Genomic DNA, 46,038 nt, shown 5'->3' on the forward strand with positions numbered 1-46,038 from the left:
CCCGCTAGCGTCGAGCCTGCACGTTCTTTCCTGACCTGCTCGACCCAGCGGCGCAACGCAGTAGGGCCGATATCGAAGTTGGCGCAGACCTCAAGAATGGGCTGGTCTTCATCAAGCACCATGCTTGCAGCATTGAGCTTGAACTCGCTGGAATAGGACTTTCGCATCATCATGCACACCTTAGATTTGGGCGCCATCATAGCGCCCTATTGATGTGTCCAATTTCATTAGGCCAGATCAGCCTGCTCGCGAATGCGGAGTAACATTCGGCATCAATGTTGAATGTCAGGCCCCCATCGCGAGCAGGCTCGCTCCCACAGTGTTTTGTGTTTGGGTGAAGATGGGTGGTTGTTCAAATAATCACCAATTGCCTTGCACCTCTCCTGTCCCTTCTCTACAATTGCGCCCCTTGCTGTGACGGCAGGCACGCATGTGTCTATCGCAAGCAAGTCCATAAGTGTCATTCACTCCTTGTCTGACCGCTTTTGAGCGGCAGGCTACAACCCGTAAGGAGCATTCATGCGTCATTACGAAATCATCTTTTTGGTCCACCCGGATCAAAGCGAGCAAGTCGGCGGCATGGTTGAGCGTTACACCAAGCTGATCGAAGAAGACGGCGGCAAAATCCACCGTCTGGAAGATTGGGGCCGTCGTCAACTGGCCTACGCAATCAACAATGTTCACAAGGCTCACTACGTGATGCTGAACGTTGAGTGCACTGGCAAGGCCCTGGCCGAGCTGGAAGACAACTTCCGCTACAACGATGCAGTGATCCGTAACCTGGTCATCCGTCGCGAAGAAGCCGTTACCGGCCAATCCGAGATGCTCAAGGCTGAAGAAAACCGCAGTGAGCGCCGTGAGCGTCGCGACCGTCCTGAGCACGAAGGCGCTGAAAGCGCTGATAGTGATGACAGCGACAACAGCGATAACGCTGACGAGTAATCCACGGACCTTTTGAGGAGCCTATTACATGGCACGTTTCTTCCGTCGTCGTAAATTCTGCCGCTTCACCGCTGAAGACGTGAAAGAGATCGATTACAAAGATCTCAACACTCTGAAAGCTTATGTATCCGAGACCGGCAAAATCGTTCCAAGCCGCATCACCGGTACCAAAGCACGTTATCAGCGTCAGCTGGCCACCGCTATCAAGCGCGCCCGCTTCCTGGCCCTGCTGGCCTACACCGACAGCCACGGCCGCTGAGACCGGGCAGTCGACACGTAGCAAAGGATTGAATGCATGCGCGCCATAGCTGAGTTCATTATGCGCGGCCGCATGCAGGCCACTCTCGTAGTGGCTGGATGCGTAACATTGCCGTTGTTGTATTGGTTGGGTGCTGCCGCTGGATGCCTTGTGCTTCTGCGGCGCGGATTGAAGGACGCCCTTGGCGTTCTTGCCCTGGGAATGCTGCCAGCGTTGATCTGGTGGCTTTACTCGGATGACCCTCGGGCACTTCTGGTGCTGTTGGGTTCTTCGAGCCTTGCGTTGGTTTTGCGCGCAAGCGAATCCTGGGTCCGCGTGCTGCTGGTCAGCATAGCGATGGGAGTGGTGTTTTCAGTGGTGCTGGGGGCGACTTTTGCTCCTCAAATCGAGATGCTGGCGCAGGCTTTGATAAAAGTCATGCCGTCGCTACTTGGTGATGTCTACGAGAAGTTATCGGTAGACGAGCAAGCGCATTTTGCGTCCCTGATTGCACCGGTCCTGACCGGCCTGATTGCGGCCTTGTTGCAAATCGTCAGTGTGCTGAGCCTGCTTGTCGGGCGCTACTGGCAGGCGTTGTTGTACAACCCGGGCGGTTTTGGTCGCGAGTTTCGCGCCATCCGATTCCCGCTTTTGCCAGCGATGTTGCTGCTGGCGTGCATGCTTCTGGGGCCGAACTTCGGTCCACAGATGGCCATGTTAACGCCGTTGTGCAGCGTACCGCTGGTGTTCGCCGGGCTGGCCCTGATTCACGGGCTGGTGGCGCAAAAGCGATTGGCCAGGTTCTGGCTGGTGGGGTTGTACGTCACGCTGTTGCTGTTCATGCAGCTGATCTATCCGTTGCTGGTGGTCTTGGCCATCGTCGACAGCCTGATTGATTTTCGCGGTCGTTCGGCACCGAAAGATGCCGATAACGCGAACGGTGAAGGTTAAAAGTTAAGAGGATTTTCACATGCAACTGATCCTTCTGGAAAAAGTCACCAACCTGGGCAACCTGGGTGACAAAGTGAACGTTAAGGCTGGTTACGGTCGTAACTACCTGCTGCCTTACGGCAAAGCTACCGCTGCGACCGCTGCCAACCTGGCTGCGTTCGAAGAGCGTCGCGCTGAGCTGGAAAAAGCCGCAGCAGACCGTAAAACTTCGGCTGAAAGCCGTGCCGCCCAACTGGCTGAGCTGGAAGTGACTATCACTGCCACCGCCGGTGACGAAGGCAAGCTGTTCGGTTCGATCGGCACCCACGACATCGCTGATGCACTGACCGCCTCTGGCGTTGAAGTTGCAAAAAGCGAAGTTCGTCTGCCGAACGGCACCATCCGCAACGTAGGCGAATTCGACGTAGCCGTGCACCTGCACGCCGAAGTTGAAGCCACCGTACGCGTTGTCGTGGTAGCAGCTTAAGTAGTACTTGTCGGCTGGCACCCTCGGGTGCTTGCCGGTAACATCGGGCACGATCCTGTTTACAGGTCGTGCCCTTTGTCTTTCTGATTCCCCCTAATTCCAAGTGGCCATGAACGATATCTCCGCACCCGAGCAATACGATCTGCAAACCGCTTCCCTGAAGGTGCCGCCGCACTCCATCGAGGCCGAACAGGCCGTGCTCGGTGGTTTGATGCTGGACAACAACGCCTGGGAGCGCGTGCTCGATCAAGTGTCGGATGGCGATTTCTATCGACATGACCACCGCCTGATTTTCCGAGCGATCGCCAAGCTCGCCGACCAGAATTCGCCGATCGACGTCGTGACCCTTGCCGAGCAATTGGACAAGGAAGGTCAGACCTCGCAAGTGGGCGGTCTCGGTTACCTCGGCGAACTGGCGAAAAACACCCCGTCCGTCGCCAACATCAAGGCGTATGCGCAGATCGTTCGTGCGCGGGCGACGTTGCGACAGCTGATCGGCATCGCCACCGAGATTGCTGACAGCGCCTTCAACCCGGAAGGCCGCACGGCAGAAGAGATTCTCGATGAGGCGGAACGGCAGATCTTCCAGATCGCCGAGGCCCGGCCAAAAACCGGCGGCCCGGTGAGCGTGAATGACCTGCTGACCAAGGCCATCGACCGCATCGATACCTTGTTCAACACCGACAACGCCATCACCGGCCTGTCCACCGGTTACACCGACCTCGACGGGATGACCAGCGGCCTGCAGCCGTCCGACCTGATCATCGTCGCCGGCCGTCCGTCCATGGGTAAAACCACGTTCGCGATGAACCTGGTGGAAAACGCCGTGTTGCGCAGCGACAAATGCGTCCTGGTTTACTCGCTGGAGATGCCAGGTGAATCGCTGATCATGCGTATGTTGTCGTCCCTGGGTCGTATCGACCAGACCAAGGTCCGGGCCGGTCGCCTGGATGACGACGATTGGCCGCGCCTGACCTCGGCGGTCAACCTGCTCAACGACCGCAAGTTGTTCATCGACGATACGGCCGGTATCAGCCCCTCGGAAATGCGCGCGCGAACCCGTCGGTTGGTGCGTGAACACGGCGATGTCGCCCTGATCATGATCGACTACCTGCAATTGATGCAGATTCCAGGTTCCGGCGGCGACAACCGGACCAACGAGATTTCCGAGATCTCCCGTTCCTTGAAGGCCCTGGCCAAGGAATTCAACTGCCCGGTGGTGGCGTTGTCCCAGCTCAACCGCTCCCTGGAGCAACGGCCGAACAAACGCCCGATCAACTCCGACCTCCGGGAATCCGGAGCGATCGAGCAGGATGCTGACGTGATCATGTTCGTTTACCGGGATGAGGTTTATCACCCGGAAACCGAGCATAAAGGCATCGCCGAAATCATCATCGGTAAACAGCGGAACGGCCCGATCGGCACGTCACGACTGGCGTTCATCGGCAAGTACACCCGCTTCGAAAACCTCGCGCCGGGTAGCTACAACTTCGACGACGAATAAAAAACCTGTGGGAGCGAGCCTGCTCGCGATAGCGGTGTGCCAGACAACATCAATGTCGACTGACACACCGCTATCGCGAGCAGGCTCGCTCCCACATGGGTTGTCCGCAATTTCCGACCATAGCCGTCGGAATTGGTTATTTTTTGTGCTATATTCCGCGCCCGCGATTTTTCATCTCAACACCGGTCATCGTCATGCAAACAGCCAAGCCGTTATTTGACTATCCCAAGTACTGGGCCGAATGCTTCGGTCCAGCGCCATTCCTGCCGATGAGCAGGGAGGAGATGGATCAGCTTGGCTGGGATTCCTGCGACATCATCATCGTCACCGGTGATGCGTACGTTGACCATCCGTCGTTCGGCATGGCGATCATCGGCCGGCTGCTGGAGTCGCAAGGCTTCCGCGTCGGGATCATTGCCCAACCGAACTGGCAGTCCAAAGACGACTTCATGAAGCTCGGCGAGCCGAACCTGTTCTTCGGTGTCGCGGCCGGCAACATGGACTCGATGATCAACCGTTACACCGCCGACAAGAAAATCCGTTCCGATGACGCCTACACCCCTGGTGGCATGGCGGGCAAACGTCCGGATCGCGCGAGCCTGGTTTACAGCCAGCGCTGCAAGGAAGCCTACAAGAACGTGCCAATCGTTCTCGGTGGTATCGAAGCCTCCCTGCGCCGCATCGCTCACTACGATTACTGGCAGGACCGGGTTCGCAATTCGATCCTGATCGACGCCTGCGCCGACATCCTGCTTTATGGCAACGCCGAGCGGGCAATCGTCGAAGTCGCCCAGCGTCTTTCTTATGGTCACAAGATCGAAGACATCACTGACGTGCGCGGCACCGCGTTTATCCGTCGTGATACGCCGAAAGACTGGTACGAAGTCGACTCCACGCGTATCGACCGTCCGGGCAAGGTCGACAAGATCATCAACCCGTACGTGAACACCCAAGACACCCAGGCCTGCGCAATCGAGCAGGAAAAAGGTCCGGTTGAAGATCCGACTGAAGCCAAGGTCGTGCAGATCCTCGCCAGCCCTAAGATGACTCGCGACAAGACCGTGATCCGTCTGCCGTCGGTCGAGAAAGTCCGTGGCGACGCGGTGCTCTATGCTCACGCCAACCGCGTACTTCACCTGGAAACCAACCCGGGTAACGCCCGCGCGCTGGTGCAGAAGCATGGCGAAGTCGATGTCTGGTTCAACCCGCCACCGATTCCGATGACCACCGAAGAAATGGACTACGTGTTCGGCATGCCTTATGCGCGCATTCCGCACCCGGCGTACGGCAAGGAAAAGATCCCGGCCTACGACATGATCCGTTTCTCGGTAAACATCATGCGTGGCTGCTTCGGTGGCTGCACCTTCTGCTCGATCACCGAGCACGAAGGCCGGATCATCCAGAACCGTTCCGAAGAGTCGATCATTCGCGAAATCGAAGAGATCCGCGACAAGGTTCCGGGTTTCACCGGCGTCATTTCCGACCTCGGCGGCCCGACCGCGAACATGTACCGTATCGCCTGCAAGAGCCCGGAAATCGAATCCGCGTGCCGCAAGCCATCGTGCGTGTTCCCAGGTATCTGTCCGAACCTGAACACCGACCACTCGTCGTTGATTCAACTGTACCGCAGCGCCCGTGCCTTGCCGGGTGTGAAGAAGATCCTGATTGCTTCCGGCCTGCGCTACGACCTCGCGGTCGAGTCGCCGGAATACGTCAAAGAGCTGGTGACCCACCACGTCGGTGGTTACCTGAAGATCGCCCCGGAACACACCGAGGAAGGTCCGCTCAACCAGATGATGAAACCGGGCATCGGCAGCTATGACAAGTTCAAGCGCATGTTCGAGAAGTACTCCAAGGAAGCCGGGAAAGAGCAGTACCTGATTCCGTACTTCATCGCCGCCCACCCGGGCACCACCGACGAAGACATGATGAACCTGGCCCTGTGGCTCAAGGGCAATGGCTTCCGTGCCGACCAGGTCCAGGCGTTCTACCCGTCGCCGATGGCCACCGCCACCGCGATGTATCACTCGGGCAAGAACCCGCTGCGTAAGGTCACTTACAAGAGCGACGCCGTGACCATCGTCAAGAGCGAAGAGCAGCGCCGTCTGCACAAAGCGTTCTTGCGTTATCACGACCCGAAAGGCTGGCCGATGCTGCGTGAAGCGCTGACCCGCATGGGCCGGGCTGACCTGATCGGGCCGGGCAAGAACCAGTTGATCCCGCTGCATCAGCCGGCGACCGACAGCTACCAGAGCGCCCGTCGCAAGAACTCGACACCGGCCGGCAGTCACAAGGTTGCAGGGGAAAAGACCACCAAGATCCTGACCCAGCACACCGGCTTGCCGCCGCGTGCCAGCGATGGCGCTAACCCGTGGGACAAGCGTGAACAGGCCAAGGCGGCGGCGTTCGCCCGCAACCAGCAGGCGGCCAAGGAACGTAAGGATGCGGCCAAAGGCAAAGGCCCTAAACCCGCCCGCAAGCCGGTTGTACCGCGCTAAGCTGCGCATGAGCTGAACAGAACGCCAACCTTAGGGTTGGCGTTTTGCGTTTCTGAGTCACAGAAAACGGGGCGCCGGGCCGGAAGATGTGTTGGGGCAACTGGCCTCTTCGCGAGATCGCGCGCGGATTCTGTGTTCACAGCAGATCCCTGTAGGAGCGGGCTTGCCCGCGAAGAGGCCAATTCAGCCGCTACAAAACCCGACTGGCAGCCCCCCGCTCGCAACATTTGCGTGCAACTGCCCCCAACCAATTTCTCGCATCGCCCGATTTTGGTGCTGTACTGCCTCAAGCAAACGAAGAAAGCGCCAGCGTTGCCGCGATGGCATAAGTCTTGCGCGCTTTCGATAACGCTTAGGGCTCGCAGGAGGCACGCCGTGTCGATTCATGTCGCATTGCACCACGTCACACATTATCGCTACGACCGCGCTGTCGAGCTCGGTCCGCAGATCGTTCGCCTGCGCCCGGCCGCCCACAGTCGCACGCGGATCTTGTCGTATGCGCTGAAAGTCTCGCCCGAGCAACACTTCATCAACTGGCAACAAGACCCCCAGGGCAATTATCTGGCGCGGTTGGTGTTTCCGGAAAAAACCGATGAGCTGCGGATCGAAGTCGATCTGCTGGCAGAGATGGCGGTCTTCAATCCCTTCGACTTCTTTCTTGAGCCTTACGCGGAAAAGATCCCGTTCGCCTACGCCGCGGACGAGCGCAAGGAGTTGGCGCCGTACCTGGAAACCTTGCCCCTGACGCCGACGTTCAAGGCCTATCTGGATGGCATCGACCGCACGCCGCTGCCGAGCGTGGATTTCCTCGTCGCGCTTAACCAGCGCTTGAGCGAAGACATCGGTTACCTGATCCGCATGGAACCAGGCGTGCAGACGCCAGAACACACCCTCGAACAGGCCTCCGGGTCCTGCCGCGACTCGGCGTGGTTGCTGGTGCAACTGCTGCGTAACCTCGGGCTGGCCGCGCGCTTCGTCTCCGGTTACCTGATCCAACTGACCGCTGACGTCAAAAGCCTCGACGGCCCTTCAGGCACTGATGTGGACTTCACCGACCTGCACGCCTGGTGCGAAGTCTATTTGCCCGGTGCCGGCTGGATCGGCCTGGACGCGACCTCAGGGCTGTTTGCCGGTGAAGGCCACATTCCGTTGGCGTGCAGCCCCGATCCGGGCTCTGCGGCGCCGATCAGTGGCTTGGTGGAACCTTGTGAGTGCGAATTCACTCACGAAATGTCCGTGGAGCGGATTTGGGAAGCCCCGCGCGTCACCAAGCCCTACACAGAAGACCAGTGGCAGGCGATTCAGGCGCTGGGCCGACAAATCGATGCCGACCTGCTGGAGGACGATGTGCGCCTGACCATGGGCGGCGAGCCGACCTTTGTTTCCATCGACGACCCGGACGGCGCCGAATGGAACACCGCCGCGCTCGGGCCGGACAAGCGTCGACTGTCCGCCGAACTTTTCCAGCGCATGCGTAAACACTACGCCCCCAAAGGCCTGGTGCATTTCGGTCAGGGCAAGTGGTACCCCGGCGAGCAATTGCCGCGTTGGTCACTGAACTGCTACTGGCGTCGCGACGGTGTGCCGATCTGGCACAACAGCGCCCTTATCGCCGATGAGCAGGAAGACTACGGCGCTGATGGCGCACTGGCCGGGCGTTTTCTGGCGAGTGTCGCCGAACGGCTGAAGATTCCCACGCGCTTCGTGTTCCCCGCCTACGAAGACAATTTCTATTACCTCTGGCGCGAAGGCACATTGCCGCAGAACGTCAGCGCCGAAGACTCACGTCTGGAAGAACCGCTGGAGCGTGCGCGATTGCGCAAAGTCTTCAGTCAGGGGCTGGATAAAGTCATCGGTCAGGTTCTGCCGCTGGCGCGCACCGCCAAGGGTGATCAATGGCAAAGCGGTCGCTGGTATCTGCGTGACGAGCACTGCCGGCTGGTGCCGGGGGATTCGCCGCTGGGTTATCGCTTGCCGCTCGGCTCGCAGCCTTGGGTGAAAGCGGCAGAGTACCCGTTCATTCATCCCAATGATCCGAATCAGGATTTTCCTGCGCTGCCCGACACCATTGCATTAAACAGTCCGGGCACGTCGGCCGAAGCGGTTGAGCGCGAGCCAAAAATCGACGAGTCTGCCGACTGGCTAACGCGCACTGCGTTCTGCGCCGAAGCCCGGGAAGGGCGGTTGTACCTGTTCATGCCGCCGCTGGAGCGGGCCGAGGACTATCTGGAACTGGTCACCGCTATCGAGGCCACGGCTCAGGAACTGCATTGCCCGGTGTTGCTGGAAGGCTATGAGCCACCGAGTGATCCGCGCCTGAGCAACTTCCGCATCACTCCGGATCCGGGCGTGATCGAGGTCAATGTGCAGCCGTCAGCGACCTGGGATGAATTGGTCGAGCGCACCGAGTTTCTGTACGAAGAAGCGCGCCAGACCCGACTGACCACCGAAAAATTCATGATCGACGGTCGGCACACCGGCACCGGCGGCGGTAATCATTTCGTGTTGGGTGGCGCGACTCCGGCCGACTCACCGTTTCTGCGCCGTCCCGACTTGCTGCGCAGCCTGATTAGCTACTGGCATAACCACCCAGCCTTGTCCTACCTGTTTTCCGGACTATTCATCGGCCCGACGTCCCAGGCCCCGCGCGTTGATGAAGCGCGCAACGATGCGCTGTATGAACTGGAAATCGCTTTCGCTCAGATGCCAGAACCCGGCGAGGAATGCGCGCCATGGGTGGTGGACCGGCTGCTGCGCAATCTGCTGATCGACGTGACCGGCAACACGCACCGCGCCGAGTTCTGCATCGACAAGCTTTACTCGCCGGACGGTGCGACCGGACGCCTTGGATTGCTGGAATTGCGTGCGTTCGAAATGCCACCGCACGCGCGCATGAGTCTGGCTCAACAGTTGTTGTTGCGGGCGCTGGTGGCGCGGTTCTGGCGTGAGCCTTACGCGCCGCCGAAACTGGCGCGCTGGGGCACTGAATTGCATGATCGCTTCTTGTTGCCGCACTTCATTGAGCAGGATTTCGCTGATGTGATCGTTGATCTCAATGCGGCCGGTTATCCGGTCCGGGCCGAGTGGTTCGCCGCGCATCTGGAATTCCGTTTTCCCAAGGTCGGTGATTACGCGGTCAGTGGCATTGAACTGCAATTACGTCAGGCGCTGGAGCCTTGGCATGTGCTGGGCGAGGAGGGCGCGGTCGGCGGCACAGTGCGGTATGTGGATTCGTCGCTGGAGCGCTTGCAGGTCAAGCTCACCGGCCTGCCACCCCAGCGCTACTTGCTGACCTGCAACGGCGTTCCGGTGCCGTTGCAACCCACCGGGCGGGTCGGCGAGTTTGTCGCCGGCGTGCGTTTTCGCGCCTGGCAACCGGCCAACTGCCTGCAACCGACCATCCCGGTCCATGCACCGCTGGTGTTCGACCTGCTCGACACCTGGATGCAACGCTCGCTGGGCGGCTGCCAATACCACGTGGCCCATCCGGGTGGGCGCAATTACGACAGCCTGCCGGTGAACGCCAATGAGGCCGAGAGCCGGCGAATGGCGCGGTTTTTCCGCATCGGACACACGCCGGGGAAGCTTCCTGTGCCGAAGATGGAAATTAACGACGAGCTACCGATGACACTCGATTTGCGACGTTTCTAAATCGTACGCGACGCGCGGACTTTTCGTATATCCGGGTGTCATGAGCGTGCGTTAGTCTGACCGTTCTTTGCAGTCTGCCGAGCTTTCCATGCCTGATCTGCTTGATCGCTACCCGCTGACGGCGGGCACATATCACGAATTGCTCGACGACAGTGGTGGCGTACGCCCGCACTGGCGTCGGTTGATAGACCAATTGCAACGCAGTACGCCATCGCAGTTGGTGCAGCGTCAGGCCTTGTTGACCCGGCAGATCCAGGAAAACGGCGTGACCTACAACGTCTATGCCGACCCCAAGGGCGCAGACCGGCCGTGGGAACTCGACCTGCTGCCGCATGTGATTGCCGCGGATGAGTGGGCGCAGTTATCCGCCGGGATCGCTCAACGGGCGCGTCTGTTGAACGCGGTATTGGCGGATCTGTATGGCCCGCAACGATTGATCGCCGAAGGTCTGCTGCCGGCAGAACTGGTATTCGGTCACAACAACTTCCTCTGGCCCTGTCAGGGCATCAAACCGCCCGACGGGGCGTTTCTGCATCTGTATGCCGTCGATCTGGCGCGCACGCCCGATGGTCGTTGGTGGGTCACGGCGGACCGGACTCAAGCACCGTCCGGCGCCGGTTACGCTTTGGAAAACCGCACCATCGTCTCCCGGGCCTTTCCCGAGCTCTATCGCGATTTAAAAGTGCAGCATCTGGCCGGGTTCTTCCGCACGCTTCAGGAAACACTGGCTCGTCAGGCACCCCGCGATGATGAAGCACCGCTAATCGTGTTGCTCACGCCGGGACGCTTCAACGAAAGCTATTTCGAACACCTGTATCTGGCGCGTCAGCTCGGTTACCCGCTGGTGGAAGGCGGCGACCTCACGGTGCGGGATGCTACGGTCTACCTCAAGACCCTCAGCGGATTGCGCCGGGTTCACGCGATCATGCGCCGGCTCGATGATGATTTCTGCGACCCGCTGGAATTGCGCACCGATTCCGCATTGGGCGTACCGGGGCTACTCGAAGCCGTGCGACAGGGCTGGGTGCTGGTGGCCAATGCCCTTGGCAGCGGCGTGCTAGAGTCGCCGGGGTTGCTGGGCTTTCTGCCGAAGATCAATCAGTTCCTGTTCGGCGAAGAACTGCTCCTGCCATCTATCGCTACTTGGTGGTGCGGTGAGGCGCCGGTGCTGGCGCAAGCACTGGAAAAATTGCCGGAGTTGTTGATCAAACCCGCCTTCCCTTCGCAAAGCTTTGCGCCAGTGTTTGGCCGTGACTTGAGTGAAAAACAGCGCCTGGCCCTTGCCGCGCGCATGCAGGCACGTCCTTATGCCTATGTTGCGCAAGAAATGGCCCAGTTGTCCCAGGCGCCGATCTGGCAGGCCGAGGACGGTCAGTTGCAACCGCGTGCCATCGGCATGCGCGTGTACGCAGTGGCCAGCCATGACGGCTACCGGGTTTTACCGGGCGGCTTGACCCGAGTGGCCGCCGAGGCAGACGCCGAAGTGGTGTCGATGCAGCGCGGCGGTGCGAGCAAGGACACGTGGGTGCTGGGCGATCGACCGCCCAGCGGCGAGCAATGGAAAACCCAGCGCACGATTGGTGTGCATGACCTGGTTCGGCGAGATCCTTATTTGCCCTCGCGGGTGGTGGAAAACCTGTTCTGGTTCGGCCGCTATTGCGAGCGCTGTGATGACAGCGCACGACTGTTGCGGATCATGCTGGCGCGCTACGTGGATGGTGACGATCCGCAAGCCTTGCAGGCGGCTGTCGACCTCGGTGAACGACTGAACCTGTTGCCTGATGAAGGCGAGTTGCCAGAGCGCCTGTTGGCCGCATTGCTCGGCGAAGACTGGCCATTCAGTCTGCGTTCCAATCTGCAGCGCTTGCAGTGGGCGGCCTCGCAAGTGCGCGGCAAGCTCTCGCGGGAAAACTGGCAGGCGTTGGTGGAGTTGCAGCGCGAGGCCATGGAGCTGGAAACCGAAGAGCCGGATTTCGGTGAACTGCTGGATTTTCTTAACCGTCTGGTGATGTCGCTGGCGGCGCTTTCTGGCTTCGCCCTGGACGACATGACCCGTGACGAAGGCTGGCGTTTCCTGATGATCGGGCGGCGGATCGAACGCCTGCAATTTCTCAGCGGCAGTCTGGCAGCGTTTTTGCGCGGCGCCGGGGCCTTCGATCAGGCCAGGTTGGAATGGCTGCTGGAGTTGGGCAACAGCAGCATCACCTACCGTTCGCGGTATCTGGCGGTGGCGCAACTGCTGCCGGTGCTGGACCTGTTGCTGCTCGATGAGCAAAACCCTCACGCCGTGCTGTTCCAGTTGAAGCTGGTGACTCGAACCCTGAAACGCTTGAATGACGACTTTGGTGTGCCTCGCGAGGCGGGTTTGCCGCTGTTGGTGGAGCGACTGGCGCAATTCGATCTGGGTTGCCTGGAAAACGCTTTGTTCGGCGAAACCAGCGTCCGCGCCGCGCTCAATGGGCTGGCCGATTTACTGCAAGAAATCGCCGACGCCAGTGGGCAAGTGTCGGATCGCCTGGCCTTGCGCCATTTCGCCCATGTCGATGATGTCAGCCAGCGCACGGTGTCCGTCTGATGAGTGCTCACTACCAGATTTCCCACGACACCCACTATCACTATGACAGTCCGGTCTCTTTGGCCCAGCAGCTCGCGCATCTCTGGCCGCGGCCCTGCGCGTGGCAGCGCTGCACCGCTCGACGATTGCAGATCAGTCCCGACCCGACCGCGCGCCGGGATGAGCTGGATGTGTTTGGCAATCCGCTCACGCGATTGGCCTTTGAGCGCCCGCACGATGAGTTGCTGGTCAATGCCAGCCTCACAGTCGAAGTCCTTGCCCGGCCCACGCTGGATTTCAATCAATCGCCGGCCTGGGAAGACACCCGCAACGCGCTGACCTACAGCAGCCTGCCGCTGTCACCCGAAGTTCTTGAAGCCTGTCGGTATCGGTTCGAATCGCCTTACGTGCATTTGAAGCGCAACTTCGTCGACTTCTCCGAGAGTTGCTTTCCGGCGGGGCGGCCATTGCTGTGGGGTGTTCAGGCTTTGATGGAGAAGATCTTCAGCGAGTTCACCTTCGACGCCGAAGCGACCCAAGTGGCGACGCCTTTGGTGGAAGTGCTGGAGCGCCGACGCGGAGTCTGTCAGGACTTCGCTCACCTGATGCTCGCGTGCGTGCGTTCCCGTGGTCTGGCCGCTCGCTATATCAGCGGTTATCTGCTGACTCAGCCACCGCCCGGGCAGCCCCGGTTGATCGGCGCGGACGCGTCCCATGCCTGGGTCTCGGTGTTTTGCCCGGCGCTGGGATGGGTCGATTTCGACCCGACCAACAACGTACAACCGGCACTCGAACACATCACCCTGGCTTGGGGCCGGGATTTCTCCGATGTCTCGCCATTGCGGGGGGTGATTCTGGGAGGGGGCAATCATGACCCGGAAGTCAGCGTCACCGTGATGCCACTGGATTAACAAAGATCCACTGTAGGAGTGAGCCTGCTCGCGATAGCGATCTGACAGTCACATGGAGGTTGGATGCAAAGCCGCTATCGCGAGCAGGCTCACTCCCACAGGGACTGTGTGCGTTCTTTTAGATAGGGATATTTCAGGGAGGACTGTGAGGGTCAGCAAAGTGACTGCTGACCCTGGACACAGATCCGGTGGGCCTGATCAGATCATCCGGCCCTGAGGGTCTCAGGCGTCGGGCGCCTGATCTTTCGGTGCTTCAGTTTCGTCTGTAGCCACGTCGCCTTCAGCATCCGGGTTCAGTGCTGCTGCTTCTTCTTCAGCTGTAGCTTTCTTGCGCTGAAGCTTTTCCTCTTTCTTCTGCTCCTTGGCCAAGTCTCTCTGACGTTTGGCGAAGGAATAATTAGGTTTAGCCATGGGCGATCCTCTGGGGTCGAAGGTGAGGTTGAGCGGCGCATATTCTGCCCTGTATCGGTGCCGAGCCGTTAGCTGGGTTTTTGATCGGTCCATTTTGGCAGGACCGACGGTTTCCAGGTGTCCAGTGCATCGAGCAGGGTTTGCGGTGATTCGCTCACTTGCAGCATGTCACGGTGCGGTGCGCGAACGAAGCCTTCGCCGACGATATGATCAAGAAAACCGGTCAATTTGCTGTAGAAACCGTTCACTTCCAGCAGACCGAGCGGCTTGCCGTGGTAGCCGAGCTGGCCCCAGGTCCAGACTTCGAACAATTCTTCCAGGGTACCCAGGCCGCCGGGCAGAGCGATGAACGCGTCACTGAGTTCGGCCATCCGCGCCTTGCGCGCATGCATGCCATCGACCACTTCCAGACGCGTCAGGCCGCTGTGGCCGATTTCCTTGTCTTTGAGGCTTTGCGGGATGATTCCGATCACTTCGCCGCCGGCTGCCAGAGCAGCATCGGCAACAATCCCCATCAAGCCCACGGCACCGCCGCCATAGACCAGGGTCAACTTGCGTTCGGCCAAGGCGCGCCCCAAGGCCACAGCCGCTTCACGATAAGCTGGGTGGGTGCCGGTGCTGGCGCCGCAAAATACACAAACAGACGTTAAAGACATGCCTTACTCCAGGGTCAGGATGGCCAACAGAATAAAGGCAGGTCAGCTACGCTCCAAGGGTTAAACCTCGCGCTGGGGTGTTTCACAGGTGCCGCTGGCGCCACAGGCGTAGGCGGCAAGCAAACTGCACAACAGGCTATTCATGGACATGAGAGGCGCTCCATATGAAGGATGACGGCCTGATGATAGGGCCGTGCCAGACGCCTGGCTGGTAGATTGTTTCGATAGGGGTCATAGCCCAAAAGTTGTATACAATTTTTGATTCAGGTCATAGGAACTTGCGAAGATTTCAGGCAGTCTTCTGTCCATTCGCACTTTTGTTAACCCTGCCTTGGAGATTCACCATGTTTGCCAAACTTGTTGCGGTATCCCTGCTGACACTGGCCAGCAGTCAATTGATGGCTGCCGAGTGCAAGACAACTATCGATTCCACTGATCAGATGTCCTTTAACAGCAAGGCCATTGAAATCGACAAGAGCTGCAAGACCTTCACCGTTGAGCTGACCCACTCCGGCAGCTTGCCGAAAAATGTCATGGGCCATAACTGGGTACTGAGTAAAGAGGCTGACATGCAGCCGATCGCTACCGCTGGCATGGCCGCAGGCATCGACAAAAATTACCTGCCGGAAGGTGATGCGCGTGTCATCGCTCACACCAAAGTCATCGGTGCTGGCGAAAAAGATTCGGTGACCTTTGACGTGTCGAAGCTGGCGGCGGGTGAAGCTTACGGGTTCTTCTGCTCGTTCCCGGGCCACATCGCGATGATGAAAGGCACGGTTACGCTGAAGTAATCGAATCGAGCTCATAAAAAAAGCGTCCGCTTGGGACGCTTTTTTTGTGCCCGGCATTTGACCGGGTCATCGTTCATCGCGGGCAAGCCTTGCTCCTACATGAGCAACATTGAACCGTAGGAGCATGGCTTGCCAGCGATGGCGCCCGTAAGAACGCCACTTGAATCAAGGCGCAAACGGCATCACCCGCTTGTGTTGAGTCTTTTTATACGTGTCACAAATGATCTTGAACGCTTCCTCACGCACCGCTTCGCCGTGTAGAAACGCATCAATCTCGGCATAGGTCACGCCGTGCGACGCTTCGTCCGGTTTACCCGGCGACAGGTCTTCCAGATCGGCGGTGGGGATTTTTTCTACCAGCGATTCCGGCGCACCGAAACTGCGAGCGATATCCCGAACCTGGTTTTTTACCAGTCCGCTCAACGGTGCCAGGTCGCAGGCGCCGTCACCGAACTTGGTGAAGAACCCCATCACCGCTTCCGCCGCGTGGTCAGTGCCAATCACCAGACCGTGGGCGGCGCCCGCGATGGTGTACTGAGCGACCATGCGCATCCGTGCTTTGGTGTTACCGAGCACGAAATCCACCGAGACCGCGTGCTTGCCTTCGAAGGCGGCGACTTCATTGGCCAGGGATTTGACTGCCGGGCCGATGTTCACGGTGTGGCGCTCGTCCGGGGCGATGAAATCCACCGAGGCCTGAGCGTCGTGCTCATCGAACTGAGTCTCGTATGGCAGGCGCACCGCGATGAATTTGTAACTCTTGTCACCGGTGCGTTGGCGTAATTCGCGCATGGCGCGTTGGGCCAGCAGGCCGGCGGTCAGCGAGTCGACGCCACCGCTGATGCCCAGCACCAGGGTCTTGAGCCCGGAATTGACCAGGCAATCCTGAATGAAGCTGACTCGCCGAGCGACTTCTGCCTCAAGGGCGGCTTCGTCGGCAAACGGCGGTTGAACCTTGAGCTGCTCAGCAATCTCACGCTGTACGGCTTGCATGAATTCACTCCTTGCTTGATGTGCTTGAAAGGGCGGCAGGTACTTTGAAAACGTGTCGCAAATAGGCGACGAAATTCGGGTCTTTGCAGTGAGTCTTGCCAGGCTCATCGGAAATTTTCGCGACGGGCTGGCCGTTGCAGGCTGCCATTTTAAGCACGATGCTCATGGGTTCAACACCTGGAATATCACACGTCAGGTTAGTGCCGATGCCAAAGCTGACATTGATCCGACCCCGAAGCGCGCGGAATATCTCCAGTGACTTGGGCAGTGTCAGGCTATCGGAGAATGTCAGCGTCTTACTCAACGGGTCGATGCCGAGCTTGTGATAGTGGGCGATGGCTTTTTCCGCCCATACCACCGGATCACCCGAGTCGTGGCGCAGGCCGTCGAAAAGTTTGGCGAAAAACAGATCGAAATCACCGAGGAAGGCATCCATGGTGATGCAGTCAGTCAGGGCGATCCCCAGCAGGCCGCGGTACTCGCGCACCCAGCAGTCGAGCGCGGCAATTTGACTGTCGATCAGCCGTGGCCCCAGTTGCTGGTGGGCCATGATCCATTCGTGGGCCATGGTGCCCAACGGTTTCATGTCCAGTTCTCGGGACAGGTGTACGTTGCTGGTGCCGACGAAGCGCCCGGGGAAGTCGTGCTTGAGCACGTTCACTACTTCTTCCTGCACGCGGTACGAAAAGCGACGGCGCGTGCCGAAATCGGCGACCTGCAACTCGGACAATTCGTCGCTGCTGGCGTTGGCGGTCAGCCAGTCGAACTTGCGGTAAAGCTGTTCTCGCGCCTGCTCCAGGACTATTTCCCGGTAGCGATAGCGGTTGCGCACTTCACTGACAATCGCCAGCAGCGGCACTTCGAACAGAATCACATGCAGCCACGGCCCGCGCAGGCGGATGAACAGCTCGCCGTTTTCAATGCCGGTGTGGATGTAACGCAGGTTGAAACGGAACAGCCCGAGAAAGCGCAGGAAATCCGGTTTCAGAAAACTGATGCGTTCCAGAAAACCCAGTTGATCGGCGCTCAGGCTCAACTCTGCCAGGCGCTCGATCTGGAAACGGATCTCGGCCAGGTACGGGCGTAAATCTTCACTGTTGCGGCAACGAAACTCCCATTCGACTTCGACGTTCGGGTAATTGTGCAGCACCGCCTGCATCATCGTCAGTTTGTAGAAGTCGGTGTCGAGCAGGTTCTGCACGATGCGATCGCCAAACACGCTCTCGCTCATAAAGGGGTTCTCCGGGCTGGCCGCGGCCCTTGGCGGCGACGTTGCAGCTGTTTCAATGATTGGGGCTAGTGGCGCATAACAGGGGTGGGGATTACCAGTTCTTTTTGTGTTCATGACGGATTAATCACTTGTGACCAACCTCTAAAACAAGCACCAGTGGTTTGTCAGTTATCGGGTGCTGCCTTAATCGCTGCCTGGATGACGAGCGCCAGGCTATCCCAACTGCTTATATAGGCATCAAGGTAGGGGTGACGAGGAACAAGGCCTGTTTCAATTGCCTTGATCATTGCTGCCTTGATCATTTCATGGGTCACTGATCCGGCCATGATTTACAGTCCTTTAAATGTTATTTGGTCCAGCGCGTCGACACCGTCCTGTAACAATAAATAGGCTGGAAGTATCAGCCGGAAAAAGTCAGCGTCATTAGTATGCTTAAGGGTTACGGACGTCAGTGTCTCTAAAAGGCTGGTGGCAGCGCGTATTCTGAAACAAGCATCTTCAAATAACAGATGAGGTGCAGCATGCGTGTCTATATAGAAAGTTGGATTGTTTGATGCGTTGGCTTTAAGCGGTTGATAGCGATTCACAGACGAACTCCTTGAGCGCGCTTGGGTTTGGAAGGCGCGAGTACTTTTTACTGATGATGGTGCGAAGGCATTGCTTAAGGGCTGAACCATCGCAGATGCGCAATGGTTCAGAGTTCATTCGGAATTTACGCGACCTGTACTTTAGCTGGGCGGCGATCCGCACATACAGGACTCATTGGTGGAAGAGGAGCTGTCACCGCAGGCCAGGCCCTCAAGTCGAGATCCAGATCACTGAATTTGCTTGAGTCAAAAATGGGCGTTTTGTTGCCATCGCGACGTTGTTCGTCGTAGTCGCCCAGAATTCGCATGCAGACTTTGAATAGCAATGTCATCGCTATCAGGTTGACTAGGGCCAGCAGTGTCATGGTGATGTCGGCAAACGCAAGCACCGTTGAGAGGTCTTCAACCGAACCCCAAAAGACCAGCGTCAATACTAATGCGCGGTACGCAATTAATGATTTACGAGGGGCAGCAATGATAAACCGTAAGCTGTTCTCTCCCAGGTAGTAGTTGTAGAGCATTGCCGTGAACACAAACAGTGCAAGTACCACGCTGATAAACATCCGGCCCCAATCACCTACCACCGCAGCCAGCGAGTTTTGTGCCAACGCAATGCCGTCGCCTTCGAAACCGGGGGCATAAAAACCGGAAAGCAAAATGATCAGCGCAGTACACGTGCAAATAACGATGGTATCGATGAAGACACTGAACGCCTGCACCACGCCTTGTGCCACCGGATGGGCAATCTTTGCCGTGGATGCGACGTTAGGCGCACTGCCTAGTCCTGCTTCATTGGAGAACACACCGCGCCTCACCCCCATAATGATTGCGCTGCCGACGAGCCCGCCAAACGCCTGATCCAGTCCGAAAGCGCTTTTGACAATACTGATCAGCACGCCGGGGACCTGGTCAATTTGCAACACGATGACGTAAAGCGTCACGCCGATGTAGGCGATAACTTTAAGGGGAACCAATAGATCGGCTACAGCCGCGATTCGCTTTATACCGCCCACGAACACGATGCCCAGCCACAACGACAGCGTGAATCCGGACCATGTCGTCGATAAACCAAAGGCATTGTTGAGAGAGTGCGATACGGCATGAGACTCAAGGCCATTGATGGCAAACCCGAAGGTCACCAACAGCAGGAGCGCAGCAATCGTACCGAGCCAGCGTTTGCCCAGGCCATGCTGGATGTACCAGGATGGGCCCCCTCGATATTGACCGTTTGCATCGCAACGCTTGTAGAGTTGGCCCAGTGAGCATTCGAAAAAGCTGCTCGACATCCCCAACAGAGCGGTCATCCACATCCAGAACACTGCACCGGGTCCGCCCATGCTCAAGGCAATGCCGACGCCCACGATATTGCCGGTTCCGACCCGTCCGGCCAGGCTGAGCGTCAATGCCTGCAATGAACTCAAGTGGTTATTGCCGGTGTGCGAACTGCCACGTAAAACAGAAATCATGTGTACGAAGTATCGAAACTGTACAAATCGCGAGCGGATGGTGAAGTAGGTTCCAAGTCCAAGAACCAAAGGTATCAAAACCTTTCCAGAGAGAAAGTCATTGATGACGTCAAGCATTCAAAGCTCCTTGCTGTTTTAAGAGTGCTGGCGAATCGAGGGTGTACAAGATCCTGAAATCCTTCAGGTCCCGTAATATCAAGTCATCTATCAATTTGCGCAATTTCGCAAGTTGCTTAAATGTGATGCGAGTTGCTGCTATGGTTGTGCCTCCTGACGCTGTTGTGATGGGTTGATATGCACAATTTTCTACCTGCTAACCTAAGACTGTTATGCAGTCACTACCGATCGGTCTCTGAGGTCTGTAGGAAACTTCGGATTAATCGTGGCCAATTTAATAAATACCTATGTGGAAGTAGCGTCCCCACGGCTTTTAACCTAAAGAGGATTTGTGATTTTTTTGGAGTGGAAGAATTAGAAATATTTTTGCCGACAGATCAATTCGTCATTCTTATTGGTGTTAAAACGAGACGAATTAGTCCTGCCAACGAGATGACGGCACCGCAGCGGATGCTTGATCACCTTCGTCAACAGTCTTCGTCGCAGCTCAGAGCTCACACGGGCTACTACTACGAGTACTACCATGCAATGACAGAGCCAGGTTCCATTCTGTGTTCCCTGGTGCATATACACGAGGAGGGGGAGCATTTCGTATACGAACGAAATGAACGCCTGCAGATAGCTGGGACGGATGGGGAATTTGAGCGGTATCGATATGTGGGGGTTGCCTACTACCTACAGGATCGCTTGTTTCTCATCGATTACGAATCGCTGACGTCCAACGAGATTAGCCAAACCATTCTTATCCCGAGCTTCAAAAGCTGCATTACTCGACTTAATGGCTTGAAAATGGGCGTTTCCGCTGCGGACTATCGTACTCCTGCCTGTTCGAGGGTTGTTTGGGAGTATCTCGGGCCGGAGATCAATCGAATAAATGCATATCGCAGGTTGCGACTGTACAACATCGATGATCCCGCCATTGATGATGATCTGCGCGGGCGCCTCGCTCAAACCAAAGTCGTTGATGGCCTCTTTGTTATTGCGTGACGCCATGAAGAGCCTGATAAACCGTGTTGCCGGTTTTGGGGCTGCTGCGCAGCCGAGCGGGAGCAGGCTCCCTCGCCACAGGGACTGAGCGCGCTCCTAAATTTGTGACATGTCCGGGCTATCAATCTGCTCCAGCATCCACTTCACAAAATCGCGTACTTTGGGCACTTCCGCCGAATGCTCGGGATACGCCAGGTAATAAGCATCCGTGCTGGGCATCGCGTGTTTCCACGGTATGACCAGTTTGCCGTCAGCCAATTCCTCTTCCACCAGAAACTTCGGCAACAGGGCTACACCGCAGCCAACCTGAGCGGCGCGGATGCACATGTAGAAGGTTTCAAAGCGCGGGCCGTGGTAGCTGTGTTCGGTGTGGTAGCCCTGACTGTCGAACCAGTCGTGCCAGGCCTGGGGGCGGGAGGCGTTTTGCAGCAGGACAAGGTCGGTGAGTTGCGTAGGGTCGGTGAATGGCTTGTCCGGCAGGCTGCCCGGTGCGCAGACCGGCACCAGCTCTTCGCTGAACAGCTTCAGGCATTCGGTGCCGGGCCGTGAACCCTGGCCGAAGTAGAACGCCAGATCGCTGCGACCTTGCAGTAAATCGTCGGCTTCCTGCTCGCTGCACAGGTCCAGATGGATCGACGGATGGCGTAGGCGCCAGCCTTTCAGGCGGGGCACCAGCCAGCGCGCGCCGAAAGTCGGCGGGGTCGAGACGCGCAAGACTTCAGTCTCGCCGCCGTAGGAACGCAGGTAATGGGTCGACATTTCGACCTGGGTGAGGATTTTTCGTACTTCTACCAGGTACAAATCACCGGCCGGGGTCATTTGCAGGCGTCGGCGCACGCGGCGGAACAACAAGTGCTGCAACAATTCTTCAAGTTGCGCGACCTGTTTACTGACGGCGCTCTGGGTCAGGTTCAGCTCTTCGGCGGCCCGGGTGAAGCTCAAATGCCGGGTCACGGCCTCGAAGCACTGCAGTGCTGTGATCGACGGCAGGTAGCGTTTATTCAGCATGGGTTGTCCTTTTTCTTGTTTCTTACTTACCAGCAATTCGCAGCATGAATAAACGGAATGATATCTCTCTTAAAGGTCGTTTGTTGGGTAACCTCCGGGGAGCTAAAACTACAGGTCTGATCAGCCGTGATATTACGGCTGCACGTTTTCTGTTTTTTGCTTGAGGAGTGACCCATGGTTGCCGCATTGCTTGATCGTCTTGGTGTGAACCCGGCCCTGTACCAGAACGGCAAAGTGCCGGTGCATTCGCCAATCGATGGCAGCCAGATCGCTGCCGTAAATTGGGAAGGTGCTGCTGAAGTCGAGCAGCACATCAGTCGTGCCGATCATGCGTTCGAACTGTGGCGCAAGGTCCCGGCGCCGCGTCGTGGCGAACTGGTGCGCCAACTGGGCGACATCCTGCGTGAATACAAGGCCGACCTCGGCGAACTGGTGTCCTGGGAAGCCGGCAAGATTACTCAGGAAGGCCTGGGCGAAGTTCAGGAAATGATCGACATCTGCGATTTCGCCGTCGGCTTGTCCCGTCAATTGTACGGCTTGACCATCGCTTCCGAGCGTCCTGGCCACCACATGCGCGAAACCTGGCACCCGCTGGGTGTCGTCGGCGTCATCAGTGCGTTCAACTTCCCGGTCGCGGTCTGGGCCTGGAACACCACACTGGCGCTGGTGTGCGGTAACCCGGTGATCTGGAAGCCGTCCGAGAAAACTCCACTGACCGCGTTGGCCTGCCAGGCGCTGTTCGACCGCGTACTGAAAAATTTCAGCGATGCCCCGCCACACCTGAGCCAAGTGATCATCGGCGGCCGCGACGCCGGCGAAGCACTGGTCGATGACCCCCGTGTCGCGCTGATCAGCGCCACCGGCAGCACCCGCATGGGTCGCGAAGTGGCGCCGAAAATCGCCGCGCGATTTGCTCGCAGCATTCTGGAACTGGGCGGCAACAACGCCATGATCCTCGGCCCAAGCGCCGATCTGGACATGGCCGTTCGCGCCATCCTGTTCAGCGCCGTAGGCACCGCCGGTCAGCGTTGCACCACGCTGCGTCGTCTGATCGCGCATGAGTCGGTGAAGGACGAGATCGTTACCCGCCTGAAAGCCGCCTATTCCAAAGTGCGCATCGGCCATCCGCTGGAAGGCAATCTGATCGGCCCGCTGATCGATAAACACAGCTTCGAAAACATGCAGGACGCGCTGAAGCAGGCCTTGAGCGAAGGCGGCCGAGTGTTCGGCGGCAAGCGCCAACTGGAAGACAAATTCCCTAATGCTTACTACGTCGCGCCGGCCATTGTTGAAATGCCGGAGCAGAGCGACGTGGTGTGCCACGAAACCTTCGCACCGATTCTGTACGTGATCGGTTACAAGGATTTCGACGAAGCCCTGCGCCTGAACAACGCCGTGCCACAAGGCCTGTCGTCCTGCATCTTCACCACCGATGTGCGTGAAGCCGAGCAATTCATGTCGGCGGTAGGCAGCGACTGCGGCATCGCCAACGTCAACATCGGCCCGAGCGGCGCAGAAATCGGTGGCGCGTTTGGTGGCGAGAAAGAAACCGGCGGTGGTCGTGAATCGGGCTCCGATGCGTGGCGCGGGTACATGCGTCGCCAGACCAACACCGTGAACTACTCGCTGGAGCTGCCGTTGGCTCAGGGCATCACATTCGACTGATGGTCCCCTTCGCTGGCAACCCAGCTCCTACAGGGCATTGCAAACTTCTGTAGGAGCTGGCTTGCCAGCGAAGCTCTTGTTGTTTGTTAGGTTTCTGTTGGAGTCTGGCAATGCCGTTACGCGAAGAGTGTCTGTGGGAAAAACTGACGCCGCAAAGGCCCGACAACGCGGCGCTCAAGGGTGAAGTGACAGTCGATGTCTGCGTCATCGGCGCCGGTTTCACCGGTTTGTCGGCGGCGGTGCATCTGCTGGAGCAGGGCAAAAGTGTTTGTGTACTGGAGGCTCATCGCGCCGGCCATGGTGGTTCGGGGCGCAATGTCGGCCTGGTCAACGCCGGCATGTGGATACCACCGGACGACATCGAAGCCGGATTCGGCGAAGCGGTGGGCAGCCAACTCAATCGCATGCTCGGCGCGGCACCGTCCCTGGTGTTCAGCCTTGTGGACAAGTACAACATCGATTGCCAGTTACGCCGTGAAGGCACGCTGCACATGGCGCACAACGCCCGTGGCGAAGCGGATTTGCGCAGTCGTGAAGAACAATGGAAACGTCGCGGAGCGCCGGTCGAGCTACTGACCGGGCAAGCCTGCGAGCAGGCGACGGGCACTAAAAAAATCGCCGCCGCCTTGCTCGATAGACGTGCCGGCACCCTCAATCCAATGGCCTATACCACCGGGCTGGCCAACGCGGCCATCGGCCTGGGCGGCCAACTGTTCGATCATTCTCCGGTCTCCCGGCTCGAACGTCAGGGTCAACGCTGGTCGGTGCAAACCGCTCAGGGTTCGGTCATGGCCGAGAAAGTCGTGATCGCCTCCAACGCTTACACCGAAGGCGACTGGACGGAACTGCGGCGCAACTTCTTCCCCGGTTACTACTATCAAGTCGCTTCGGTGCCGCTGACCGAAGACGCCGCGCAACAGATTCTTCCCGGTGGCCAGGGTTCCTGGGACACCCGCCAGGTGCTCAGCAGCATTCGACGCGACAAGGACGGGCGTCTGTTGCTCGGCAGTCTCGGTAATGGCAACCAGAAGCCGGCCTGGTTCCTGAAAGCTTGGGCCGATCGCGTTCAGCAGCATTATTTTCCCTACCTTAAACCGGTGGAATGGGAATGCACCTGGACCGGTCGCATCGCCTTCACACCTGACCATTTGATGCGTCTGTTCGAGCCCGCGCCCGGTTTAGTGGCCGTTACCGGTTACAACGGTCGTGGTGTGACGACGGGTACGGTAGTCGGCAAAGCCTTTGCCGATTATTTGTGTAACGGAAATCCTCAAGCGCTGCCGATTCCGTTCGCACCGATGCAGCCCCTGGCGGGAGTAGGGTTGCGCAGTTGTCTTTATGAGGCTGGATTCTCGCTGTATCACGCAGGCCAGTGCTTGCGGATCGTTATTTGATTGTTGAATTTTGTTGCTGGAAGCGGCGTTTTTCGGCGCAGCGTCTAGCCTGTCATGGTGCGGGTTGTAGCAGTCCCGCACCAGCAGTGTGCACTTCGGTGACGAACGGTGTTACAGGCTGGTTGCACGTCGTTTGACGCCGCGGTTGCAATGATGGCGCATGCGGGTTGCGCCTTTAAAAATAAAAGGTTTTACCTTCCGCGGTTTAGACGGTTGCACGCCCAATGAAAATGGGATCGAAACAGTCGAAAAAACAATAAGGCAGCGACTTTTTTCAGAATAAAAAACCGATGGCACGGCCCTTGCTCTGAGCATTCAGAGAAATCGCAGTGCCAACTAAAAAAAAACCTTGGAGCACCACCTCATGTCCCAGACGTTTTACAAGAAAGGCTTTCTGGCCCTCGCAGTGGCAGCTGCGTTGGGTGTTTCTGCGTTTGCACAGGCTGATGTGAAAATCGGTGTGGCGGGTCCGATGACAGGTGCCAACGCGGCATTTGGCGAGCAGTACATGAAGGGTGCACAGGCTGCAGCCGACGCGGTCAACGCGTCGGGCGGCGTAAACGGGGAAAAAATCGTACTGGTCAAGGGCGATGACGCCTGCGAACCGAAACAGGCTGTGACGGTCGCCAAGGACCTGACCAACCAGAAAGTCGCTGGCGTGGTCGGTCACTTCTGCTCCTCGTCGACCATCCCCGCCTCCGAGATCTACGACGAAGCAGGCATTATCGCAATCACCCCGGGTTCCACCAACCCGGCCGTTACCGAGCGCGGCCTGAGCGCCATGTTCCGTATGTGCGGGCGTGACGATCAACAAGGCATCGTGGCCGGCGACTACATCGTCGACGTGCTCAAGGGCAAGAAGGTTGTCGTGCTGCACGACAAGGATACCTACGGCCAAGGCCTGGCAGATGCCACCAAGGCTCAACTGGTCAAGCGCGGCGTAACACCAGTGCTGTATGAAGGCCTGACCCGTGGCGAAAAAGACTTCAGTACTATCGTGACCAAAATCCGCGGCGCTGGCGCCGATGTCGTCTACTTCGGTGGCCTGCACCCGGAAGCCGGTCCTCTGGTTCGTCAACTGCGTGAACAAGGTCTGAAAGACGTCAAATTCATGTCCGATGACGGCATCGTGACCGACGAATTGGTGACCACCGCTGGCGGTCCGCAATTCGTCGACGGCGTGTTGATGACTTTCGGCGCCGACCCTCGCCTGTTGCCAGACAGCAAGGCAGTGGTAGACGCATTCCGCAAGGCCGGTACCGAGCCTGAAGGCTACACCCTGTACGCCTACGCTTCGGTCCAGGCCCTGGCTGCAGCCTTCAATGGCGCCAAGTCCAACAAGGGCGAAGAAGCGGCTGCATGGCTGAAGAAAAACCCGGTCAAAACCGTCATGGGCGAGAAGACCTGGGACGGCAAGGGCGACCTGAAAGTCTCCGACTACGTGGTTTACCAGTGGGACAAGGACGGCAAATACCACCAGCTGGAAAAACAGAAGTAAGGGCTGACTCGATCGGCTGACCCCACTGATCCCTTGTGGGAGCGGGCTTGCCCGCGAAGGCGCCAGTTCGGCCGACATCAATGTTGGCTGATACACCGCCTTCGCTGGCAAGCCAGCTCTTACAGGGGGGGGCGGTGGTGGCTTGTCTGATCGTGTCTGATCGCTCCGACGTACATCTGTATTTTTCTAGAAGAACCGCACACCCACAGGTGTGCAGGTTCTCATTGCGTGAGATTGCGTTATGGATGGTATTTTCCTGCAGCAACTGGTCAACGGCCTGACCCTCGGGTCGGTCTATGGCCTGATCGCCATCGGCTACACAATGGTCTATGGCATCATCGGCATGATCAACTTCGCCCACGGCGAGGTTTACATGATTTCTGCTTACCTGGCGGCAATCAGTCTGGCTCTGCTGGCTTACTTCGGTATCGAATCCTTCCCGCTGCTGATGCTCGGCACACTGATCTTCACCATCGTCGTCACGGCGGTGTATGGCTGGGTCATCGAGCGTGTCGCCTACAAACCCCTGCGTAACTCCACCCGACTGGCTCCGCTGATCAGTGCCATCGGTATTTCGCTGATCCTGCAAAACTATGCACAGATCGCCCAAGGCGCGAAGCAACAGGGTGTTCCCACCTTGCTGACGGGTGCCTGGCGCGTCGAATTCGGTACGGGTTTTGTGCAGTTGACCTACACCAAGGTCTTCATTCTGGTTGCAGCGTTTGCCGGGATGGCCCTGCTGACCTACATCATCAAGTACACCAAGCTCGGCCGTATGTGCCGCGCCACCCAGCAAGACCGCAAGATGGCTTCGATACTGGGGATCAACACCGATCGGGTGATTTCCTACGTGTTCATCATCGGCGCAGCGATGGCGGCCCTGGCCGGCGTGCTGATCACCATGAACTACGGCACATTCGACTTCTATGCCGGCTTCATCATCGGTATCAAGGCGTTCACCGCTGCTGTACTCGGCGGGATCGGTTCGCTACCGGGTGCCATGCTCGGCGGGATCATTCTCGGGATTTCCGAGTCGCTGTTTTCCGGTCTGGTCAACTCTGACTACAAAGACGTTTTCAGCTTCTCGTTGCTGGTTCTCGTACTGGTCTTTCGGCCTCAAGGCCTGCTCGGCCGTCCTCTTGTGTCGAAGGTGTAAGCGATGTCTTCAACCACTAAAAAAACCATTGATATCAAAAAAAGTCTGGTTGATGCGATTCTTGCCGGCCTCATTGCCCTGATCGTGTTCGGGCCGATAGTCGGTGTCGTACTCGATGGCTACGGTTTCAACCTGGAAACGACCCGGGTGGCCTGGATTGTCGCTATCGTCATGACCGGTCGTTTTGCCCTGAGCCTGTTCCTGCAAACCTCCAGGGGCCTGAAAATCCTCGAAGGATTTGAAACCACCGGCTCCGGGGTTCATGTACTGCCGCCCGATTATAAATCCCGTTTGCGCTGGATCATCCCGCTGATGATCGTCATTGCCGTGGTGTTTCCGTTTTTCTCCAACTCCTACCTGTTGGGCGTGGTCATCCTTGGGTTGATCTATGTACTGCTGGGTTTGGGGCTGAACATCGTGGTCGGCTTGGCCGGCCTGCTCGACCTGGGTTACGTGGCGTTTTACGCCATCGGTGCCTATGGCCTGGCGCTCGGTTACCAGTACCTCGGCCTGGGCTTCTGGACGGTGTTGCCGCTGGCGGCAATAACCGCTGGGCTTGCCGGCTGCATCCTCGGTTTCCCGGTGTTGCGTCTGCACGGTGACTACCTGGCGATCGTGACCCTGGGTTTCGGTGAAATCATCCGCTTGATCCTCACCAACTGGCTGTCGTTTACCGGTGGTCCGAACGGCATGGCGGCCCCGCTGCCAACGTTTTTCGGTCTGGAATTCGGCAAACGGGCGAAAGACGGTGGTGTACCGTTCCACGAGTTCTTCGGCATCGCCTACAACCCGGACGTGAAGTACTACTTCATTTATGCGGTGTTGTTCCTGGTTGTGCTGGCCGTGTTGTACATCAAGCACCGCTTGACCCGTATGCCCGTAGGCCGTGCCTGGGAAGCCTTGCGTGAAGACGAAATCGCCTGCCGCTCCATGGGCCTGAACCACGTGCTGGTGAAGCTCTCGGCGTTCACCATCGGTGCATCGACGGCCGGTCTGGCTGGCGTGTTCTTTGCCACCTACCAGGGCTTCGTCAACCCGACTTCGTTTACCTTCTTCGAATCGGCCCTGATCCTCGCCATCGTGGTACTCGGCGGCATGGGCTCGACCATCGGCGTGGTGATTGCAGCCTTCGTGCTGACCGTCGCCCCGGAACTGCTGCGTGGCTTCGCGGAATACCGCGTGCTGCTGTTCGGCATCCTGATGGTATTGATGATGATCTGGCGACCGCGCGGCCTGATTCGGATCAGCCGTACCGGTGTGACCCCGCGTAAAGGAGTAGCGCCATGAGCGAAGTCGTACTCTCGGTCGAGAAGCTGATGATGCACTTCGGCGGCATCAAGGCGTTGAACGATGTCAGCCTGAAAGTCCACCGCAATTCGATCTTCGCCCTGATCGGCCCCAACGGCGCCGGTAAAACCACCGTGTTCAACTGCCTGACCGGGTTCTATAAAGCCTCGGGCGGCAAGATCGAACTCAACATCCGTGGGCAACAGACCAACGTCATCAAATTGCTGGGCGAACCGTTCAAACCGACCGATTTCGTTTCGCCGAAATCCTTCGCCAGTCGGCTGTTCTACAAGGCATTCGGCGGCACCCACCTGGTGAACCGTGCCGGCCTGGCGCGGACCTTCCAGAACATTCGCCTGTTCAAGGAAATGTCGGTGCTGGAAAACCTGCTGGTGGCCCAGCATATGTGGGTCAACCGCAGCATGCTGGCGGGCATCCTCAATACCAAGGGCTACCGCAAGGCTGAAAGCGATGCGCTGGACCACGCCTTCTACTGGCTGGAAGTGGTGGACCTGGTGGATTGCGCCAACCGCCTGGCCGGTGAACTGTCCTACGGCCAACAGCGCCGTCTGGAAATTGCCCGGGCCATGTGCACCCGTCCGCAGATCATCTGCCTCGACGAACCGGCCGCCGGCCTCAACCCTCAGGAAACCGAAGCGCTGAGCGCGATGATCCGGCTGCTGCGTGACGAGCACGATCTGACCGTGGTGCTGATCGAACACGACATGGGCATGGTAATGAGTATTTCCGACCACATCGTGGTGCTGGACCACGGCATCGTCATTGCCGAGGGCGGCCCCGAGGCGATCCGCCACGACCCGAAAGTGATTGCGGCCTATCTGGGCGCCGATGAAGAGGAAGTGGTGTTATGAGTCAACCGATCCTCGAACTCAAGGAACTGGACGTGTTTTACGGGCCGATCCAGGCCCTGAAGAAAGTCTCGTTGCACATCAATGAAGGTGAAACGGTCAGCCTGATCGGCTCCAACGGCGCCGGCAAGTCGACCTTGCTGATGTCGATCTTCGGCCAGCCGCGCGCAGCTGACGGGCAGATCATCTATCAGGGTGTGGACATTACGCACAAGTCATCGCACTACATCGCGTCCAACGGCATTGCGCAATCGCCGGAAGGCCGGCGAGTGTTCCCCGACATGACCGTCGAGGAAAACCTGCTGATGGGCACCATCCCTATTGGTGACAAGTACGCCAAGGAAGACATGCAACGCATGTTCGAGTTGTTCCCGCGACTTGAAGAGCGGCGCAACCAGCGGGCGATGACCATGTCTGGCGGCGAACAGCAAATGCTCGCCATCGCGCGCGCGCTGATGAGCCGGCCCAAGCTGTTGTTGCTTGACGAGCCAAGCCTGGGGTTAGCGCCGATTGTGGTGAAACAGATCTTCGCGACACTGCGGGAGTTGGCCAAGACCGGCATGACGATCTTCCTGGTGGAGCAGAATGCCAACCACGCCCTCAGGTTGTCGGACCGGGCGTACGTGATGGTCAACGGCGAGATACGCCTCACGGGCACCGGCAAGGAGCTGTTGGTGAACGAAGAGGTGCGTAACGCTTATCTCGGCGGTCATTGAGTCTGCGTTGTTATGCACAAGCCCCGGCGCGCAATCGCCGGGGCTTTTTTGTGTTGGAAAGAGAAGTGTTGGTTGAATTTTAAGTGTTCAGGCGCGGGCCCGCGCAAATCTGATATTAAACGGTGAAACTATAAGTTGGCTCTAAGCTAGTGCAGAAAAATCAATCTTGATTACAAGCGCTATTTGGTTGTTTTTTGCGCTATTGTCATGTGCTAAAAATAGACATTGACATCGTGTGAAAGCGTCTATACTCATCCGGCGTGTCGCTTGTAATGCCGCTAAAATTAAGTTCTTGTTTTTAGCGCAAATCAATACACGATATTGCCTCTTATATGCAGAGGTATAATCAAAGTCTGTGGAGATGCTTAAAATGACTCATAAAGCCTTTTGCAAAATGGCCCTGGCTAGCTTGATTCTCTCATCTGTCAGCGGTGTTTATGCCGCGTCGACTAGTACCGATGATATGACGTGTAAGGAGTTCCTTGTAACGCCCCCTCCAGCTCAGGCCCCAGTCTTGCTTTGGGTTTCAGTCGACGAGAATATTAATTCAAATGGGGGTTCTTTCACTAAAGAAAAAGTTAAAGCAGAGGTTCTTCCAGAGTTTGTAAAACTTTGCCAGAAGAACCCCGAGAAAAAAGTATCTGGTTTCTCAGAGGAACTGAAGAAGTTGTTCTGAATAATGTAATCACGAACTAGTGGCGCTTGTCGGTATTTTAATGCCGGCGAGCGTTTTGCCGTTTTGTGAGTCCGATTAGTTTGACCGGCAGAGTTGGTTGAACCATTTCCCTGGTCTGATTCTCAAGAACCGATTGCTGGCCGGCGAATATCTCCCACAAGGTGTGCACACCGTCCCGGGTGTAAGTAGGACGGCGGATGTCATGATCGATTCCCAATTCATCCCCATTCCTTGCGGGAGCCGGCTCACTCCCACAGGGCGAGTCGTGTGCTTTCTTGAAATTGTGGAAAACAATATTCACAAGCTCTCAAAGCGCGACATAAAGCCGCTGTAAATTGTTGTTTTGTCACTGTTTTGACTTGTCCCCGTTTGCTGTGGAACTGGCTGTGAATAACGTGGGAGTAGCTGGCTGTACGCCTTTAAATACGTGGCTTGCAGCGGCGTGGTTGTTTTTTGATCAGTCGTTTTTGCGAGGCTGGAGGACGGCGTTGTCAACCTTTTTATTGGCGATTAAAGCAGGGTGAAACGGGCAGTAGCGGCCTGTGGATAAGTCTGTGGTTAAACTCTGGAAAGACTCGGCTAAGGGCCGTCGTTACTGGCTTGGCGCCATCGCTGGTTTGCGGGGTCAATCGTGCAAAATGCCCTGGGCTACACAGTGAGCCTGCGAGGGTCAAGCGAAAAACTTTCTAAACTCCCCGCAAAGCCTTGTACACAGCGGCCTCCAGCATTTCCACTTGCCCCCGGAAACTGTGGACCGACCTGTGGATAACGTGCGTGTACATGGCTGCAAGCCACGGGGCGTATGGTGCTAACAGCGTTGGTTGTTTTTTGCACAGCTTTGCGGTGGTTGCCGCTGTGAGCAAGGCCGGGCATGCTGCCAGCTGACTTTCAATTCCAAGGGCTGCCCGTCAGCCGAAGCAAGGAGAACACGATGTCCAACACCCTGTTTATTACCGGCGCGACCTCCGGTTTTGGTGAAGCCTGTGCCCGCCGTTTTGCCGAGGCTGGCTGGAAACTGGTGCTGACAGGCCGTCGTGAAGAGCGCCTTACTGCCCTGTGCGCCGAGTTGTCGAAGCAGACCGAGGTGCATGGCCTGGTGCTCGACGTGCGTGATCGCAAAGCCATGGAGGAAGCGATTGCCAACCTGCCACCGTCCTTCTCGAAGCTGCGCGGGCTGATCAACAACGCCGGCCTGGCACTCGGCGTGGATCCTGCGCCGAAGTGCGATCTCGACGATTGGGACACCATGGTCGACACCAACATCAAAGGCTTGATGTACAGCACCCGTTTGTTGCTGCCGCGCCTGATTGCCCATGGCCGTGGCGCCGGCATCGTTAACCTCGGTTCTATCGCCGGCAACTATCCGTATCCGGGCAGCCACGTGTATGGCGCGAGCAAGGCATTCGTTAAACAGTTTTCGCTGAACTTGCGCTGCGACCTGCAAGGCACTGGCGTGCGTGTCAGCAACATCGAGCCGGGCCTGTGTGAGAGCGAGTTCTCGCTGGTGCGTTTCGCCGGTGACCAGGAGCGTTACAACGCGACATACGCGGGGGCCGAGCCGATTCAGCCGCAAGACATCGCCGAGACCATTTTCTGGGTGCTTAACGCGCCGGCGCACATCAACATCAACAGCCTGGAGTTGATGCCGGTGAGTCAGACCTGGGCTGGTTTCTCAATCGAGCGTAATGCCAAGGCTTAAGACCGCGTAACGGCCATCGCGGGCAAGTCGAATCGTCGCACCGCCGGCTCCCACAGGTACAGTGTGATCCCTGAAGGAGCGGCGGTGCGACGATTCGACTTGCCCGCGATAGCAATCTGTCAGTCAGCGCAGATAGTCGACCAACCCGCGATAACAGGTCGCCAAGTGATAAGGCGTGGTCGACGGCATGTCCTTGCGGCTCACTTCGCCTTGTTCATCGCGACACTCATACCAGCCGCCCGCATGCAAAAAGCGCTGTTGCAGCGCCTGCAACTGGCGCTGCACAGAGGCCTCGCTGTTTGGCCGCAAGGTCAGGGCGCGCAGGTATTCAGCCTGTGCCCATATGCGCTGGGTGGCATCCTTTGCAGAGCCATCCAGATCAAGCATCGCCACGACGGCACCGGTGCATGGATCAACGCCCAGTTGCTCGGTGAGCGCAAATGCACGCTCAAGCGAAGCATGCAGTGTGGAATCGCGCAGCAACGGCGAAGACTCCAGCAGGAAATACCACTCGAACTGATGCCCCGGTTCAAACCAGTTATCCACAGCTCCTAGCGGTTTCTCCATCAACACGCTCTGTTGCGGGTCGATGAAGCGCTTCTGCATGGCTGTGCATAACTCAACGAGCGCGCGCTGCACGGCGATGTCTTCGCGCACAGACAGGGTGGCGAGGAAGGCTTCGGCCAAGTGCATCAGGGGATTTTGCAGCGGCCCGGAGTTGAGCGATGACCAGTCACGGTCGAGGCTGGCTTCGTACAGGCCGTCGCCTGTCGCGAAACGCTGAGCGATCACTTCCAGCGCCGCATTAAGGGCCGATTCCACCAGCGGCTCGCGCACCTTGTCCCAGTAATGGGCGCAGGCGAACAGGATGAACGCGTGGGTGTAGAGGTCTTTGCGCTGATCGAGCGGTGCGCCGTGCGGGTCGATGCTGTAGAACCAGCCGCCATGTTCAGCATCGTGGAAATGCTGCTGCAGGGAGCGGAATAGCGCAGCAGCGCGCTCTTCGGCAGCCGGAACCTGGCCAATCAGGCTGGAGAACACATACAGCTGCCGTGCGCAGGCCATGGCCCGGTAGCGTTGAGGGGCCAGCGGTTGATGTTCCGCGTCCAGTGCTTCATAAGGCAGTGCCATGTCGGCATTCCAGCCGGGTCCTTGCCAGAGCGGCACGATCACGTCCTGGAAGTGCTGTTGCACCGAGGCGAACAGGGCGGTCAATTCAGGCAGGGAGGCGGAGCGGGAAACAGGCGGCATTGGCTGGCGTCGTCACGGCAGGGTTGATTGCGCGACATGTTAGCAGGCCTGAGAGGGGCGGTGTCTGTCAGGCCGCTATCGCGAGCAAGCTCGGCTCCCACAGGAGTACGCATTCCACTGTGGGAGCCGAGCTTGCTCGCGATGAGGCCATCACAGGCGATAAAAAATCAGCCTGCCAACAACCACACGCCAGTCGCCGCCGACGCTGCACCCGCCAGTCGAACCAACGGCGCCGCCGCTTGCGGCAACACCCGCACCACGGCATAACCCAATCCATGCAACGCTGCCGTCGCCGCCACAAACCCGGCCGCATACGCCCAAGGGCTCGAGATGTCCGGCAACTCCAATCCATGCGCCACACCATGGAACAGTGCAAACAACCCCGTCGCCCCCATCGCCACGCTCAACGGCGGACGCACCGCCAGCGCCACCGCCAGGCCCAGCGCCAGCACTGACGCGGCAATCGCGCCTTCCAGCGCCGGCAGATTCAGCCCTTCAAACCCCAGTAACCCGCCCATCAGCATCGTGCCGACGAACGTGCACGGCAGCGCCCAGCGCGCTGCACCTTTTTGCTGTGCCGCCCACAGGCCGACCGCAATCATCGCCAGCAAGTGATCGAGGCCGCCAATCGGGTGGCTGATGCCGGCGATCAAGCCATTGTCGCCATGACCCGGATGGGCGAAGGCGACGGCCGGGGTCAGCAGCAGGGCCACGGCGCTCAGAATGCGTTTCAGTGTCATGGGTAAGCTTCCTTGTTGATAAGTCGTGATCAGGCCGCTGTCAGCAGGCCCTGGCGTTCGATGAAGGCGATGATTTCCTCCAGTCCGAGACCGGTTTTCTGGTTACTGAAGACAAACGGTTTGCCGTTGCGCATGCGTTTGGTGTCGCTGTCCATCATCTCCAGCGACGCCCCCACCAGCGGTGCGAGATCGACTTTGTTGATCACCAGCAAATCGGATTTGCAGATACCGGGCCCGCCCTTGCGCGGCAGTTTGTCGCCGGCCGAAACGTCGATCACGTAGATGGTCAGGTCGGATAATTCCGGGCTGAACGTTGCTGACAGATTGTCGCCACCGGACTCCACCAGAATCAGGTCCAGCCCCGGAAAGCGGCGGTTCAGTTGATCCACGGCTTCGAGGTTGATCGAGGCGTCTTCGCGGATCGCCGTGTGTGGGCAGCCGCCGGTTTCCACACCTATGATGCGCTCGGGCGCCAGGGCCTCGTTGCGCACCAGAAAGTCGGCGTCTTCGCGGGTGTAGATGTCGTTGGTGACAACGGCGAGGTTATAGCGCTCGCGCAGGGCCAGGCACAGGGCCAAGGTCAGAGCGGTTTTACCGGAACCGACCGGGCCGCCGATGCCGACGCGCAGGGGTTGTGTGTTCATGTGGTTCTCCAAATTAAAAGGCCCTAGGAACGGAACAGGCGGCTGTACTGGCGCTCATGGGCCATGCACGCCAGGGACAGGCCAAACGCGGCGCTGCCATAGTGTTCGGGGTTGATTCGGGTGGCGTCCTGCTGGGCTTGTTGCAACAGCGGCAGCAGTTCGCTGGTCAGGCGCTGAGCGGCTTGCTGGCCCAGCGGCAAGGTTTTCATCAGCACCGCCAATTGGTTTTCCAGCCAGCTCCAGAGCCACGCGGCCAACGCATCCTGCGGACTGATCCCCCAAGCCCGAGCGGCCAGCGCCCAGCCGAGGGCCAGGTGCGGTTCGGGGAGTTGTTCGAGGAAGGCGCGGGCGGGCGCATCCAGCTCCGGTAAGCCGTTGAGCAGTTGCTGCAACGAATAGCCCATCTGCCGGCTTTCCTGATGCAGCTCGCGGGTTTCCCGACTGGCCCGGTGTTCCTCGCAACGCTGCAGCAATGTTGGCCAGTTTTCTTCGGCCGCCGCCGTGCAATGGGCGAGCAGCAGCGGCGCCTCGAACCGTGCCAGATTCAGCAGCAGCTGATCGCTGATCCAGCGTCGTGCGCTGTCCGAATCGCACACTCGACCGTTATCCACCGCCATTTCCAGGCCTTGGGAATAGCTGTAGCCGCCAATCGGCAGTTGCGGGCTGGCCAGACGCAGCAGCGCCCAGGCCGGGTTCATAGGCGGACGCCGAACTGATGCAGTTTCGGCGGGTAGTTGAAGTCTTCGTCGCCGTGTCGCGAATGGTGATGGCCGCCACCATAGGCGCCGTGTTCCGGCTGGAAGGGCGCTTCAATGTTTTCGACCTTGGCTTCCAGCTGTTCGAGCATGGCTTTAAGCACGTAATCGTCGAGCAGGCGTAGCCAGCCATCACCGATCTGCAAGGCGACATGACGGTTGCCGAGGTGATACGCGGCACGCGTCAGTTCGAAGGCATTGGCGCAGGTGACATGCAGCAGTTGTTCGGGGCGGGCGCAGACGCGCACGATGCGTCCGTCTTCGGCTTGCAGGCATTCGCCGTCATACAGAGGCGGCTGACCGCGCTCCAAAAACAACCCGACGTCTTCACCTTCGGCACTGAAACAGCGCAAACGGCTTTTACTCCGGGCTTCGAAGGTCAGGAGCAATACGGCGGCCCAGACGGGTTGAGGGTCGATTCTGCGATGAATCACCAGCATCGGAAGGCTTCCAGCAATGGACAATGCTCAGGCTAGAGCAAGGGGCTTGCCAATCGGGCGATACGTAGGAAATACCTTTCGGAGCTTGGTGGGGGGTTCGGGCTATTGCAAAATTTTGAATCAAATTGGTGCGTTGAGAGATTTCGCGCACCAATGTAGGAGTGAGCCTGCTCGCGATAGCGGTGTTCCAGACAGACAAGTGTTGACTGTACCAACGCAATCGCGAGCAGGCTCGCTCCTACAGGGGATAGGGGGTTACTCGGTGCTGCCGAGTCCTTGCCAGTGTTTGAGGCCGATAAAGATGAAGCGCAACTGCTGAGTGATCTTTGCCTGCGGAGTCAAATGCTCGGGCAGCGCTTCGGCCGGCGGATCGATAATGTCCGGCAAGGTCGCGAACACACTTTTAACGATCAGATCAGCCATCACGCTCAAACCAGCGATGTTGAGATGCTGAAGCTTGGGCATCAAGGACAAGTCAGCCGCCAAATCCGAGCTGATGTCTTCACGCAACCGCCCAATCGCCAGTCGCACCGGCAGCGATCCGCCATACTGTTCGCGGGCAAGAAACAGAAACTGCGAGCGATTGGCGCTGACCACGTCGAGAAAGATCCGCACCGACGCATCAATAATGCCACCCATGACGAATTCGTTATGGCGCACCAGGCGAATGGTTTCGCGGAAGGTCTGACCGACTTCGCTCACCAGCACCAGGCCCAGTTCATCCATATCAGCGAAATGCCGGTAGAAACCGGTGGGCACGATGCCGGCGGTTCTCGCCACTTCGCGCAGGCTGAGGCTGCCGAATCCTCGGCCGCATTCCATCAGATGGCGAGCAGCGTCCATCAGGGCGTTGCGGGTTTGTTGTTTCTGTTCGGCGCGGGGCAGCATCGCAAGAGTGTTTTCTGGACAGGACAGCGGCGCACTCTAGCAAATCGGCTTCGCTGGCGTCGAACGACTATCGGGGGATCAGGCGGGGAAATGCAGTTCTGTATAAATCAAAAGCCCAATCCGGGAATTGGGCTTTTTCTCAGGGCGGCCATGGGGCTTAGCTCGTAGCGCCGTTGCGTTCGATCACACGGTCACCACCACCTTCGGCAAGGGTCTGGCCTTGTGGGGTACGGTCGGAGCCGCCTTCAGCCAGAGTTTGGCCTTGTGGAGTGCGATCAGAACCACCTTCGGCAAGCGTCTGACCTTGTGGAGTGCGGTCGGAACCACCTTCAGCGACGGTTTGGCTGAACGCCGAGTGGCTGTCTTTGACTTGCGGAGCGGCCTGATCAGGGGCTGGCAGAGCGAAAGCAGTGCTGGCTAGCATCGAGAGGGTCAGGCTAAGCAGTAGTTGGCGTTTCATGATGGGTTGCTCCTTGGGAGGGCGATCAAGTGGGTACGAGAGCAATGCTACTCTCGATAAGTCGATATGAAAGTTCATAAACGCAATGGTAATAATCAACAGAATTGATTGTTCTGCTGAGTGGCTCTAGAACGGGCGTTTTCGGCGAGTATTTTTGCCCTGGAATGGGTGGTTTTGACCCACTCGCGCCGCACAAAAAAACCGTTCGGTAACGCTGTCTGGAGTGAGCACGGTGACCCCGATCGATTATTTGAACGTTAATGGGCTGTTCGGTTAAACCTGCGCGCTTTTTCCCAGTCCTAGGTGTCATGGCAGGTCGGTTCTGGCCTAACGTTTCACACGTGCGTCGCAGTCAGGGCGCGCAGTCGTATTCAGGAGTCCTGTGCAATGACGCGCACCCCCAAGATTTTTGCCTGGACCTTTTCCAGTCTGGTTGTTCTGCTGGCGATACTTGTTTTGATCATCGTGTTTTTCGACTGGAACCGGATCAAACCCACGATCAATACAAAAGTCTCCGAAGAGCTGCACCGTCCGTTCGCCATCAACGGCAACCTAGCGGTGGTCTGGCAGCGCGAGCCTGACGAGGGCGGCTGGCGGGCTTGGGTGCCGTGGCCGCACGTGGTGGCCGAAGACTTGAACCTCGGCAACCCGGACTGGTCGAAACAGCCGCAGATGGTCACCCTCAAACGCGTCGAACTGCGTATTTCACCGCTGGCCTTGCTGGCTCAGCGGGTGGTGATCCCGCGCATCGATCTGACCGAACCGAACGCCGACCTTCAGCGTCTGGCTGATGGCCGCGCCAACTGGACGTTCAAATTCGACCCGAAAGACCCCAACGCCGAACCGTCGAACTGGGTGGTCGACATCGGCGCCATCGGCTTCGACAAGGGCCACGTCACCCTTGACGATCAGAACCTGAAGACACAGCTCGATGTGCTCATCGATCCGCTGGGCAAACCGATTCCGTTCAGCGACATCGTCGGCGACAAGGCGGCGAAAACCGCGCTTGAGAAGGGAGGCGCGCCGCAGGATTACGCCTTCGCCCTCAAGGTCAAAGGCCAATACCACGCGCAGAAACTCGAAGGCACCGGCAAGATCGGCGGCTTGTTAGCGCTGCAGGACGCGGCCAAGCCGTTTCCGTTGCAGGCGCAGGTGAAGATCGCCGACACCCGCGTAGAGCTGGCCGGCACCTTGACCGATCCCCTGAACCTTGGCGCGCTGGACTTGAGGCTGAAACTGTCCGGCACCAGCCTGGGCAATCTCTATCCGCTGACCGGTGTGATACTGCCGGATACGTCGCCATACGCAACCGACGGGCACCTGATTGCCAAGCTGCATGAGCCTAGTGGAGCGGTGTTCCGCTATGAAGCGTTCAACGGCACGATCGGCGAGAGTGACATTCACGGCAGCCTGACTTACGTCGCCAGTCAGCCAAGGCCGAAACTCAGTGGTTCATTACTCTCCGAGCAACTGTTGTTCGCCGACCTGGCGCCGCTGATTGGCGCCGACTCCAACGCCAGGCAACAGGCCCGTGGCGGCGACAGCAAGCAGCCGACGGACAAAGTGTTGCCGGTTGAAGAGTTCAAGACTGAACGCTGGCGTGACATGGACGCCGACGTCGAGTTCACCGGCAAGCGCATCGTCCACAGCGAAAAACTGCCGATCAACGACCTCTTTACGCACCTGATACTTAACGACGGCGTGCTCAGCCTGGAACCGCTGCGCTTTGGCGTGGCGGGCGGCAATCTGGAGGCACAGATTCGCTTGAATGGCCGTACCGAACCATTGGAAGGCCAGGCCAAACTCACCGTGCGCAGATTCAAGCTCAAGCAATTGTTTCCGACCTTCGAACCGATGAAAACCAGCTTCGGCGAGCTCAATGGCGATGCCGATATTTCGGGGCGCGGCAACTCGGTAGCCAAGCTGTTGGGCAGCGCCAACGGTACTCTGAAAATGCTCATCAACGACGGCGCGATCAGCCGCGAGTTGATGGAGCTGGCCGGACTGAATGTCGGTAACTATGTGGTCGGCAAAATCTTTGGCGACAAGGAAGTGAAGATCAATTGTGCGGCGGCCGACTTCGACATCAAGACTGGGCTTGCGACCACGCGCCTGTTCGTCTTCGATACCGAGAACGCGATTGTCTACATTGATGGCATCGTGAACATGGCGACCGAACAACTGGACCTGACCATTACGCCGGAGTCGAAAGGCTGGCGCTTGATTTCGCTGCGCTCGCCACTCTACGTGCGGGGCAAGTTCATCAAGCCGGATGCCGGTGTGAAAGCCGTGCCGCTGATGCTGCGCGGGGCGGGGATGGTGGCGTTGGGCGTGATTGCGGCGCCAGCGGCGGGGTTGCTGGCGCTGGTGGCGCCCAGTGGTGGTGAGCCAAATCAGTGTGCGCCGTTGCTGGAGCTGATGAAGGCGGGGAAGGCGCCGGTGACGGTTAAACCCACCAAGTAGTTACGGCGTCTACGAAGACGCCATCGCGAGCAGGCTCGCTCCCACATTAGTACTGCGAACATCGATCCCATGTGGGAGCGAGCCTGCTCGCGAAAGCGGTGTGTCAGGCACTACAGATCTTTCAGAATGTATGCCCGGACAGCAACGCCTCCTCGCGCAACCACGCAAAAAACGCCCGGACCGGCGGATGTCGCTCGCGCCCCGGCACGCAAAGCGCGCTGTAACCGGCGCCATCGACCTGAATCTCGCCGCGATAAGCCACCAGCAAACCGCTGGCCACGCTTTCCGACACCAGAATGTTGCTCGCCAACACCAGGCCTTGACCGGCAATCGCCGCTTGCAGGGCGTAATGCTCTTCGTCGTATTCACGGACCGCCGGTTTGCCCGCCAACCATGACTCGCCTGACTGCGCGCACCAGGCCTCCCAGCCATGGGCGTACAGCCTGGAGTTGTGCCAGTGCACGCTGATCAGCGTTGGCGTTTGAGTGGCGGCCAGTGCGACTTGCTCCGGCGAGCCGTACACACCAAAGGACTCATCGAACAGACACAAACCATAGAGGTTGGGGTAGGTGTCGAGGCTGTAGCGCAGCACCAGATCGACACTGGCGTCCTGATGCAAATCGATGATTTCGCAGTGGGTGTCCAGGCGCAGGCTGATGGTGGGGTGGCGCGCGTAAAAGCGCCCGAGGCGCGGCACCAGCCACAAGGCCGCGAACGCAGCAGTGGTGGAAACCGTCAGGTTGGTGCCACTGCGTTGCGGACGTAAGGTGTCGACGCTTTGCGCTACGTCCAGAAAGGCGCCGTGCAGGCTGTGAAATAACCGCTCACCGCCCTCGGTCAGGCGCACTTGCCGTGGCAATCGCTCGAACAGCGGCACGCCGAGCCAGGTTTCCAGGGAGCGAATCTGATGGGACACCGCCGTCGGCGTCACCGAGAGCTCTTCGGCCGCAGCCTTGAAGCTCAACAGGCGCGAGGCGGATTCGAAAGCGCGCAGGGCGGTCAGCGGCAGTGAGGCAAACATTCAATTCTCCATGGGTGAAATAGATTCATCCAGACTGATTTCTGCTCATTTGAAGCGGTTGGCTGTGAGCTTCAAGCTGCAAGCCACAAGCCGTTTGAGTGTAATCCCAAGGAGATTCAGATGAGTAAAATTCTTGCAGTCCACGCCAGCCCCCGTGGCGATCGCTCGCACTCGCGCCGTTTGGCTGAAGTGTTTCTTTCGGCCTGGCAGGCACGCAATCCTCATTCGCAATTGACTCGTCGCGAAGTTGGCCGGGCGTTGATTCCGCCGGTCAACGAAGCCTTTGTGGCCGCCGCGTTTTACCCCGAGCCCGATGCGCGACCGTTGTCGATGCAGGCTGATCTGGCCTTTAGCGATGAGTTGGTGGGCGAGTTGCTCGGCCATGATCTGCTGGTGATTTCCACGCCGATGCACAACTTCAGCGTGCCCAGCGGCCTCAAGGCCTGGATCGATCAGATTGTGCGGCTCGGTCTTACGTTCAATCACACCCTGGACAATGGCGTGGCCCAATACGAGCCGCTGGTACAGGGCAAAAAAGCCTTGATCGTCACCAGTCGCGGCGGTTTCGGTTTCGGCCCGGGCGGTGAGCTGGAAGCCATGAACCACGCTGATCCATTGCTGCGCACGGCACTGGGTTTCATCGGCATCACCGACATCACCGTAGTGGCTGCCGAGGGCGAAGAGTCCGAGGCGCGCACGTTCCAGATCTCTGCCGCCGAGGCCGAGCAGCGCCTGCTGGCGCTGGCCAGGGAGTTTTAGATGGCCTGGCTGTTTCTGCTGATCGCCGCCGGGTTTGAAGTCACCTTTGCCATGGGCATGAAATACGCAGAAGGCTTCACCCGGCTCTGGCCGTCGCTGATCACCGTGGTCGCCGCCGTGGGCGGGATTTACTTCCTGACCCTGGCCATGCGCGAGCTGCCGGTGAGCATCGCCTACCCGATCTGGACCGCAATCGGTTCACTGGGCACGGTGTTTCTGGGGTTTGCGCTGCTGGGCGAAAGCCTGACGGCGATCAAACTGGTGTCGGTCGGGTTGATCGTGGCGGGAGTAGTGGGGCTGAAGTAGGGTGGATGTCATAGACTGGTCGTCGAGTTGTCATCTTCGGTGACGATGCTCGGCTGACGTCTTGCATCGCGCCTTGCTTCATCTCACCGATCACAAGGACGTTCGCCCATGTCGCAAGGTTCCGCCACGCGTTACCCGTTGGTGTTGGTCCCGGGGATGCTCGGGTTTATCCGTCTTGTGCTCTATCCGTACTGGTACGGTATCGTCTCGGCGTTGCGCCAAGGTGGCGCGACCGTGTTTGCGGTGCAGGTCTCGCCGCTCAATTCCAGTGAAGTGTGCGGAGAACAGCTGTTGGCACGGATCGAGGAAATCCTGCGCGAGACCGGGGCCGAGAAGGTCAACTTGTTCGGCCACAGCCAGGGGGCGCTCACTGCCCGCTATGCGGCGGCCAAACGCCCGGACCTCGTGGCGTCGGTGACCTCGGTGGCCGGGCCGAATCACGGCTCGGAGCTGGCCGATTACCTGCACAAACACTATCCGCATAACAGCGCCAAGGGCCGGTTGTTGAGCTTTCTGTTACGGATAATCGCCGCGTTGATGAGCCTGCTCGAAACCGGTTATCGCGGGCCGAAGCTGCCGGTGGATATCCACGCATCCCATCATTCACTCACCACCGAAGGTGTGGCGCTGTTCAATCAGCGTTATCCACAGGGTCTGCCTGAAACCTGGGGCGGGCACGGGCCGGAAGAGGTTAACGGCGTGCGCTATTACTCGTGGTCCGGGACGTTGCAGCCGGGCAAGACGGATAGTGGGCGCAACCTGTTTGACGGGACCAATCGCAGTTGCCGACTGTTTGCCAAAACCTTTGTGAACGAAGTCGGGCATTGCGACGGGATGGTCGGGCGGTACAGCTCGCACCTGGGGACGGTGATTGGCGATGAGTATCCGCTGGATCACTTCGACATCGTCAATCAGTCGCTGGGACTGGTCGGGAAGGGCGCCGAGCCGATCCGGTTGTTTGTCGAACATGCGGCCCGATTGAAAGCGGCAGGGCTCTAAACTGAGTTGCCCTTATCGCGAGCAGGCTCGCTCCCACAGGGGAATGCGATCAACTGTGGGAGTGAGACCGGCTTGCCGGCGATGACGTCAGTTCAGGCAACTCGCACCTTACGGCCGATCACCGTCGTCCACCGCCCCGAAAGCACCACCCCACCCAACGTCAACACCCCGCCCACCAGGTGATACATCGCCAACTGCTCATGCAGCACCACCGCCGCAATCAGCGCGGTAATCAACGGCAGCAAATTGAAAAACAGCGTGGTCCGACTCGGCCCCAGGCGCACCACCGCCTGCATCCACGCCAATGGCGCCAGCATCGAAGCCAGCAGACAGGCGTAAAGCACCAGCGGAATGTTTTGCAGCGTCGGGCCGATCTTCGGCGAGGCGACAAATAGCGGAAACAGCACCACCACCGCCACCAACACCTGCAAATACAACAACACCAGCGGCGGCAACCGCAGCTGCCATTTTTTCAGCAGCGTGCTGTAAATCGCATAGGCAAGGGTGGCGACCAGCATCATCGCATCGCCCATGTTCACGCCGTGTTCAAGTAACGCGCCGAGGCTGCCGGACGACACCACCACCAATACACCGGCAAACGACAGCACCGCGCCGGCCAATGCGCCAGCGGTCAGGCGTTGGCCGAGGCTGACAATCGCCATGGCCAGTGACATCAACGGCATCAACGACAGGATAATCCCCATGTTGGTGGCCGAGGTCAGTGCTGCGGCGAAGTAGGCGAGGCTCTGATAGACCGCCATGCCCAGCACGCCAAGGACGAAAATCTTGCCCAGGTTCGGGCGAATCAGCGGCCAATGCGCGATCACCGGTTTGAGCATGAACGGCGTGAACAGAATCCCGGCCAGTAGCCAGCGGTAGAAACCAATCTCGGCGGGGAAGATCGCCCCGGCTGACATTTTGGTGATCACGGTGTTGCCAGCCCAGATGAGAATGGCCAGCAGGGGATAAGCGTATTGCATCAGAAAAAACCAGAACGTTAATGAGGGGCAATTATCTGCTTGTCTGGATGCAAGCCTATACTTCGATCCAGACAACTTGCCCCAGATTACGGACAGCATGAACAGTAAACATATTGACCTGCTGGACTTCGCCGAGCTGCCGGCCCCGGTCTATTTCCGCTACGCCGATTTCAACACTCACGAGTACGCCGCGGCCCACCGGCATCCGTGGGGCACGCTCGAGTACTCGGCCAATGGCGTGTTGCACATGGAAATCGGCAACAGCCGCTTCATGTCACCGCCGCAATACGCGGTGTGGGTGCCGCCCGAGACCGAGCACAGTTTCTATAGCAACCAACCGATCAACTACCGTGCGGTTTGCCTGACGCCGTCGCTGTGTCGCGAGTTGCCGCAACAGGCCTGCACGCTGGCGATCAGCGATATTCTCAAAGCGATCCTCAAGGACTTTGCTACGCGAGACGTGAAGATTCCCGAGCATGAGGCGGACATTCGTTTAGGTCAGGTATTGGTGGATCAACTGCGACTGGCGCCGGTGCATGAATGCTATTTGCCCTACGCCAGCAGTCCGGGACTGTTGGGGATACTGGAAGCGTTGCAAGCCGAGCCCGGAGACAACCGGCCCTTGGCCGACTGGGCCACGCAGATCCACGTCAGCGAACGCACCCTGGCGCGGCAGTTTGTTCGCGAGCTGGGCATGAGTTTCGGTGAGTGGCGGCAACGGTTGCGGTTCCTCGCGGCGATTGAGGCGCTGGACAGCCATCGCAGCATTCAGGACATTGCCTTCGACATGGGGTACAGCACGAGTTCGGCCTTTATCGCGATGTTTCAACGCCAGGCCGGATGTACACCGGAGCAGTACCGACGCAGTCACCTCGAGAGCAGGAAGGTGTGACAGGGGTTGTCTACACTGCAGAACGAGGCCGTGCCCATCGGTACGGCAACAAGGAGAAAACTCCATGACGATGTTGCGTGTCCCTTTGTTGATGATCGGCTTGCTGCTCTGCTCCCAAAGCTTCGCGACCACACCCCAGCAGGAAAAGATGACTGTCTGCAACGCCGATGCGACGGCCAAAAGCCTCAAAGGTGATGAACGCAAAATGTTCATGAGTAACTGCCTGAAAACCGAGCCGGCCGTCCCTGACATAAAAACCCTGACCCCTCAGCAACAGAAAATGAAAACCTGCAACGCCGATGCCACCACCAAATTACTCAAAGGTGATGAGCGCAAGGCGTTCATGAGTGATTGCCTGAGGAACAAATAAGTCCCGGTTCGGGAAATGTGGGGGCCTGCTCGCGAAGGGGTCAGTCAGGGCACTGCAAAAAAACGCGGAACCCCGACCAAAGTCGAGCTACACAATTCCTAGTGCTGCCACCGGAACGCTGGCAGACTGCCAATCCTTTTACGCTGTT

The 46,038-nt window shown here is 58.4% G+C and carries 44 protein-coding genes; 26 read left to right on the forward strand and 18 right to left on the reverse strand.

Translation table 11 applies throughout. The features are described 5' to 3' along the window. The coding region (locus KGB06_RS18765; protein ID WP_317849395.1) for a transposase at nt 1-200 on the reverse strand (200 nt) is incomplete at its 3' end. A gap of 319 nt (nt 201-519) precedes the next feature. Here KGB06_RS18765 and rpsF point away from each other — a divergent pair. The 9 genes from rpsF (at nt 520) to KGB06_RS18810 (ending at nt 13,715) form a co-directional block, all read left to right on the forward strand. Next, on the forward strand, nt 520-942 hold the full coding sequence (gene rpsF / locus KGB06_RS18770; protein WP_003217491.1) for a 30S ribosomal protein S6: 423 nt from the start codon (nt 520-522) through the stop codon (nt 940-942). 28 nt (nt 943-970) lie between these two features. Beyond that, nucleotides 971-1,201, forward strand: a complete 231-nt coding sequence (gene rpsR, locus KGB06_RS18775) for a 30S ribosomal protein S18 (protein ID WP_002551829.1) — start codon at nt 971-973, stop codon at nt 1,199-1,201. Between the two features lie 36 nt (nt 1,202-1,237). Next, nucleotides 1,238-2,131, forward strand: coding sequence for a hypothetical protein (locus tag KGB06_RS18780; protein WP_223518425.1), 894 nt, complete (start codon nt 1,238-1,240; stop codon nt 2,129-2,131). A gap of 19 nt (nt 2,132-2,150) precedes the next feature. Then, complete coding sequence (gene rplI / locus KGB06_RS18785) at nt 2,151-2,597, forward strand: 50S ribosomal protein L9 (protein ID WP_003197251.1); 447 nt, start codon at nt 2,151-2,153, stop codon at nt 2,595-2,597. A 109-nt stretch (nt 2,598-2,706) separates the two neighbouring features. Further along, on the forward strand, nt 2,707-4,101 hold the full coding sequence (dnaB, locus tag KGB06_RS18790; protein WP_223518428.1) for a replicative DNA helicase: 1,395 nt from the start codon (nt 2,707-2,709) through the stop codon (nt 4,099-4,101). 194 nt (nt 4,102-4,295) lie between these two features. Next, nucleotides 4,296-6,599 (forward strand): YgiQ family radical SAM protein, encoded by a 2,304-nt coding sequence (locus tag KGB06_RS18795; protein WP_223518430.1) that lies wholly within the window; start codon nt 4,296-4,298, stop codon nt 6,597-6,599. 375 nt (nt 6,600-6,974) lie between these two features. Then, nucleotides 6,975-10,250 (forward strand): DUF2126 domain-containing protein, encoded by a 3,276-nt coding sequence (locus KGB06_RS18800; protein WP_223518432.1) that lies wholly within the window; start codon nt 6,975-6,977, stop codon nt 10,248-10,250. An 88-nt stretch (nt 10,251-10,338) separates the two neighbouring features. Then, nucleotides 10,339-12,825 (forward strand): circularly permuted type 2 ATP-grasp protein, encoded by a 2,487-nt coding sequence (locus tag KGB06_RS18805; RefSeq protein ID WP_223518442.1) that lies wholly within the window; start codon nt 10,339-10,341, stop codon nt 12,823-12,825. After that, nucleotides 12,825-13,715: a transglutaminase N-terminal domain-containing protein gene (locus tag KGB06_RS18810; protein WP_223518445.1), complete on the forward strand. Its 891-nt coding sequence runs from the start codon at nt 12,825-12,827 to the stop codon at nt 13,713-13,715. The genes KGB06_RS18805 and KGB06_RS18810 overlap by 1 nt, the downstream gene beginning before the upstream one ends. A 222-nt stretch (nt 13,716-13,937) precedes the next feature. Here KGB06_RS18810 and KGB06_RS18815 read toward each other — a convergent pair whose 3' ends face one another. Beyond that, a complete protein-coding gene (locus KGB06_RS18815; protein ID WP_223518450.1) occupies nt 13,938-14,126 on the reverse strand; it encodes a hypothetical protein in 189 nt (62 codons plus the stop codon). Nucleotides 14,127-14,194: 68 nt separating this feature from the next. Next, on the reverse strand, nt 14,195-14,782 hold the full coding sequence (locus tag KGB06_RS18820; protein ID WP_223518453.1) for a TIGR00730 family Rossman fold protein: 588 nt from the start codon (nt 14,780-14,782) through the stop codon (nt 14,195-14,197). A 344-nt stretch (nt 14,783-15,126) separates the two neighbouring features. On the opposite strand from KGB06_RS18820, the gene azu reads away from it, so the two are divergent. Then, nucleotides 15,127-15,573: an azurin gene (azu, locus tag KGB06_RS18825; protein ID WP_223518456.1), complete on the forward strand. Its 447-nt coding sequence runs from the start codon at nt 15,127-15,129 to the stop codon at nt 15,571-15,573. Between the two features lie 165 nt (nt 15,574-15,738). On the opposite strand, the gene nadE is transcribed toward azu, so the two are convergent. The 5 genes from nadE to KGB06_RS18850 all read right to left on the reverse strand — a co-directional run bounded on the left by nadE (nt 15,739) and on the right by KGB06_RS18850 (nt 19,967). Continuing rightward, complete coding sequence (nadE, locus tag KGB06_RS18830; protein ID WP_223518458.1) at nt 15,739-16,566, reverse strand: ammonia-dependent NAD(+) synthetase; 828 nt, start codon at nt 16,564-16,566, stop codon at nt 15,739-15,741. A 4-nt stretch (nt 16,567-16,570) separates the two neighbouring features. Continuing rightward, complete coding sequence (gene pncB, locus KGB06_RS18835; RefSeq protein WP_223518459.1) at nt 16,571-17,797, reverse strand: nicotinate phosphoribosyltransferase; 1,227 nt, start codon at nt 17,795-17,797, stop codon at nt 16,571-16,573. 164 nt (nt 17,798-17,961) lie between these two features. Then, nucleotides 17,962-18,123 (reverse strand): hypothetical protein, encoded by a 162-nt coding sequence (locus KGB06_RS18840; protein ID WP_223518460.1) that lies wholly within the window; start codon nt 18,121-18,123, stop codon nt 17,962-17,964. Between the two features lie 3 nt (nt 18,124-18,126). Next, on the reverse strand, nt 18,127-18,384 hold the full coding sequence (locus tag KGB06_RS18845) for a hypothetical protein (RefSeq protein ID WP_223518462.1): 258 nt from the start codon (nt 18,382-18,384) through the stop codon (nt 18,127-18,129). Between the two features lie 125 nt (nt 18,385-18,509). Beyond that, nucleotides 18,510-19,967 (reverse strand): alanine/glycine:cation symporter family protein, encoded by a 1,458-nt coding sequence (locus tag KGB06_RS18850; RefSeq protein ID WP_223518463.1) that lies wholly within the window; start codon nt 19,965-19,967, stop codon nt 18,510-18,512. Nucleotides 19,968-20,144: 177 nt separating this feature from the next. Between KGB06_RS18850 and KGB06_RS18855 the strand changes: the two genes are divergently transcribed. Then, nucleotides 20,145-20,954, forward strand: coding sequence for a helix-turn-helix domain-containing protein (locus KGB06_RS18855; RefSeq protein ID WP_223518464.1), 810 nt, complete (start codon nt 20,145-20,147; stop codon nt 20,952-20,954). Between the two features lie 96 nt (nt 20,955-21,050). On the opposite strand, the gene KGB06_RS18860 is transcribed toward KGB06_RS18855, so the two are convergent. Further along, nucleotides 21,051-21,962 carry a LysR family transcriptional regulator gene (locus tag KGB06_RS18860; protein WP_223518468.1) on the reverse strand — a complete coding sequence of 304 codons (912 nt, stop codon included), beginning with the start codon at nt 21,960-21,962 and terminating at the stop codon, nt 21,051-21,053. A 174-nt stretch (nt 21,963-22,136) separates the two neighbouring features. Here KGB06_RS18860 and KGB06_RS18865 point away from each other — a divergent pair, with 174 nt between their 5' ends. The 9 genes from KGB06_RS18865 to KGB06_RS18905 all read left to right on the forward strand — a co-directional run bounded on the left by KGB06_RS18865 (nt 22,137) and on the right by KGB06_RS18905 (nt 32,922). After that, nucleotides 22,137-23,627: an aldehyde dehydrogenase family protein gene (locus tag KGB06_RS18865; protein ID WP_223518472.1), complete on the forward strand. Its 1,491-nt coding sequence runs from the start codon at nt 22,137-22,139 to the stop codon at nt 23,625-23,627. A 110-nt stretch (nt 23,628-23,737) separates the two neighbouring features. After that, the gene (locus KGB06_RS18870) at nt 23,738-25,021 is read left to right on the forward strand and encodes an NAD(P)/FAD-dependent oxidoreductase (RefSeq protein ID WP_223518473.1); all 1,284 of its coding nucleotides are present in this window, start codon (nt 23,738-23,740) and stop codon (nt 25,019-25,021) included. Between the two features lie 364 nt (nt 25,022-25,385). Then, nucleotides 25,386-26,519: a branched-chain amino acid ABC transporter substrate-binding protein gene (locus tag KGB06_RS18875; RefSeq protein WP_223518474.1), complete on the forward strand. Its 1,134-nt coding sequence runs from the start codon at nt 25,386-25,388 to the stop codon at nt 26,517-26,519. Nucleotides 26,520-26,760: 241 nt separating this feature from the next. After that, complete coding sequence (locus KGB06_RS18880; RefSeq protein ID WP_223518476.1) at nt 26,761-27,675, forward strand: ABC transporter permease subunit; 915 nt, start codon at nt 26,761-26,763, stop codon at nt 27,673-27,675. A 3-nt stretch (nt 27,676-27,678) separates the two neighbouring features. After that, the gene (gene livM, locus KGB06_RS18885) at nt 27,679-28,962 is read left to right on the forward strand and encodes a high-affinity branched-chain amino acid ABC transporter permease LivM (protein ID WP_223518478.1); all 1,284 of its coding nucleotides are present in this window, start codon (nt 27,679-27,681) and stop codon (nt 28,960-28,962) included. Beyond that, on the forward strand, nt 28,959-29,834 hold the full coding sequence (locus tag KGB06_RS18890) for an ATP-binding cassette domain-containing protein (protein WP_223518479.1): 876 nt from the start codon (nt 28,959-28,961) through the stop codon (nt 29,832-29,834). Before livM ends, KGB06_RS18890 begins: the two co-directional genes overlap by 4 nt. Next, nucleotides 29,831-30,547: an ABC transporter ATP-binding protein gene (locus tag KGB06_RS18895; protein WP_223518480.1), complete on the forward strand. Its 717-nt coding sequence runs from the start codon at nt 29,831-29,833 to the stop codon at nt 30,545-30,547. Before KGB06_RS18890 ends, KGB06_RS18895 begins: the two co-directional genes overlap by 4 nt. A gap of 370 nt (nt 30,548-30,917) precedes the next feature. Then, complete coding sequence (locus KGB06_RS18900; protein ID WP_223518482.1) at nt 30,918-31,223, forward strand: HdeA/HdeB family chaperone; 306 nt, start codon at nt 30,918-30,920, stop codon at nt 31,221-31,223. Between the two features lie 931 nt (nt 31,224-32,154). Continuing rightward, on the forward strand, nt 32,155-32,922 hold the full coding sequence (locus KGB06_RS18905) for an SDR family oxidoreductase (RefSeq protein WP_223518484.1): 768 nt from the start codon (nt 32,155-32,157) through the stop codon (nt 32,920-32,922). Between the two features lie 123 nt (nt 32,923-33,045). Here the strand turns inward: KGB06_RS18905 and KGB06_RS18910 are convergent, their stop codons facing one another. From KGB06_RS18910 to KGB06_RS18940, 7 genes are all read right to left on the reverse strand, one after another. After that, nucleotides 33,046-34,173, reverse strand: coding sequence for an AGE family epimerase/isomerase (locus KGB06_RS18910; protein WP_223518485.1), 1,128 nt, complete (start codon nt 34,171-34,173; stop codon nt 33,046-33,048). A gap of 167 nt (nt 34,174-34,340) precedes the next feature. Continuing rightward, on the reverse strand, nt 34,341-34,913 hold the full coding sequence (locus tag KGB06_RS18915) for a HupE/UreJ family protein (protein WP_223518487.1): 573 nt from the start codon (nt 34,911-34,913) through the stop codon (nt 34,341-34,343). 29 nt (nt 34,914-34,942) lie between these two features. Continuing rightward, the gene (ureG, locus tag KGB06_RS18920) at nt 34,943-35,557 is read right to left on the reverse strand and encodes an urease accessory protein UreG (RefSeq protein ID WP_007947546.1); all 615 of its coding nucleotides are present in this window, start codon (nt 35,555-35,557) and stop codon (nt 34,943-34,945) included. 23 nt (nt 35,558-35,580) lie between these two features. Further along, entirely contained in the window at nt 35,581-36,255 is a 675-nt protein-coding gene (locus tag KGB06_RS18925) for an urease accessory protein UreF (protein ID WP_223518488.1), read from the reverse strand. Next, a complete protein-coding gene (gene ureE / locus KGB06_RS18930) occupies nt 36,252-36,752 on the reverse strand; it encodes an urease accessory protein UreE (protein WP_223518489.1) in 501 nt (166 codons plus the stop codon). The genes KGB06_RS18925 and ureE overlap by 4 nt, the downstream gene beginning before the upstream one ends. A 255-nt stretch (nt 36,753-37,007) precedes the next feature. Beyond that, entirely contained in the window at nt 37,008-37,640 is a 633-nt protein-coding gene (locus KGB06_RS18935; protein WP_223518490.1) for a TetR family transcriptional regulator, read from the reverse strand. Nucleotides 37,641-37,797: 157 nt separating this feature from the next. Then, the gene (locus KGB06_RS18940; protein ID WP_223518491.1) at nt 37,798-38,100 is read right to left on the reverse strand and encodes a hypothetical protein; all 303 of its coding nucleotides are present in this window, start codon (nt 38,098-38,100) and stop codon (nt 37,798-37,800) included. 387 nt (nt 38,101-38,487) lie between these two features. On the opposite strand from KGB06_RS18940, the gene KGB06_RS18945 reads away from it, so the two are divergent. After that, a complete protein-coding gene (locus KGB06_RS18945; RefSeq protein WP_223518493.1) occupies nt 38,488-40,563 on the forward strand; it encodes an AsmA family protein in 2,076 nt (691 codons plus the stop codon). A gap of 121 nt (nt 40,564-40,684) precedes the next feature. Here KGB06_RS18945 and KGB06_RS18950 read toward each other — a convergent pair whose 3' ends face one another. Then, complete coding sequence (locus tag KGB06_RS18950; protein WP_223518494.1) at nt 40,685-41,584, reverse strand: LysR substrate-binding domain-containing protein; 900 nt, start codon at nt 41,582-41,584, stop codon at nt 40,685-40,687. 120 nt (nt 41,585-41,704) lie between these two features. Between KGB06_RS18950 and KGB06_RS18955 the strand changes: the two genes are divergently transcribed. The 3 genes from KGB06_RS18955 (at nt 41,705) to KGB06_RS18965 (ending at nt 43,648) form a co-directional block, all read left to right on the forward strand. Further along, nucleotides 41,705-42,343 carry an FMN-dependent NADH-azoreductase gene (locus KGB06_RS18955; RefSeq protein WP_223518495.1) on the forward strand — a complete coding sequence of 213 codons (639 nt, stop codon included), beginning with the start codon at nt 41,705-41,707 and terminating at the stop codon, nt 42,341-42,343. After that, nucleotides 42,344-42,649, forward strand: coding sequence for a DMT family transporter (locus tag KGB06_RS18960; protein WP_007947555.1), 306 nt, complete (start codon nt 42,344-42,346; stop codon nt 42,647-42,649). A gap of 108 nt (nt 42,650-42,757) precedes the next feature. Further along, nucleotides 42,758-43,648 (forward strand): esterase/lipase family protein, encoded by an 891-nt coding sequence (locus KGB06_RS18965; protein ID WP_223518496.1) that lies wholly within the window; start codon nt 42,758-42,760, stop codon nt 43,646-43,648. 92 nt (nt 43,649-43,740) lie between these two features. Here the strand turns inward: KGB06_RS18965 and KGB06_RS18970 are convergent, their stop codons facing one another. Next, the gene (locus KGB06_RS18970) at nt 43,741-44,628 is read right to left on the reverse strand and encodes a DMT family transporter (protein WP_223518498.1); all 888 of its coding nucleotides are present in this window, start codon (nt 44,626-44,628) and stop codon (nt 43,741-43,743) included. A gap of 97 nt (nt 44,629-44,725) precedes the next feature. On the opposite strand from KGB06_RS18970, the gene KGB06_RS18975 reads away from it, so the two are divergent. Both KGB06_RS18975 and KGB06_RS18980 read left to right on the forward strand, forming a co-directional pair. Continuing rightward, the gene (locus KGB06_RS18975; protein ID WP_223518500.1) at nt 44,726-45,520 is read left to right on the forward strand and encodes an AraC family transcriptional regulator; all 795 of its coding nucleotides are present in this window, start codon (nt 44,726-44,728) and stop codon (nt 45,518-45,520) included. Nucleotides 45,521-45,584: 64 nt separating this feature from the next. Continuing rightward, a complete protein-coding gene (locus KGB06_RS18980) occupies nt 45,585-45,890 on the forward strand; it encodes a PsiF family protein (protein ID WP_223518501.1) in 306 nt (101 codons plus the stop codon). Nucleotides 45,891-46,038: the final 148 nt, after the last annotated feature.

The sequence above is a fragment of the Pseudomonas sp. GL-B-19 genome, from assembly GCF_019956415.1.
Classification (GTDB): Bacteria; Pseudomonadota; Gammaproteobacteria; order Pseudomonadales; family Pseudomonadaceae; genus Aquipseudomonas.

Excerpts from the sequence above, each read along its gene's own strand:
- KGB06_RS18940 (WP_223518491.1), bottom strand. The coding sequence starts at position 38,100 with ATGAAACGCCAACTACTGCTTAGCCTGACCCTCTCGATGCTAGCCAGC.
- KGB06_RS18780 (WP_223518425.1), top strand. The coding sequence starts at position 1,238 with ATGCGCGCCATAGCTGAGTTCATTATGCGCGGCCGCATGCAGGCCACT.
- nadE (WP_223518458.1), bottom strand. The coding sequence starts at position 16,566 with ATGCAAGCCGTACAGCGTGAGATTGCTGAGCAGCTCAAGGTTCAACCG.
- ureG (WP_007947546.1), bottom strand. The coding sequence starts at position 35,557 with ATGAACACACAACCCCTGCGCGTCGGCATCGGCGGCCCGGTCGGTTCC.
- KGB06_RS18975 (WP_223518500.1), top strand. The coding sequence starts at position 44,726 with ATGAACAGTAAACATATTGACCTGCTGGACTTCGCCGAGCTGCCGGCC.
- KGB06_RS18900 (WP_223518482.1), top strand. The coding sequence starts at position 30,918 with ATGACTCATAAAGCCTTTTGCAAAATGGCCCTGGCTAGCTTGATTCTC.
- ureE (WP_223518489.1), bottom strand. The coding sequence starts at position 36,752 with ATGCTGGTGATTCATCGCAGAATCGACCCTCAACCCGTCTGGGCCGCC.
- KGB06_RS18980 (WP_223518501.1), top strand. The coding sequence starts at position 45,585 with ATGACGATGTTGCGTGTCCCTTTGTTGATGATCGGCTTGCTGCTCTGC.
- KGB06_RS18860 (WP_223518468.1), bottom strand. The coding sequence starts at position 21,962 with ATGCTGAATAAACGCTACCTGCCGTCGATCACAGCACTGCAGTGCTTC.
- livM (WP_223518478.1), top strand. The coding sequence starts at position 27,679 with ATGTCTTCAACCACTAAAAAAACCATTGATATCAAAAAAAGTCTGGTT.
- KGB06_RS18865 (WP_223518472.1), top strand. The coding sequence starts at position 22,137 with ATGGTTGCCGCATTGCTTGATCGTCTTGGTGTGAACCCGGCCCTGTAC.
- dnaB (WP_223518428.1), top strand. The coding sequence starts at position 2,707 with ATGAACGATATCTCCGCACCCGAGCAATACGATCTGCAAACCGCTTCC.
- KGB06_RS18855 (WP_223518464.1), top strand. The coding sequence starts at position 20,145 with ATGCACAATTTTCTACCTGCTAACCTAAGACTGTTATGCAGTCACTAC.
- KGB06_RS18955 (WP_223518495.1), top strand. The coding sequence starts at position 41,705 with ATGAGTAAAATTCTTGCAGTCCACGCCAGCCCCCGTGGCGATCGCTCG.
- KGB06_RS18950 (WP_223518494.1), bottom strand. The coding sequence starts at position 41,584 with ATGTTTGCCTCACTGCCGCTGACCGCCCTGCGCGCTTTCGAATCCGCC.
- KGB06_RS18910 (WP_223518485.1), bottom strand. The coding sequence starts at position 34,173 with ATGCCGCCTGTTTCCCGCTCCGCCTCCCTGCCTGAATTGACCGCCCTG.
- pncB (WP_223518459.1), bottom strand. The coding sequence starts at position 17,797 with ATGAGCGAGAGCGTGTTTGGCGATCGCATCGTGCAGAACCTGCTCGAC.
- rpsR (WP_002551829.1), top strand. The coding sequence starts at position 971 with ATGGCACGTTTCTTCCGTCGTCGTAAATTCTGCCGCTTCACCGCTGAA.
- KGB06_RS18905 (WP_223518484.1), top strand. The coding sequence starts at position 32,155 with ATGTCCAACACCCTGTTTATTACCGGCGCGACCTCCGGTTTTGGTGAA.
- KGB06_RS18970 (WP_223518498.1), bottom strand. The coding sequence starts at position 44,628 with ATGCAATACGCTTATCCCCTGCTGGCCATTCTCATCTGGGCTGGCAAC.
- KGB06_RS18960 (WP_007947555.1), top strand. The coding sequence starts at position 42,344 with ATGGCCTGGCTGTTTCTGCTGATCGCCGCCGGGTTTGAAGTCACCTTT.
- KGB06_RS18890 (WP_223518479.1), top strand. The coding sequence starts at position 28,959 with ATGAGCGAAGTCGTACTCTCGGTCGAGAAGCTGATGATGCACTTCGGC.
- KGB06_RS18820 (WP_223518453.1), bottom strand. The coding sequence starts at position 14,782 with ATGTCTTTAACGTCTGTTTGTGTATTTTGCGGCGCCAGCACCGGCACC.
- KGB06_RS18875 (WP_223518474.1), top strand. The coding sequence starts at position 25,386 with ATGTCCCAGACGTTTTACAAGAAAGGCTTTCTGGCCCTCGCAGTGGCA.
- rpsF (WP_003217491.1), top strand. The coding sequence starts at position 520 with ATGCGTCATTACGAAATCATCTTTTTGGTCCACCCGGATCAAAGCGAG.
- KGB06_RS18805 (WP_223518442.1), top strand. The coding sequence starts at position 10,339 with ATGCCTGATCTGCTTGATCGCTACCCGCTGACGGCGGGCACATATCAC.
- KGB06_RS18965 (WP_223518496.1), top strand. The coding sequence starts at position 42,758 with ATGTCGCAAGGTTCCGCCACGCGTTACCCGTTGGTGTTGGTCCCGGGG.
- KGB06_RS18895 (WP_223518480.1), top strand. The coding sequence starts at position 29,831 with ATGAGTCAACCGATCCTCGAACTCAAGGAACTGGACGTGTTTTACGGG.
- azu (WP_223518456.1), top strand. The coding sequence starts at position 15,127 with ATGTTTGCCAAACTTGTTGCGGTATCCCTGCTGACACTGGCCAGCAGT.
- rplI (WP_003197251.1), top strand. The coding sequence starts at position 2,151 with ATGCAACTGATCCTTCTGGAAAAAGTCACCAACCTGGGCAACCTGGGT.
- KGB06_RS18880 (WP_223518476.1), top strand. The coding sequence starts at position 26,761 with ATGGATGGTATTTTCCTGCAGCAACTGGTCAACGGCCTGACCCTCGGG.
- KGB06_RS18840 (WP_223518460.1), bottom strand. The coding sequence starts at position 18,123 with ATGGCCGGATCAGTGACCCATGAAATGATCAAGGCAGCAATGATCAAG.
- KGB06_RS18810 (WP_223518445.1), top strand. The coding sequence starts at position 12,825 with ATGAGTGCTCACTACCAGATTTCCCACGACACCCACTATCACTATGAC.
- KGB06_RS18870 (WP_223518473.1), top strand. The coding sequence starts at position 23,738 with ATGCCGTTACGCGAAGAGTGTCTGTGGGAAAAACTGACGCCGCAAAGG.
- KGB06_RS18935 (WP_223518490.1), bottom strand. The coding sequence starts at position 37,640 with ATGCTGCCCCGCGCCGAACAGAAACAACAAACCCGCAACGCCCTGATG.
- KGB06_RS18915 (WP_223518487.1), bottom strand. The coding sequence starts at position 34,913 with ATGACACTGAAACGCATTCTGAGCGCCGTGGCCCTGCTGCTGACCCCG.
- KGB06_RS18815 (WP_223518450.1), bottom strand. The coding sequence starts at position 14,126 with ATGGCTAAACCTAATTATTCCTTCGCCAAACGTCAGAGAGACTTGGCC.
- KGB06_RS18925 (WP_223518488.1), bottom strand. The coding sequence starts at position 36,255 with ATGAACCCGGCCTGGGCGCTGCTGCGTCTGGCCAGCCCGCAACTGCCG.
- KGB06_RS18795 (WP_223518430.1), top strand. The coding sequence starts at position 4,296 with ATGCAAACAGCCAAGCCGTTATTTGACTATCCCAAGTACTGGGCCGAA.
- KGB06_RS18850 (WP_223518463.1), bottom strand. The coding sequence starts at position 19,967 with ATGCTTGACGTCATCAATGACTTTCTCTCTGGAAAGGTTTTGATACCT.
- KGB06_RS18945 (WP_223518493.1), top strand. The coding sequence starts at position 38,488 with ATGACGCGCACCCCCAAGATTTTTGCCTGGACCTTTTCCAGTCTGGTT.